At 73.5% G+C, this 57,671-nt stretch carries 51 protein-coding genes and 1 pseudogene (1 of these 52 running past the window's edge); 38 read left to right on the top strand and 14 right to left on the bottom strand.

Annotation, left to right across the window (positions count from 1 at the left end; genetic code table 11):
* The 14 genes and pseudogenes from carB to ACIGNX_RS32580 form a co-directional block, all read left to right on the top strand.
* A pseudogene (gene carB / locus ACIGNX_RS32515) lies at positions 1-1,068 on the top strand (carbamoyl phosphate synthase large subunit); the annotation flags it as partial.
* Positions 1,065-1,898, top strand: coding sequence for an orotidine-5'-phosphate decarboxylase (pyrF, locus tag ACIGNX_RS32520; RefSeq protein WP_396544994.1), 834 nt, complete (start codon positions 1,065-1,067; stop codon positions 1,896-1,898). The pseudogene carB and the gene pyrF, both read left to right, overlap by 4 nt.
* Positions 1,899-2,199: 301 nt before the next feature.
* The gene (gene mihF / locus ACIGNX_RS32525) at positions 2,200-2,517 is read left to right on the top strand and encodes an integration host factor, actinobacterial type (protein ID WP_033427832.1); all 318 of its coding nucleotides are present in this window, start codon (positions 2,200-2,202) and stop codon (positions 2,515-2,517) included.
* Entirely contained in the window at positions 2,514-3,194 is a 681-nt protein-coding gene (gmk, locus tag ACIGNX_RS32530; RefSeq protein ID WP_396544996.1) for a guanylate kinase, read from the top strand. The genes mihF and gmk overlap by 4 nt, the downstream gene beginning before the upstream one ends.
* Before the next feature lie 3 nt (positions 3,195-3,197).
* Positions 3,198-3,476: a DNA-directed RNA polymerase subunit omega gene (rpoZ, locus tag ACIGNX_RS32535; RefSeq protein WP_053721631.1), complete on the top strand. Its 279-nt coding sequence runs from the start codon at positions 3,198-3,200 to the stop codon at positions 3,474-3,476.
* On the top strand, positions 3,473-4,735 hold the full coding sequence (coaBC, locus tag ACIGNX_RS32540; RefSeq protein ID WP_396544998.1) for a bifunctional phosphopantothenoylcysteine decarboxylase/phosphopantothenate--cysteine ligase CoaBC: 1,263 nt from the start codon (positions 3,473-3,475) through the stop codon (positions 4,733-4,735). Before rpoZ ends, coaBC begins: the two co-directional genes overlap by 4 nt.
* Before the next feature lie 40 nt (positions 4,736-4,775).
* On the top strand, positions 4,776-5,978 hold the full coding sequence (metK, locus tag ACIGNX_RS32545) for a methionine adenosyltransferase (RefSeq protein ID WP_396545000.1): 1,203 nt from the start codon (positions 4,776-4,778) through the stop codon (positions 5,976-5,978).
* A gap of 224 nt (positions 5,979-6,202) precedes the next feature.
* Positions 6,203-8,188, top strand: a complete 1,986-nt coding sequence (locus ACIGNX_RS32550; protein ID WP_396545002.1) for a primosomal protein N' — start codon at positions 6,203-6,205, stop codon at positions 8,186-8,188.
* Positions 8,189-8,255: 67 nt separating this feature from the next.
* Positions 8,256-10,037: a gamma-glutamyltransferase gene (ggt, locus tag ACIGNX_RS32555; protein WP_396545003.1), complete on the top strand. Its 1,782-nt coding sequence runs from the start codon at positions 8,256-8,258 to the stop codon at positions 10,035-10,037.
* A gap of 115 nt (positions 10,038-10,152) precedes the next feature.
* Positions 10,153-10,695 (top strand): peptide deformylase, encoded by a 543-nt coding sequence (gene def, locus ACIGNX_RS32560; RefSeq protein ID WP_396545005.1) that lies wholly within the window; start codon positions 10,153-10,155, stop codon positions 10,693-10,695.
* Between the two features lie 135 nt (positions 10,696-10,830).
* Positions 10,831-11,760 (top strand): methionyl-tRNA formyltransferase, encoded by a 930-nt coding sequence (gene fmt / locus ACIGNX_RS32565; RefSeq protein ID WP_396545007.1) that lies wholly within the window; start codon positions 10,831-10,833, stop codon positions 11,758-11,760.
* A complete protein-coding gene (locus ACIGNX_RS32570; RefSeq protein ID WP_396545009.1) occupies positions 11,757-13,184 on the top strand; it encodes an RsmB/NOP family class I SAM-dependent RNA methyltransferase in 1,428 nt (475 codons plus the stop codon). The genes fmt and ACIGNX_RS32570 overlap by 4 nt, the downstream gene beginning before the upstream one ends.
* An 827-nt stretch (positions 13,185-14,011) precedes the next feature.
* Positions 14,012-14,539, top strand: a complete 528-nt coding sequence (locus tag ACIGNX_RS32575; protein ID WP_396545011.1) for a flavoprotein — start codon at positions 14,012-14,014, stop codon at positions 14,537-14,539.
* Positions 14,540-14,647: 108 nt separating this feature from the next.
* Complete coding sequence (locus ACIGNX_RS32580) at positions 14,648-17,038, top strand: LuxR C-terminal-related transcriptional regulator (protein WP_396545012.1); 2,391 nt, start codon at positions 14,648-14,650, stop codon at positions 17,036-17,038.
* 130 nt (positions 17,039-17,168) lie between these two features.
* On the opposite strand, the gene ACIGNX_RS32585 is transcribed toward ACIGNX_RS32580, so the two are convergent.
* Complete coding sequence (locus ACIGNX_RS32585) at positions 17,169-17,813, bottom strand: SDR family NAD(P)-dependent oxidoreductase (RefSeq protein ID WP_396545014.1); 645 nt, start codon at positions 17,811-17,813, stop codon at positions 17,169-17,171.
* 178 nt (positions 17,814-17,991) lie between these two features.
* On the opposite strand from ACIGNX_RS32585, the gene rpe reads away from it, so the two are divergent.
* The 7 genes from rpe (at position 17,992) to ACIGNX_RS32620 (ending at position 24,060) form a co-directional block, all read left to right on the top strand.
* Positions 17,992-18,642 carry a ribulose-phosphate 3-epimerase gene (gene rpe / locus ACIGNX_RS32590; protein WP_396545132.1) on the top strand — a complete coding sequence of 217 codons (651 nt, stop codon included), beginning with the start codon at positions 17,992-17,994 and terminating at the stop codon, positions 18,640-18,642.
* Positions 18,643-18,656: 14 nt separating this feature from the next.
* Positions 18,657-19,652, top strand: coding sequence for a bifunctional diaminohydroxyphosphoribosylaminopyrimidine deaminase/5-amino-6-(5-phosphoribosylamino)uracil reductase RibD (gene ribD / locus ACIGNX_RS32595; RefSeq protein WP_396545134.1), 996 nt, complete (start codon positions 18,657-18,659; stop codon positions 19,650-19,652).
* Positions 19,653-19,661: 9 nt separating this feature from the next.
* Positions 19,662-20,273, top strand: coding sequence for a riboflavin synthase (locus ACIGNX_RS32600; RefSeq protein ID WP_396545016.1), 612 nt, complete (start codon positions 19,662-19,664; stop codon positions 20,271-20,273).
* The gene (locus ACIGNX_RS32605; protein ID WP_396545018.1) at positions 20,270-21,544 is read left to right on the top strand and encodes a bifunctional 3,4-dihydroxy-2-butanone-4-phosphate synthase/GTP cyclohydrolase II; all 1,275 of its coding nucleotides are present in this window, start codon (positions 20,270-20,272) and stop codon (positions 21,542-21,544) included. The genes ACIGNX_RS32600 and ACIGNX_RS32605 overlap by 4 nt, the downstream gene beginning before the upstream one ends.
* Complete coding sequence (gene ribH, locus ACIGNX_RS32610) at positions 21,541-22,020, top strand: 6,7-dimethyl-8-ribityllumazine synthase (protein WP_396545020.1); 480 nt, start codon at positions 21,541-21,543, stop codon at positions 22,018-22,020. Before ACIGNX_RS32605 ends, ribH begins: the two co-directional genes overlap by 4 nt.
* Before the next feature lie 8 nt (positions 22,021-22,028).
* A complete protein-coding gene (locus ACIGNX_RS32615; protein ID WP_396545021.1) occupies positions 22,029-22,466 on the top strand; it encodes a PH domain-containing protein in 438 nt (145 codons plus the stop codon).
* A gap of 256 nt (positions 22,467-22,722) precedes the next feature.
* The gene (locus tag ACIGNX_RS32620; protein ID WP_396545023.1) at positions 22,723-24,060 is read left to right on the top strand and encodes a M28 family peptidase; all 1,338 of its coding nucleotides are present in this window, start codon (positions 22,723-22,725) and stop codon (positions 24,058-24,060) included.
* Here the strand turns inward: ACIGNX_RS32620 and ACIGNX_RS32625 are convergent, their stop codons facing one another.
* The 3 genes from ACIGNX_RS32625 to ACIGNX_RS32635 are packed head-to-tail and all read right to left on the bottom strand — an operon-like array spanning position 24,061 to position 26,929.
* Entirely contained in the window at positions 24,061-25,014 is a 954-nt protein-coding gene (locus tag ACIGNX_RS32625; RefSeq protein WP_396545025.1) for a helix-turn-helix transcriptional regulator, read from the bottom strand. It abuts the gene before it with no gap.
* A 44-nt stretch (positions 25,015-25,058) separates the two neighbouring features.
* Positions 25,059-25,541, bottom strand: coding sequence for a hypothetical protein (locus ACIGNX_RS32630; RefSeq protein WP_396545027.1), 483 nt, complete (start codon positions 25,539-25,541; stop codon positions 25,059-25,061).
* A gap of 2 nt (positions 25,542-25,543) precedes the next feature.
* The gene (locus ACIGNX_RS32635; protein WP_396545029.1) at positions 25,544-26,929 is read right to left on the bottom strand and encodes a helix-turn-helix domain-containing protein; all 1,386 of its coding nucleotides are present in this window, start codon (positions 26,927-26,929) and stop codon (positions 25,544-25,546) included.
* A gap of 444 nt (positions 26,930-27,373) precedes the next feature.
* On the opposite strand from ACIGNX_RS32635, the gene ACIGNX_RS32640 reads away from it, so the two are divergent.
* From ACIGNX_RS32640 to whiA, 7 genes are all read left to right on the top strand, one after another.
* A complete protein-coding gene (locus ACIGNX_RS32640; RefSeq protein WP_396545031.1) occupies positions 27,374-27,865 on the top strand; it encodes a hypothetical protein in 492 nt (163 codons plus the stop codon).
* 14 nt (positions 27,866-27,879) lie between these two features.
* Complete coding sequence (locus ACIGNX_RS32645) at positions 27,880-28,272, top strand: Rieske (2Fe-2S) protein (protein ID WP_396545033.1); 393 nt, start codon at positions 27,880-27,882, stop codon at positions 28,270-28,272.
* Positions 28,273-28,386: 114 nt separating this feature from the next.
* Positions 28,387-28,839, top strand: a complete 453-nt coding sequence (locus tag ACIGNX_RS32650) for a Rieske (2Fe-2S) protein (RefSeq protein ID WP_396545135.1) — start codon at positions 28,387-28,389, stop codon at positions 28,837-28,839.
* Between the two features lie 89 nt (positions 28,840-28,928).
* Positions 28,929-30,896, top strand: a complete 1,968-nt coding sequence (uvrC, locus tag ACIGNX_RS32655) for an excinuclease ABC subunit UvrC (protein ID WP_396545035.1) — start codon at positions 28,929-28,931, stop codon at positions 30,894-30,896.
* A gap of 26 nt (positions 30,897-30,922) precedes the next feature.
* On the top strand, positions 30,923-31,780 hold the full coding sequence (rapZ, locus tag ACIGNX_RS32660) for an RNase adapter RapZ (RefSeq protein WP_170232487.1): 858 nt from the start codon (positions 30,923-30,925) through the stop codon (positions 31,778-31,780).
* The gene (gene yvcK / locus ACIGNX_RS32665; protein WP_396545037.1) at positions 31,777-32,808 is read left to right on the top strand and encodes a uridine diphosphate-N-acetylglucosamine-binding protein YvcK; all 1,032 of its coding nucleotides are present in this window, start codon (positions 31,777-31,779) and stop codon (positions 32,806-32,808) included. Before rapZ ends, yvcK begins: the two co-directional genes overlap by 4 nt.
* The gene (gene whiA, locus ACIGNX_RS32670) at positions 32,799-33,785 is read left to right on the top strand and encodes a DNA-binding protein WhiA (protein WP_396545039.1); all 987 of its coding nucleotides are present in this window, start codon (positions 32,799-32,801) and stop codon (positions 33,783-33,785) included. The genes yvcK and whiA overlap by 10 nt, the downstream gene beginning before the upstream one ends.
* 9 nt (positions 33,786-33,794) lie before the next feature.
* On the opposite strand, the gene ACIGNX_RS32675 is transcribed toward whiA, so the two are convergent.
* On the bottom strand, positions 33,795-35,855 hold the full coding sequence (locus ACIGNX_RS32675) for an acyltransferase family protein (RefSeq protein ID WP_396545041.1): 2,061 nt from the start codon (positions 35,853-35,855) through the stop codon (positions 33,795-33,797).
* Between the two features lie 470 nt (positions 35,856-36,325).
* Here ACIGNX_RS32675 and gap point away from each other — a divergent pair, with 470 nt between their 5' ends.
* From gap to ACIGNX_RS32700, 5 genes are all read left to right on the top strand, one after another.
* Entirely contained in the window at positions 36,326-37,330 is a 1,005-nt protein-coding gene (gene gap, locus ACIGNX_RS32680; protein WP_396545043.1) for a type I glyceraldehyde-3-phosphate dehydrogenase, read from the top strand.
* 22 nt (positions 37,331-37,352) lie between these two features.
* Complete coding sequence (locus ACIGNX_RS32685; RefSeq protein WP_396545045.1) at positions 37,353-38,516, top strand: phosphoglycerate kinase; 1,164 nt, start codon at positions 37,353-37,355, stop codon at positions 38,514-38,516.
* Positions 38,516-39,304, top strand: a complete 789-nt coding sequence (tpiA, locus tag ACIGNX_RS32690; protein ID WP_396545046.1) for a triose-phosphate isomerase — start codon at positions 38,516-38,518, stop codon at positions 39,302-39,304. The genes ACIGNX_RS32685 and tpiA overlap by 1 nt, the downstream gene beginning before the upstream one ends.
* Before the next feature lie 90 nt (positions 39,305-39,394).
* Positions 39,395-39,628, top strand: a complete 234-nt coding sequence (gene secG / locus ACIGNX_RS32695) for a preprotein translocase subunit SecG (protein ID WP_396545048.1) — start codon at positions 39,395-39,397, stop codon at positions 39,626-39,628.
* 72 nt (positions 39,629-39,700) lie between these two features.
* Complete coding sequence (locus ACIGNX_RS32700) at positions 39,701-40,045, top strand: RNA polymerase-binding protein RbpA (RefSeq protein WP_015103628.1); 345 nt, start codon at positions 39,701-39,703, stop codon at positions 40,043-40,045.
* 94 nt (positions 40,046-40,139) lie between these two features.
* Here ACIGNX_RS32700 and ACIGNX_RS32705 read toward each other — a convergent pair whose 3' ends face one another.
* Positions 40,140-41,069: a hypothetical protein gene (locus ACIGNX_RS32705; protein WP_396545051.1), complete on the bottom strand. Its 930-nt coding sequence runs from the start codon at positions 41,067-41,069 to the stop codon at positions 40,140-40,142.
* 44 nt (positions 41,070-41,113) lie between these two features.
* On the opposite strand from ACIGNX_RS32705, the gene ACIGNX_RS32710 reads away from it, so the two are divergent.
* Positions 41,114-41,920 (top strand): hypothetical protein, encoded by an 807-nt coding sequence (locus ACIGNX_RS32710; protein ID WP_396545053.1) that lies wholly within the window; start codon positions 41,114-41,116, stop codon positions 41,918-41,920.
* Entirely contained in the window at positions 41,917-43,596 is a 1,680-nt protein-coding gene (locus tag ACIGNX_RS32715; RefSeq protein ID WP_396545055.1) for a serine/threonine-protein kinase, read from the top strand. The genes ACIGNX_RS32710 and ACIGNX_RS32715 overlap by 4 nt, the downstream gene beginning before the upstream one ends.
* A gap of 337 nt (positions 43,597-43,933) precedes the next feature.
* Here ACIGNX_RS32715 and ACIGNX_RS32720 read toward each other — a convergent pair whose 3' ends face one another.
* From ACIGNX_RS32720 to tkt, 7 genes are all read right to left on the bottom strand, one after another.
* Complete coding sequence (locus ACIGNX_RS32720; RefSeq protein ID WP_396545056.1) at positions 43,934-45,193, bottom strand: sensor histidine kinase; 1,260 nt, start codon at positions 45,191-45,193, stop codon at positions 43,934-43,936.
* 296 nt (positions 45,194-45,489) lie between these two features.
* Complete coding sequence (gene pgl, locus ACIGNX_RS32725) at positions 45,490-46,245, bottom strand: 6-phosphogluconolactonase (RefSeq protein WP_396545058.1); 756 nt, start codon at positions 46,243-46,245, stop codon at positions 45,490-45,492.
* Positions 46,242-47,534, bottom strand: coding sequence for a glucose-6-phosphate dehydrogenase assembly protein OpcA (gene opcA, locus ACIGNX_RS32730; protein WP_396545059.1), 1,293 nt, complete (start codon positions 47,532-47,534; stop codon positions 46,242-46,244). Before opcA ends, pgl begins: the two co-directional genes overlap by 4 nt.
* Positions 47,531-49,072: a glucose-6-phosphate dehydrogenase gene (gene zwf / locus ACIGNX_RS32735; RefSeq protein ID WP_396545060.1), complete on the bottom strand. Its 1,542-nt coding sequence runs from the start codon at positions 49,070-49,072 to the stop codon at positions 47,531-47,533. The genes opcA and zwf overlap by 4 nt, the downstream gene beginning before the upstream one ends.
* The gene (locus ACIGNX_RS32740) at positions 49,069-50,685 is read right to left on the bottom strand and encodes a glucose-6-phosphate isomerase (protein ID WP_396545062.1); all 1,617 of its coding nucleotides are present in this window, start codon (positions 50,683-50,685) and stop codon (positions 49,069-49,071) included. Before ACIGNX_RS32740 ends, zwf begins: the two co-directional genes overlap by 4 nt.
* A gap of 24 nt (positions 50,686-50,709) precedes the next feature.
* On the bottom strand, positions 50,710-51,822 hold the full coding sequence (gene tal / locus ACIGNX_RS32745; RefSeq protein ID WP_396545064.1) for a transaldolase: 1,113 nt from the start codon (positions 51,820-51,822) through the stop codon (positions 50,710-50,712).
* Positions 51,823-51,841: 19 nt separating this feature from the next.
* Positions 51,842-53,938, bottom strand: a complete 2,097-nt coding sequence (gene tkt / locus ACIGNX_RS32750) for a transketolase (RefSeq protein WP_396545066.1) — start codon at positions 53,936-53,938, stop codon at positions 51,842-51,844.
* 256 nt (positions 53,939-54,194) lie between these two features.
* Here tkt and ACIGNX_RS32755 point away from each other — a divergent pair, with 256 nt between their 5' ends.
* The 3 genes from ACIGNX_RS32755 (at position 54,195) to ACIGNX_RS32765 (ending at position 57,136) form a co-directional block, all read left to right on the top strand.
* Entirely contained in the window at positions 54,195-55,118 is a 924-nt protein-coding gene (locus ACIGNX_RS32755; protein ID WP_396545068.1) for a heme o synthase, read from the top strand.
* A 163-nt stretch (positions 55,119-55,281) separates the two neighbouring features.
* Positions 55,282-56,259: a hypothetical protein gene (locus ACIGNX_RS32760; protein WP_396545070.1), complete on the top strand. Its 978-nt coding sequence runs from the start codon at positions 55,282-55,284 to the stop codon at positions 56,257-56,259.
* Positions 56,260-56,323: 64 nt separating this feature from the next.
* On the top strand, positions 56,324-57,136 hold the full coding sequence (locus ACIGNX_RS32765; protein WP_396545072.1) for a hypothetical protein: 813 nt from the start codon (positions 56,324-56,326) through the stop codon (positions 57,134-57,136).
* Here ACIGNX_RS32765 and ACIGNX_RS32770 read toward each other — a convergent pair.
* Positions 57,133-57,671: the 3' portion of an HD family phosphohydrolase gene (locus ACIGNX_RS32770; protein ID WP_396545073.1), read on the bottom strand. It continues 100 nt past the right edge of the window; only the last 539 of its 639 coding nucleotides appear in the window; its start codon lies off the right edge, out of view — the gene reads right to left on this strand; its stop codon occupies positions 57,133-57,135. The genes ACIGNX_RS32765 and ACIGNX_RS32770 overlap by 4 nt on opposite strands.

The raw sequence follows: 57,671 nt of genomic DNA on the forward strand, positions 1-57,671 counted from the left end.
CGCGCCACCGAGGTCAGCCCCGAACACCCCGTCCTGGTCGACCGCTTCCTCGACGACGCCATCGAGATCGACGTCGACGCCCTCTACGACGGCACGGAGGTGTTCATCGGCGGAGTGATGGAGCACATCGAGGAGGCCGGCGTGCACTCCGGCGACTCGGCGTGCGCCCTGCCGCCGATCACGCTGGGCGAGTCGGACATCGACGCGGTCCGCCGGTCGACCCTGGCCATCGCCGAGGGCATCGGCGTGCGCGGCCTGCTCAACGTCCAGTACGCCCTCAAGGACGACGTGCTCTACGTCCTGGAGGCCAACCCGCGCGCCTCGCGCACCGTCCCGTTCGTCTCCAAGGCCACGGCGGTGCCGCTGGCCAAGGCCGCGGCCCGGATCATGCTCGGCGCCACCGTCGCCCAGCTGCGCGAGGAGGGGCTGCTGCCCGGGGAGGGCGACGGCGCGAAGCTGCCCGCGCACGCCCCGGTCGCGGTCAAGGAGGCCGTGCTGCCGTTCCACCGGTTCCGCACGCCGGAGGGCAAGGGCGTGGACTCGCTGCTCGGGCCGGAGATGAAGTCGACCGGCGAGGTGATGGGCATCGACGTGTCGTTCGGCATGGCCTACGCCAAGTCCCAGACCGCCTCCTACGGCTCCCTGCCCACGTCGGGCCGGGTGTTCGTGTCGGTGGCCAACCGGGACAAGCGGGCCATGATCTTCCCGGTCAAGAGGCTCGCCGACCTGGGCTTCGAGGTGCTGGCCACGGCCGGCACGGCCGAGGTGCTGCGCCGCAACGGCATCCCGTGCACGATCGTGCGCAAGCACTTCGAGGGCACCGGGAACATCGTCGACGCCATCCTCGCCGGCGACGTCGACATGATCATCAACACGCCGTACGGCAACAACGGGCCGCGCGTCGACGGCTACGAGATCCGCACCGCGGCCGTGGCCAAGGACATCCCCTGCGTGACCACGATCCAGGGCGCGGCGGCGGCCGTGCACGGCATCGAGGCCGCGATCCGCGGTGACATCGGCGTCCGGCCGCTCCAGGCCCTCCAGGCGGCCCTGCGGGGCGACGCGTGAGCCCCGCGGCCGGGAGGTTCGGGGCGCGGCTGGCGGCGGCGGTCGCCGAGCACGGGCCCCTGTGCGTGGGCATCGACCCGCACCCCGGTCTGCTGGCGTCCTGGGGGCTGCCCCAGGACGCCGCGGGGCTGGAGCGGTTCGCCCTGACCTGCGTGGAGGCGTTCGGCGGCGAGGTCGCGCTGGTGAAGCCGCAGGCGGCGTTCTTCGAGGCGCACGGCTCGCGGGGCGTGGCGGTGCTCGAACGGGTCATCGCCGACCTGCGCGACAGCGGCACGCTGGTGCTGGTCGACGCCAAGCGCGGCGACATCGGCTCCACCATGGCCGCGTACGCCGCGGCCTACCTCACCGAGGGCTCGCCGCTGGCCGGCGACGCGGTCACCGCGTCGCCGTTCCTCGGCTTCGGCTCGCTCGACCCGGCGCTGGAAGCCGCCGCCGCGAGCGGGCGCGGAATATTCGTCCTCGCGTTGACTTCCAATCCGGAGGGCGCTTCGGTGCAGCGCGCGGTGGGGCCCGACGGGCGTTCCGTGGCGCAGTCGATCGTCGACGCGGCGGCGGCGGCGAACGCGGGCGCCGACCCGTTCGGCGATGTCGGCCTGGTGGTGGGCGCGACCGTGCGCGACCTGAGCGTGGACCTCTCTGACCTGCGCGGATACGTCCTCGCGCCGGGTTTCGGGGCCCAGGGGGCGACGGTCGCCGACCTGCGCGCGCTGTTCGGCGACGAGCTGCGCGGGGTGCTCCCGACGTCCTCCCGGGACGTGCTGAAGCACGGTCCACGGACCGCAAAACTGCGGTCCGTGGTGGGGCAGGTGCGGCGGTCGCTGCAACTGTGATCGCGATCAAATCGCGACACGCTTCGCGTGGTCCGCTCACCTGCGCAAACGGTCCCTGGTACGGTCCTGCCCACCGGCGGGTCCATCACCCATCGAGCGCATACCACACCCGGCGTGCGCAGGGCGTTACCGGTGGCGGTGATGGGTCCGTTGGAGGGTGTTGGTACTACTACCACCCGCCGCGACCACTCCAGCGCTGAAAGATTGACCTGACTGGGACCCACGTTGTACCCAGGCAATTGCGCTCGGTACGGTCGCGGCACCGATCCAGAATTGAAATTCCCACACCACGGAGGAAATCGTGGCCCTTCCCCAGCTTACCGAGGAGCAGCGGGCCGCAGCGCTGGAGAAGGCTGCTGCCGCTCGTCGCGCTCGGGCTGAGCTCAAGGAGCGCCTCAAGCGTGGCGGCACGACCCTGACGGACGTGCTGAAGGCCGCCGAGAGCGACGAGGTCCTTGGCAAGATGAAGGTGTCCGCGCTGCTCGAGGCGCTTCCGGGCGTCGGCAAGGTGCGTGCGCAGCAGATCATGGAGCGCCTTGAGATCGCTCCGTCCCGTCGGCTGCGCGGCCTGGGTGAGCGGCAGCGCAAGGCGCTGCTCACCGAGTTCAGCGGCGAGTGAGTGATGGCACCGGGGTGGGGTCGGGCGTCCGCGCCCGGCCCCGCCTCACCGTTCTGTCCGGGCCGTCCGGCGTCGGCAAGTCCAGCGTGCTGGCCGAGCTGCGGCGGATGGGCCCGGAGATCCACTTCAGCGTCTCGGTGACCACGCGGAAGCCGAGGCCGGGCGAGGTCGACGGGGTGCACTACCACTTCGTCGACGCCGCCGAGTTCCGCGAGATGGTCGACCGGGACGAGTTCCTGGAGCACGCCGAGTTCGCGGGCAACTGCTACGGGACGCCCAGGGCTCCCGTGGAGCGCGCGCTGGCGTCCGGCCTGCCGTCGCTGCTGGAGATCGAGCTGCAGGGCGCCCGGCAGGTCCGGGTCGCGATGCCGGAGGCCCAGCTCGTCATGCTGGCCCCGCCCTCGTGGGAGGACCTGGTCGGTCGGCTGACCGGCCGCGGCACCGAGGACCCCGCCGTCGTGGCGCGCCGGCTGGAGATCGCCAGGGAGGAACTGGCGGCCGAACCGGAGTTCGACGAGGTCGTCGTGAACGACGACGTGCGGTCCGCCGCCGCGAGCTTGCTAAACTTGGTGGTCGGCCCGGCGCCCGACGCGTCAGCACGCGCGTCGCGAGGCGCGGGGCGGTCGTCTCGACACGACGACGGCACGAGACCCACCCCTGAACCGCAGGAGCGTTGACGAGTGACCACGCACACCGAGCTGGGCCCGCTCTCGGGCACCCCGGAGGGCATCACCAACCCGCCCATCGACGACCTCCTGGAGCAGGTCAGCTCGAAGTACGCGCTGGTGATCTACGCCGCCAAGCGCGCGCGCCAGATCAACGACTACTACGCCCAGCTCGGCGAGGGCCTGCTGGAGTACGTCGGCCCGCTGGTCGAGCCGGGCCCCCGCGAGAAGCCGCTGTCGATCGCGCTCCGGGAGATCCACGCGGGTCTCCTCGAGCACACCGAAGGCGAGTGACCGAGGCGGTCCCCGCCCCCGACCGCCCCGGCGTGATCCTCGGGGTCGGCGGGGGCATCGCCGCGTACAAGGCGTGCGAGGTGCTGCGCCGGCTCACCGAGTCCGGCCACGCCGTTCGCGTCGTGCCCACGGAGGGCGCGCTCAAGTTCGTCGGAGCGGCCACCTTCGAGGCGCTGTCCGGCCAACCCGTGCACGCCGACGTGTTCACCGACGTGCCGTCGGTGCCGCACGTGAAGCTGGGGCAGCAGGCCGACCTGGTCGTCGTCGCGCCCGCCACGGCGAACCTGATCGCCAAGGCCGCCCACGGCCTGGCCGACGACCTGCTCACCAACACCCTGCTCACCGCGCGCTGCCCGGTCCTGCTGGTCCCGGCGATGCACACCGAGATGTGGGAGCACCCGGCGACGCGGGCCAACGTGGCGCTGCTGCGCTCGCGCGGCGTGGTCGTCGCCGAACCCGCCAGCGGCAGGCTGACCGGCAAGGACACCGGCAAGGGCAGGCTGCCCGAGCCCGCCGAGATCGTGGAGCTGGCCCGGCTGCTGCTGGCCCGTCCCGACGCGCTGCCGCGCGACCTCGAGGGCCTGCACGTCGCCGTGTCGGCGGGCGGCACCCGCGAGCCCCTCGACCCGGTGCGCTTCCTGGGCAACCGCTCGTCCGGCCGGCAGGGCTACGCGCTGGCCCGGGTCGCCGCCCAGCGCGGCGCGCGGGTGACGCTGGTCGCCGCGCACACCGCGGACCTGGCCGCGCCCGCCGGGGTCGACGTGGTCCGCGTCGGCTCGGCGCTGGAGCTGCGCGAGGCCATGCACGCCGTCGCCGGGACCGCCGACGTGGTCGTGATGGCCGCCGCCGTCGCCGACTTCCGCCCGGTGCGGCCGGTCGAGCACAAGATCAAGAAGACCGATCGCGACCCCGACCCCGTCGCGCTCACCCGCAACCCGGACATCCTGGCCGAACTGGTCGCCGCGCGGCGGCCGGGCCAGGTCGTCGTGGGGTTCGCGGCGGAGACCGGGGACGCCGGCACGACGGTGCTGGAGTACGGTCGCGCGAAGCTCAAGCGCAAGGGGTGCGACTGGCTCGTCGTCAACGCCGTCGGCGACGGTCGCGCGTTCGAGGTCGAGGACAACGCGGGGTGGCTGTTGTCCTCCGACGGCGCGGAAACCCCGATCCCGCACGGCTCCAAGGCCCGGCTGGCGTCCGCCATGTGGGACGCCGTCGCCCGCGGCGCGGAACGGGGACCGCGGCGCACCGGGCGTCAGTAAGCTTGGCACCATTCGCAGGTCGGACCAGTTAGGGAGTGTCGTGAGCCAGCACAGCAGCAGGCTGTTCACCAGTGAGTCGGTGACCGAAGGGCACCCGGACAAGATCTGCGACGCCATCAGCGACTCGATCCTCGACGCGCTGCTGGCCAAGGACCCGCGCTCGCGCGTCGCGGTGGAGACGCTGGTCACCACCGGCCAGGTGCACGTGGCGGGCGAGGTCACGACCGATGCCTACGCCGACATCCCGTCGATCGTGCGCGACAAGATCGTGGAGATCGGCTACGACTCGTCGGCCAAGGGCTTCGACGGCTACTCGTGCGGCGTGAACGTGGCCATCGGCTCGCAGTCGCCCGACATCGCGCAGGGCGTCGACACCGCGTTCGAGAAGCGGGTCGAGGGCACCGAGGACGAGATCGCCAAGCAGGGCGCGGGCGACCAGGGCCTCATGTTCGGCTACGCCTGCACCGACACCCCCGAGCTGATGCCGCTGCCGATCGCGCTGGCGCACCGGCTGTCGCGCCGGCTGACCGGGGTCCGCAAGGACGGCACCGTCCCGTACCTGCGGCCCGACGGCAAGACCCAGGTCACCATCGAGTACGCGGGCGACCAGCCGGTGCGGCTGGACACCGTGGTCGTGTCGACGCAGCACGCGGACGGCATCGACCTGGAGAAGCTGCTCGGCGTGGACATCCGCCGGCACGTCGTGGAGCCCGAGATCGGCGAGCTGGGCCTGGACACCTCCGACGTGCGGCTGCTGGTCAACCCGACCGGCCGGTTCGTCATCGGCGGCCCGATGGGTGACGCGGGCCTGACCGGCCGCAAGATCATCGTGGACACCTACGGCGGCATGGCCCGCCACGGCGGTGGCGCGTTCTCCGGCAAGGACCCGTCGAAGGTGGACCGGTCCGCGGCGTACGCGATGCGCTGGGTGGCGAAGAACGCGGTGGCCGCCGGCCTGGCCACGCGCATCGAGGTGCAGGTGGCGTACGCGATCGGCAAGGCGGCCCCGGTGGGCCTGTTCGTGGAGACGTTCGGCACCGAGACCGTCGACCCGACGAAGATCCAGCAGGCGATCAGCGAGGTCTTCGACCTGCGCCCGGCCGCGATCATCCGCGACCTGAACCTGCTGCGCCCGATCTACGCCCCGACCGCCGCCTACGGCCACTTCGGCCGCACGGACGTCGACCTGCCGTGGGAGAACACGGACCGCGCGGAGGCCCTCCGCGCCGCCGCCGGCGCCTGAGCCCGGCCGGGTCCGACCGACACGTCGCGCAGGGGTCCCCGCCCGGGGACCCCTGCGCGACGTTGTGCGGGGTGTCCGCGCCGGCCGGCGCCGACCCGGGAGCTCACCCGGACGTGATCTTGCATCGTTCGAACGGCTGTTCGATACTGGGGTCGTGACAGCACGGTTCGCGCCGGGGGACCGGGTGGTCGGTGGCCGCCCCGGTCTCTGGTAGACCTCCACCCGTGGCGGGCAGGGCGACGACCAGGCGCGGGGAGCGGGTCCCCGCCGCCTCGCTGCCGGTCGCCCGCGTGAGCGTGGACGTGCCGCTGGCGCACCTCGACCGGCCGTTCGACTACCAGGTGTCGACCGAGCAGGACGCGGACGCCGTGCCCGGCTGCCGGGTGCGCGTGCGGTTCGCGGGCCAGCTCGTCGACGGCTACCTGCTGGACCGGGTGGCCGAGTCGGAGTACGGGCGCGAGCTGACGTTCCTGGACCGGGTGATCTCGCCGGAGCCCGTGCTGTCGCCGGAGGTGGCGGAGCTGGCGCGGGCGGTGGCGGACCGGTACGCGGGGTCGTTGATCGACGTGCTGCGGATGGCGATCCCGCCCCGGCACGCGCGGGTGGAGGCCAGGCCGTCGGGGGAGCCGGCACCGCCGCCCGCCGCGCCGCCGGACGAGGGGTGGGCGCGCTACCCGTTCGGGCCCAACCTGCTGGACGCGCTGCGGTCCGGCCGGGCCGCGCGGGCGGTGTGGCAGGCGCTGCCCGCCGAGGACTGGCCCGCCCGGCTGGCCGAGGCGGCGGCGTCCGTGGCGAGCACCGGCAAGGGCGCGCTGGTCGTCGTGCCGGACCACCGCGACCTGGCGCGCCTGCACCGGGCGTGCGCGGCGCTGGTGGGCGAGGAGGGCGTGGTCACGCTGTCGGCCGACCTCGGGCCGGCCGAGCGGTACCGGCGGTGGCTGGCCGTGCGGCGGGGAGCGGTGCGGGTGGTGCTGGGCACGCGGGGCGCGGCCTTCGCGCCGGTGCACGACCTCGGGCTGGTCGCGGTGTGGGACGACGGCGACGACCTGCACGCCGAGCCGCGGATGCCGTACCCGAACGTGCGGGACGTGCTGGTGCAGCGCTCGCACCTGACCGGCGCCTCCCTGCTGGTCGGGGGCTTCGCCCGGACCGCCGAGGCGCAGCTGCTGGTGGACAGCGGCTGGGCGCACGAGGTGGTCGCGGCCCGGGACGTGCTGCGCGCGGTCGCGCCGCGCGTGGCGGCGGTCGGCGACCACGAGTGGCAGGAGGTCAAGGACCCGGCGGCGCGGTCCGCGCGGCTGCCGTCCATCGCGTTCGACGCGGCGCGGGCGGCGCTGTCGGCGGACACGCCGGTGCTGATCCAGGTGCCCCGGCGCGGGTACGTGCCCGCGCTGGCCTGCGGCCAGTGCCGGTCGCCCGCCCGCTGCCGCCGGTGCGCCGGCCCGCTGGCCCTGCCGGGCGGCACGCAGGACGGCGTGCCCAGGCCCGCGTACTGCCGGTGGTGCGGCGCGACGGAGGCGGCGTTCCGCTGCCCGAGCTGCGGCTCCCGCCGGCTGCGCGGCCAGGTCATCGGGGCCCGCCGCACGGCCGAGGAGCTGGGCCGGGCGTTCAGCGGCGTGCCGGTCCGCACGTCCGGCGGCGACGAGGTGCTGGCCGAGGTGCCCGGCGGCCGGTCGCTGGTCGTGGCCACCCCGGGCGCGGAACCGCTCGCCGAGGGCGGCTACGGCGCGGCGCTGCTGCTGGACGGCTGGGCGCTGCTCGGGCGGGCCGACCTGCGCGCGGCGGAGGAGGCGCTGCGCCGGTGGATGACCGCGGCGGCCCTCGTGCACGCGGCCGGTCGGGTGGTCGTGGTCGCGGAGTCGTCGTTGGCGCCGGTGCAGGCGCTGGTCCGGTGGGACCCGGTGTGGCACGCCCGGCAGGAGCTGGCGGCGCGGACCGAGCTGGGGTTCCCGCCCGCCGTGCGGATGGCGACCGTGGACGGCGCGCCGGACGCGCTGGCGGGCGTGCTGGAGGAGCTGCGCCTGCCGCCGACGGGCGAGGTCCTCGGGCCGGTGCCGCTGTCGGAGGACAAGGAGCGGGCCCTGGTCCGGGTGGCCAGGACGCAGGGCCGCGCGCTGGCGTCGGTGCTGGCCGAGGTGCTGGCGGTGCGCAGCGCCCGCAAGGAACCGGACGTGGTGCGCGTGAAGCTGGACCCCCTCGAAGTCCTCTGACGCCGACACCGACCCGTCGGGGTGAGCGGTGGTTCCCCCGACCGCCGGGGTGGGGTAGAAGGGAACGATGCTCCGGTCGACTGTCGCCAGCGTCCTCGCATCACTCCTCGTCGCACCACTCCTGCCCGCCACCGCCTCCGCCCAGGCCGCGCCGCCGCGCGTGCCCGAGGCCGTCGGTTTCGGCGGCGCGGTGTCCAGCATCGACCCCGACGCCTCGCAGGTCGGCGTCGACGTCCTGCGCCGCGGCGGCAACGCCGTGGACGCGGCCGTCGCGGTGGCCGCCGCGCTCGGCGTCACGGACCCGTTTTCGGCCGGTGTCGGCGGCGGCGGCTTCCTCGTCCACTACGACGCCCGCACCCGCCGGGTGTCCACAGTGGACGGACGTGAGACGGCCCCCGCGTCGGCCGGCCCGGACCTGTTCCTGGAGAACGGCACGCCGATCCCGTTCGCCGACGCCGTGACCAGCGGCTTGTCCGTCGGCGTCCCCGGCACGCCCCGCACCTGGAGCGAGGCGCTGCGGCGCTGGGGCACCTGGTCGCTCGACCAGGCCGTCCGGCCCGCGGAGGAGCTGGCCCGGCGCGGCTTCACCGTCGACGACACGTTCCACCGCCAGGTCACCGAGAACGCCGCCCGGTTCGCCGACTTCACCTCGACCAGCGCGCTGTACCTGCCCGGCGGCGCGCCGCCCGCGGTCGGCAGCACGTTCCGCAACCCCGACCTCGCCGACACCTACCGCGAGCTGCGCCGGCACGGCGTGCAGGCGTTCTACCGCGGCGACCTGGCGCGCGACGTGGTGGCGGCCGTGCGGCGGCCACCGGTGGCGGCGGGCTCGACCCGCAACGTCCGGCCCGGCGACCTGACCGCGACCGACCTGGCCCGCTACGAGGCGCTGCAGCGCGAGCCCACCAGCGTCCGCTACCGCGACTACGACGTGTTCGGCATGGCGCCGCCGTCCTCCGGCGGCACGACGGTCGGCGAGGCGCTGAACATCCTGGAGACCACCGACCTGGCCGCCGAGACCGAGGTCCAGTACCTGCACCGGTACCTGGAGGCGAGCAGGCTCTCGTTCGCCGACCGCAACCGCTGGGTGGGCGACCCGGCGGTCAACGACGTCCCGACCCGCGAGCTGCTGTCCCAGCGCTTCGCCGACAGCCGGGCCTGCCTGATCTCCCCGACGACCGCCCTGACCAGCCCGGTCGCCCCCGGTGACCCGCGCGATCCGACCCCGTGCGCGACCGCCGGGCAGCCCGCCCCCACGTCGTACGAGGGCACGGACACCACGCACCTGACGGTCGCCGACCGCTGGGGCAACGTCGTGGCCTACACGCTGACCATCGAGCAGGAGGGCGGCAGCGGCATCGTGGTGCCCGGCCGCGGGTTCCTGCTCAACAACGAGCTGACCGACTTCTCGTTCACCCCGGTCACGCCCGGCGTGGTCGACCCGAACCTGCCCGGCCCGGGCAAGCGGCCCCGCTCGTCCATGTCGCCGACGATCGTGCTCCAGCACGGCAGGCCCGTCCTGGCCCTGGGCTCGCCCGGCGGCGCGAGCATCATCACCACGGTCCTGCAGGTGCTGACCCGGCGCATCGACCGGGGCACGCCCCTGGTGCAGGCCATCGCGGCCCCGCGCGCGTCCCAGCGCAACGCCGCGAGCACCCAGGCCGAGGCCGCGTTCCTGGCGACCCCGGAGGCAGAGGCGCTGCGCGCGCTGGGCCACCGGTTCACCTCGACCGGCGAGATCGGCGCGGCCACGGCGGTCGAACGCCTCCCCGACGGCCGGTGGCGGGCGGCGGCGGAGACGTCCCGGCGCGGTGGTGGCGCGGCCCGGGTGGTGTGGCCCACGCGGTGACCTGACCGGCGCGGTCCCGCCCCCACCGGGCGGGACCGCGCTCGTCGTCCGGCGTGACCCGGAGCACTGACCCGGCTTTCGTAGACTGGACCTCCCCAGGCTTCGAGGAGTGCGCGTGACCGTCCAACCCATCCGGCTGTTCGGCGACCCGGTGCTGCGGACGCCCGCGGTCGAGGTCACCGACTTCGACGCGGAGCTCCGCAAGCTGGTCAAGGACCTGTGGGACACCATGAGCGACGCCGGCGGCGCGGGCCTCGCCGCCCCCCAGCTCGGCGTCGGCCTGCGGGTGTTCACCTACCACTGCGACGGCTTCGCCGGGCACCTGGTCAACCCGACGTTCGACGTCGTCGGCGACGAGGAGCAGGACGGCCCGGAGGGCTGCCTGTCCATCCCCGGCCTGTCGTGGGACTGCCGCCGGCACCGCCACGTCGTCGCCAAGGGCTGGAACATGCACGGCGAGCCGATCGAGGTCGAGGGCACGGACCTGCTGGCGCGCTGCATCCAGCACGAGACCGACCACCTCGACGGGGTGCTGTTCCTCGACCGGCTGGACGACCTCACCCGCAAGGAGGCGATGCGGGCGATCCGGCAGCAGTCGTGGTTCGACGGCGCGGTGCCGACGATCAAGCAATCGCCCCACCCGCTGTTCGGGGCGTGAACGCGAGCCCGGTCCGGGGCGCTCTTCTAGACTTGCGGTCTTCCACCGCGCCGTCGATGCGAGGAGAGTGCGTGTTCGTTCAGGGAACCGGTCCGTCCCACCCCGGTGCCGACCCCCGTCGGGGAGGGGTGTGACGTGCGACTGGTCTTCGCGGGCACGCCCGAGGTCGCGCTGCCGTCGCTGCGGGCGCTGCTGGACTCCGACCGGCACGAGGTCGTCGCCGTGGTGACCCGCCCCGACGCGCCCGCGGGCCGCGGGCGCCGGGTCGAGCGGTCGCCCGTCGCGGCCCTGGCCGACGAGCGCGGCATCGAGGTGCTGACCCCCGCCAAGGCGGGCGACCCGGCGTTCCGGGCCCGGCTGGAGGAGCTGGGGCCGGACCTGTGCCCGGTCGTCGCCTACGGCGCGCTGCTGCCCGAGTCCGCCCTCGCCATCCCCCGCCACGGCTGGGTGAACCTGCACTTCTCGGTGCTGCCCGCGTGGCGCGGCGCGGCACCCGTGCAGGCGGCCGTGCGGCACGGCGACGACATCACCGGCGCGACCACGTTCCGCATCGTCAAGGAGCTCGACGCCGGCCCGGTGTTCGGGGTGGTGACCGAGCGGGTGCGCGAGCGCGACACCGCCGGCGAGCTGCTCGGCAGGCTCGCCGAGTCGGGCGCGCGGCTGCTGGTGTCCACTGTGGACGGCATCGCGGACGGGACGCTGCGGCCCGTGCCGCAGTCCGACGAGGGCGTGAGCTACGCGCCGAAGGTGACCGTGGACGACGCCCGGCTCGACTTCGGCACGCCCGCCGTGGCGATCGACCGGGTGGCCCGCGCGGTGACGCCCGACCCCGGTGCGTGGGCGGAGTTCCGCGGCGAACGGCTCAAGCTCGGCCCGGTCGTCCCGGTCGAGGCGGCGGAACCGCTCGCACCCGGCGAGGTCCGGGTGGAGCGCAAGCGGGTCCTCGTCGGCACGGCCACCGACCCGGTCGCGCTGGGCGACGTGCAGGCGCAGGGCAAGAAGCGGATGGCGGCGACCGACTGGGCGCGCGGCGCCCGGATCGAGGCGGGGGAGCGGATTTCATGACCCAGAGGTTTTCGCGTCCCTCGCGGCCGCAGCGCGCCCACCCGCCGCGCGGGCGCAGCGGCCCGGCCCGGCCGCCCGTGGAGGACCCGGCGCGGCAGGCCGCGCTGGACACGTTGCGCGCGGTGCGGCAGCGGGACGCCTACGCCAACCTGGTGCTGCCGGGCATCCTGCGGGAACGCCGGATCACCGGCCGGGACGCGGCCCTGGCGACCGAGTTGACCTACGGGTCGCTGCGCGCCCAGGGGCTGCTGGACGCCGTGCTGGCCGCGTGCACCGACCGCCCGCTGTCCGAAGTGGACGGAGCGGTGCTCGACGCGCTGCGGCTCGGCGCCTACCAGCTGCTGCGCACCCGCATCCCGGCGCACGCCGCCGTCGCCTCCACGGTCGACCTCGTGCGGGCGGACCGGGGGTCGGGCGCGGCGGGCTTCGCGAACGCCGTGCTGCGCCGCGTGACCGGGCAGGACGAGGCCGCCTGGGTCGAGGAGGTCGCGCCGGACGAGGACACCGACCCCATCGGGTACGTGGCCATGGCGCACGCGCACCCGAGGTGGATCGCGCAGGCGTTCGCCGAGGCCCTGGGCAGCCGCGGCGAGCCGCTGCGGGAGGCGTTGGCCGCCGACGACGAGCGCCCGGCCGTGCACCTGGCCGCGCGGCCCGGCGAGTGCAGCGCCGACGAACTGGCCGCGATGACGGGTGGCGAGGTCGCGCCGTACTCGCCGTACGGGGTGCACCTGGACGCCGGCGCCGGCGACCCCGGTGACCTCGAACCGGTGCGGGAGCGGTTGGCGTCCGTGCAGGACGAGGGCAGCCAGCTGTGCGCGGTGGCGTTGACGCGGGTGCCCGTGGAGGGGTCGGACGAGCGGTGGCTGGACCTGTGCGCCGGGCCCGGCGGGAAGGCCGTGCTGCTCGGGTCGTTGGCCCGGCTGTCGGGTGCGACGCTGGACGCGGTCGAGAAGGCACCGCACCGGGCGGAGCTGATCCGCAAGGCGGCGGGTGACCTGCCGATCCGGGTGCACGTGGCGGACGGTCGTGAGTCGGGGCTGCCGGAGGGCGGGTTCGACCGGGTGCTGGTGGACGCGCCGTGCACCGGGCTGGGCGCGTTGCGGCGTCGGCCGGAGGCCCGGTGGCGCCGGCAACCGTCCGACGTCGCGCCGCTCGCGCGGTTGCAGCGGGAGCTGTTGACGGCGGCGCTGACCCTGGTGCGGCCCGGTGGGGTGGTGGCGTACGTGGTGTGCTCGCCGCACCTGTCGGAGACGGTCGGCGTGGTCGCGGACGTGGTGCGGCGGACCGGGGTGGAGTGGTTGGACGGCCGCGAGCACTTCCCCGGGGTGCCGGAGCTGGGTGACGGGCCCTCGGTGCAGTTGTGGCCGCACCGGCAGGGGACGGACGCCATGTTCTGCGCCCTGCTGCGCCGGCCCGCGTAACCCCTCGACCCGACCGGTCACCTTGGTCGATCGCCTCGGCCGGTCACTTCGGTTGCCCGGCTCGGCCGGTCGGTCCGGCTGGTCGGCTGGCTGGCTGACTGGCTGGTGAGTCGGTTCGGTCGGTCGGTCGACTCGATCGTTCGATTCGGTCGGTCGGCTTGATCGGTCGGTCCGGCCGATCAGCGCTGTTTGCTCGGTCAGCGCTGTCTGGCCGGTCCGCTCGGGCGGTCCGGTCGGTCTGGTCGGTCGGTCCGGTCGGTAGGGCTGATTTGGTCCGATGGGGGTGGTTGGGTTGGTCGGCCGGTGGGTCGGTCCGGCTGGTCGGCTCGGTCGGGTTTGCCCAGACGGGCCGCTCGTGCGGTTCGGTTGATCGGCCGGGCGTGTTGATCCTGTCAAGTCGGCCCGGTTGGTTCGATCGGGTCGTCAACTCGATCGGTTGGGTCGGTCAACTCGACTGGTCGGGTCGGCGAGGCGGGCAGGCGGTTCGGCTCGACCGGTCGGATCGGTTCGGGTGGAGCCGGTCGATTCGAGCGGTCAGGTGCCGCGATTGGGTTGAGGGTTGATCAGTCGGCTTGATTCGGTCGACTTGACCGGTCAGGTTGAGTGCATGACTCGACCGGTTGAATGCGCTACTGAGCCGGTCGGCTGTACCGGGGCGGTTAGAGCGGTCAGGACAGCCAGTGCGGTCAAGGCGGCTGAGGCGGTCAAGGCGGCTGGGACGGTCAAGGCGGCTGGGACAGTCAAGGTGATTGGTCAGGTTTACTGGTTCGTCGGTGCCATCTGGTCAACCTGATCGGTCAGGTTGACCGGTTGTGGAGGAGGTTGCGGTGGCGGTGCTCGGGGTTGTCGCGGCGGCGGCCGGTGGGGTGGAGCGGTGGTTCGCCGAGGCGTTGGCCCGGCCCCTCGCGGAGCGGGGGTGGCGGCTCGCGATCACGTTCACGCCCACCGCGGCGCGCTGGATGGAACCGCACGTCCCCACCCTGGCCGCGTTGACCGACCTGCCCGTCCGCTGGACGTCCCGGCTGCCCGCCGAACCCAAGCCGCACCCCGTGCCGGACGCCTTCGTCTTCGCGCCCGCCACCGCGAACTCCCTGGCCAAGCTCGCCCTGGGCCTCGCCGACAACCAGGCCCTCACCGTGCTCTGCGAAGCGCTCGGCCGCCGCACGCCGATGGTCGTGCTCCCCCAGGTCTCCGACGACCAGGCCGCCCACCCGGCGTTCGACGGCCACTTGGCGGTGTTGCGTTCCGCCGGTGTGGTGCTCGCGCCCGATCCCGACTCGGTGATCCGGGAACTGGATCGGGTGGCACCACTCGTCGCGTCAGGTGAAAATCGCGGTAACGGCGCAAGTGGCTGAATTGACAGTCAGTCGAGACCCGTAGCAGTCTTGATTGTGTCGAAATTGTACGGCCGGGATCGTGAATGGGCTTCGGTTCTCCGCTTCCTGTCCGCGCCCGTCGGCCTGTTGGCCATCGACGGCCCGCCGTGCTCCGGAAAGTCCTCCTTCCTGCGCGAGGCCGTCACCGTCGCCCGCGACCGCGGCCGTGCCGTCGTGCTCGTCACGGGCGCGGAACTGGCCTCCTCGACCGACGTGGCGCAGGCGCTCGACCGGGTGGATCACGAACGGGTGTTGATCGCGGTCGACCAGGCGCACGAGGACCCGGCCGCCCTCTTGGAGCTGACGGCGCGGTCGGTGTCGGTGCTGGCGGCCTGGTGCGGGGGACTGGTCGGGTCCGACGTCCGGGCCGCGGTCCGCGAGCGCGGCGAGGTGGTCGCGCTCGGACCCCTCGATGACGAAGCGGTCGAGCGGATGCTCGCCGACCTGGTGGACGCGGTGCCGCACCCCGACCTGACCCGCCTCACGACCGGCGCTGGCGGCAACCCGCGGCTGGTCGCCGAACTGGTGGCCGGGCTGAGGGAGGAGGGCCGGCTCGACGTGACCGACGGCGTCGCCCGGCCGCGCGGCGGGTGGCTGCCGCACCGGGTCGGTGCCGCGGCGCGCCGGCAGGTCGACGCGAGGTCGCCGAGGGCCGCCCAGGTGCTGCGGGTCGCCGCGGTGCTCGGCCGGTCGTTCCTGCTGCGCGACGTCGCCGCGATGATGGACGAGACGACCGGTGCGCTGCTGCCCGCCGTGGACGAGGTGCTGGCCTCCGGGCTGGTGTCCTGCGTGGACGAGCGGCTGGAGTTCGGGTCGCAGCTGGTGTGGCGGGCGGTGGTGGACTCGATGCCCGCGTCCGTCCGGCACGCCCTGCGGCACGACGCGGAGCTGCTCCGCGCGAGGTCCGCGCAGCCCCGCCGGGTCGAGGAGAGGTGGGACGAGGACCACGCGCGGCAGGGCGCGGCGGCGGTGGGCGAGGTGCGGTCGGTGGCCGGCAGCGGCAGGTTGGGTGCCGCGATCTCGCTGGCCCGGGAGGGCCTGGCGGGCGGTGTGCCGGCGGCCGCGGCGGCCGAGCTGCACGCGGTGCTGGCCGGGATCCTGCTGGCCGACGGCCGGCCCGCCGACGCGGCGTCGGAGATGGAGCACGTGCTGAGCACGCCGGGCGTCCCCGCGCCGTTGCGCAGGCTGGCCGAGGCCGGTCGGCTGTTATCGCTGTACTTCGCCACGGGCAGCCGGGCGGGCGCGCACGCGATGTCGGTGCTGACCACCCGCGACCGCGAGCCGGCGGACGCCGACGTGGTGATGGCCGCGACCGTCCACTCGTGCCTGGAGTGGAACGCGGGCCGGCTCGCCGAGGGCGTGTACTGGGGTCGCCAGTCGACCCGCTGGGAGCTCGACCGGCCGACGGCCTGGTGGCAGTCGCAGTCGGCGGTGGCGTTCGCCTTGAAGCTGTCGGCGCTGGGCCGGTTCGAGGAGGCCGAACGGCTGGTGCGCGACGGCGTGCCGTGCGACGACGAGGCCGTCACGGCCGGCGCGCCCGCGGCCCGGACGATCGCGCGCGCCAGGGTGCTGGTGCAGGCGGGGAAGACGGCGCAGGCGGTGGCGGCCGCCCGACGCGGCCTGTCGACGGCGTGCGACCGCGGTCTGCGCATCCTGGTGCCGCTCGCGTCCACGGTGCTGGCCACGGTCGCGCTGCACCGGGGCGAGGTCGCGGCGGCGGCCGAGCACGTGCGCCGGTACCGGGCCGACCTGGCGGCGGGTGAGGCGGTGCTGCACTCGGGCCAGTACGACTGGGTGGAGCTGCTGCTCGCGCACGCCCGCGGCGGGCCGGAGCGGGCGGTCGAGCTGGCGCGCGAGCGGCTGGCGGACCCGTCGGGCGCGCGGCGGATGCTGATCGAGGAGCCGGGAGCCGCGCCGTGGCTGGTGCGGCAGGCGTTGGCGGCGGGGGACGAGGGCCTGGCCGGTGACGTGGTCGGCGCGGCGGAGGGGCTGGCCTCGGCGAACCCCGGGTTCGACGTGGTCGCGGTGGCCGCCGGGCACGCGCGGGCGTTGCTCGACCGGGACGCCGAGGGGTTGCTGGTCGCGGCCGGCCGGCACCGGCACCCGTGGGCGCAGGCCAACGCCAACGAGGACCTGGCGGCGGTGCTGGTCGAGGCCGGTGAGGAGGGGCGGGCGGCGGACCACGCGGCCGCGGCGTCGCGGATCTTCGAGCGGATCGGTGCCGACGGCGAGGTGGTCCGGCTGCGCGGTGGCGGGGACGGCGAGGAGTGGGGCGCGTTGTCGGGGGCGGAGCGGGACGTCGCCCGGCTGGTGGGGGCGGGGTTGACGAACCGGCAGGTGGCGAAGCAGCTCTTCCTGTCGCCGCACACGGTGAACTACCACCTGCGCGGGATCTTCCGGAAGCTCGGGATCAGTTCGCGGGTGGAGTTGGCGAGGGTGGCGCACGAGCAGGAGAGCGCGGAGGCGTCGTCGGGGTGAGGCGGGGGTGGTCTGGGGTCCGGGATCGGGTTCGGCTCGATTCGACCCGGACGCTTACCGGCCCCGGGCTGGAGGAAGCCGCGTCGAATCGAGCCTTGCCGTTTGGTGGGATGAGCGGGTGGTCGGGTGATTAAGCGCCCAGGGCGTCGGTCATCGGATCGGTGGTGGTGTCGGCGAGGAGGAATTTGACTTCGTCGGCGACGCGGCGGACGTCCGTGGGGGCGACCACGGTGCAGTGGACCCCGTGTGGCGCGACTTCCAGCGCCAGGCACTCGGTGTAGGCGATTGCCGCCGCCCGCGACGCGGCGTAGGCGACGATGCCCGACCTCGGGACGGCGACCGCGTGGGCCGGGACCATGATGATGGTGCCCCTCGCCCGGTCGACCATCCTCCTGGCCACGGCCCGGGAGACGTTGAACACGCCGTTCACGTTGACGGCGAAGCTGTGCGACCAGTCCTTATCGCTGATCGAGAGGGCCGGGCCGGGGCGCAGCGCGCCCGCCGTGGCGACCAGGGCGTCGATCGGGCCGAACTCCCGTTCCACCTGGTCGACGAGGGCGTCCACGGCGGCGCTCGAGGTGACGTCCATCTGCCTGCCGGCGATCCGCAGGCCCTGCGCGTGGAGGCTCTCGACCAGGTCGGCGAGCCTCGCGCCGTCGCTGTCGACGGCCGCGACGAGCACGCCCTGCCGGGCGAGCGACTCCACGACCTCCGCGCCCAGCGGTGAGCACGCCCCGGTGATCAGTGCGATCTTGTGACGGAATTCGGCATTCATCCCCAGTGCTCCCCAGTTGCAGCCCCCCGGTGTGAACGTAATGGCCGGCGCACCGGCTGGGGAACTACCCGCGTGAGTAGTCGGAAAGCGCGGTTTGGGTCAAGGGGTGAAATACGCCTCCCGGGCAGGTCCGGGCAATCGCGGAAGCCTAGACTCGGCAGCCGTGGTCCACCAGCCGATGATCGCCCCGAGCATCCTGTCCGCCGATTTCGCCCGACTCGCCGACGAGGCCGCCGCCGTGGCGTCGGCCGACTGGTTGCACGTGGACGTCATGGACGCGCACTTCGTGCCCAACCTGACGATCGGGCTGCCCGTGGTGAAGTCGCTGCGCGAGGCGACCGACCTGCCGCTGGACTGCCACCTGATGATCGAGGACCCGGACCGCTGGGCCGTCGGGTACGCGGAGGCCGGCGCGTACAACGTGACGGTGCACGTCGAGGCGGCGCGCGATCCGATCGGGCTGGCGAAGGACCTGCGCGCGGCGGGGGCGAAGGCCGGGTTGTCGCTGAAGCCCGGCACGGCGCTGGAGCCGTACGTGGACGTGCTCAAGCACTACGACACGCTGCTGGTCATGTCGGTGGAGCCGGGGTTCGGCGGGCAGTCGTTCATGGTCGGGGTGCTGGACAAGGTCCGGGAGGCCCGGCGGCTGGTCGACACCGGGCACCTCACGTTGGTGGTCGAGATCGACGGCGGCATCAACGAGGACACCATCGAGCAGGCGGCCGAGGCCGGGGTGGACTGCTTCGTGGCCGGTTCGGCGGTGTACGACGCGGCCGATCCCGGGGCGGCGCTGGAGCGGCTGCGCGAGCAGGCGGCGCGCGCCCGGTGAACGTGGACGAGGCGATGGCGCTGGCCGTCGCGGCGAGTGAGCGGGTGCGCGGCACGACCAGCCCCAACCCGCCGGTGGGGTGCGTGGTCCTGGACGCGGGCGGCGAGGTGGTGGGCACGGGTGCCACCCGGCCGCCCGGTGGGCCGCACGCCGAGGTGGTGGCGCTGGCGCAGGCGGGGGAGCGGGCGCGCGGCGGCACGGCCGTCGTGACGTTGGAGCCCTGCTCGCACCACGGGCGCACGCCGCCGTGCACGGGGGCACTGGTCGGGGCCGGGGTGGCGCGGGTGGTGTTCGCGGTGGCGGACCCGAACCCGCAGGCCGCCGGTGGTGCCGGGGTGCTGCGGGAGGCCGGGGTCCTGGTCGGGGCCGGGGTGCTGGGCGAGGCCGTCGAACGGGGGCCGTTGCGGGCCTGGCTGCACTACGCGCGCACCGGGCGGCCGCACGTGACGTGGAAGTACGCCGCGAGCCTCGACGGTCGGGTGGCGGCCGGTGACGGCACGAGCCGGTGGATCAGCTCGGAGGAGTCGCGGGCCGAGGTGCACGAGTTCCGCGCGAGGGTCGACGCGATCGTGGTCGGAACGGGGACCGTCCGCAGCGATGACCCGAGATTGACCGCGCGGAGGGCGCGGCCGGGGCAGGATGGGGGCAGGCAGCCGCTGCGGGTCGTCGTCGGGACCGGCGACCTGCCACCGGGCGCCCGTGTCCTGGACGACGAGGCGGAGACGATGCACCTGCGGACGCACGACCCGGACGTCGTGCTCGGCGCGCTGGCCGCGCGGGGCGTGGTGGACGTGCTGCTGGAGGGCGGCCCCACGCTGGCGGGCGCCTTCACGGCCGCCGGTCGCGTGGACCGGGTGCTCGCCTACCTCGCCCCGAAGTTCCTGGGCGACGGTCCGCAGGCGTTGCGGGGGGCGGGGGTGTCCACCGTCACCGAGGCTGTGGGATTGGTCGTGGAGCAGGTCAGTATGTGCGGGCCGGACGTGCGGGTCTCCGCAGTCCCCGCGCGTTGAGGAGGAACGGTGTTCACCGGGATCGTCGAGGAGTTGGGTGAGGTCGTCGCGGTCGTCGACCTGCCGGACGCGGCCCGCGTCACCATCGCGGGACCTGTGGTGACCGGCGACGCGAAGCACGGCGATTCGATCGCGGTCAACGGCGTGTGCCTCACCGTGGTCGACGTCGCCGACGGCGCGTTCACCGCGGACGTGATGCGCGAGACGTTGACCCGCAGCAGCCTGGCCAAGGTCGCCGAGGGCGACCGGGTCAACCTGGAGCGCGCCGCAGCCGTCGGCCAGCGCCTGGGCGGCCACATCGTGCAGGGCCACGTCGACGGCACCGGGGTGGTGCTGGCGCGGGAGAGGGCCGAGCACTGGGAGGTCGTCCACATCGGACTGCCGCCGGGGCTGGCGCGGTACGTGGTGGAGAAGGGCTCGATCACCGTGGACGGCGTGTCGCTGACCGTGGTGTCGGTGACCGAGGACCGGTTCGCGGTGAGCCTGATCCCGACCACGCTGGAGCTGACCACCCTCGGCCGCCGCGCGCCGGGCGACCACGTCAACCTGGAGGTGGACGTGCTCGCGAAGTACGTCGAGCGGCTCGCGCTGCCCCACCTGCGCGCCGAGGAGGTCCGGTGAGCCGGTTCGCCGACATCGAGCGGGCCGTTGCGGACGTCGCGGCGGGCCGGCCGGTCATCGTCGTGGACGACGAGGACCGCGAGAACGAGGGTGACCTGATCTTCGCGGCGGAGAAGGCCACGCCGGAGCTGCTGGCGTTCATGGTCCGCTACACGTCCGGGTACGTGTGCGTGTCGCTGACCGAGGCCGACTGCGACCGGCTCGACCTGCCGCCGATGTACCACACGAACCAGGACCAGCGCGGCACCGCGTACACCGTGACCGTGGACGCCCGCGAAGGCGTGTCGACGGGCATCTCGGCGGCCGACCGGGCGCGGACGATCCGGCTGCTGGCCGACCCGGACGCGGGCCCGAAGGACTTCAACCGGCCCGGTCACGTGGTGCCGCTGCGGGCGCGTGACGGCGGCGTGCTGCGCCGTGCCGGGCACACCGAGGCCGCCGTCGACCTGGCCCGGTTGGCCGGGTTGGCCCCCGTGGGCGTGCTCTGCGAGATCGTGTCGCAGAAGGACGAGGGCGACATGGCCCGCCGCGACGAGCTGGAGGTGTTCGCCTCCGACCACGACCTGGCGCTGATCACGATCGCCGACCTGATCGCCTACCGGCGCCGGGTGGAGACGCAGGTGGAGCGGGTCGCCGAGGCGCGCATCCCGACCGCGCACGGCACGTTCACCGCGGTCGGCTACGACAGCAGGCTCGACGGAATCGAGCACATCGCGATGGTCTACGGCGACCTGGGCGACGGCGAGGACGTGCTGGTCCGGGTGCACTCGGAGTGCCTGACCGGCGACGTGTTCGGCTCGCTGCGCTGCGACTGCGGCCCGCAGCTGGACGCGGCGCTGGAGGCGGTGGCCGCGCAGGGGCGCGGTGTCGTGCTCTACATGCGCGGGCACGAGGGCCGGGGCATCGGCCTGATGCACAAGCTGCAGGCCTACCAGTTGCAGGACCGGGGCGCGGACACGGTGGACGCGAACCTCGGGCTGGGGCTGCCCGCCGACGCGCGCGACTACGGCACCGGCGCGCAGATCCTGGCGTCGCTGGGCGTCAAGTCGATGCGGCTGCTGACCAACAACCCGGCCAAGCGGGTCGGCCTGGAGGGCTACGGCCTCACCGTGCTGGACCGCGTGCCGCTGCCGATCTCGCCCAACCCGGAGAACCTGCGGTACCTGCGGACCAAGCGGGACCGGATGGGGCACGAGCTGCACCAGCTCGAGCAGTACGAGGCGCTGGCGCAGGGCGGCGCGGTGGTGTCGACCACGGAGGGAGCGGAATGAGCGGCGAAGGCCGACCGGAGGACGTCGTCCCCGACGCGGCGGGTCTGTCGCTGGGCGTCGTGGCCACCCGCTGGCACGCGCGGATCACCGACAACCTGGTCGAGCGGGCGTTGGCGGCGGCGGAGGAGGCCGGGGTGGCCTCGCCGACGGTCGTGCGGGTCGCGGGCGCGGTGGAGCTGCCCGTGGTGGCGCAGGAGCTGGCCCGCGCGCACGACGCCGTCGTGGCGCTGGGCGTGGTGATCCGGGGCGGCACGCCGCACTTCGAGTACGTGTGCGACGCCGTGACGGCCGGTCTGACCAGGGTCGCGCTGGACACGTCCACGCCGATCGGCAACGGCGTGCTGACCACCAACGACGAGGACCAGGCGCTGGCCCGCGCCGGGTTCCCGGACTCGGTGGAGGACAAGGGTTTCGAGGCGTGCGTGGCGGCGCTGGACACGGCGCTCGTGCTGCGCGGGCTGCGGGCGGGCTCGTGAGGACCGCCGTGACCGCCGACGTCGTCGAGTTCCGCCCCAAGAGGATCCGCGTGGTGGCCTGGGCCGGCGCGGTGTTCCTCGTCGCCGTGTTCACCGTGGTCGGGGTGCTGCTGGGGAACACGCCGACCGGTGTGATCTTCCGGGTGTCCGACCAGGTGGCGATGGTGTGCCTGGGAGTGCTGCTGGCGTGCGGGATGCTGCTGCTGGCCAGGCCGCGCGTGCGCGCCGACGCCGAGGGCGTCGAGGTGCGCAACGTGGTGACCGCGCACCGGTTCGCCTGGTCGGAGGTGCTGCACGTGTCGTTCCCGGACGGCGCGTCGTGGGCGCGCCTGGAGCTGCCGGACGACGAGTACGTGTCGATCATGGCGATTCAGGCGGTCGACCGCGACCACGCCGTCGCCGCCGTCCGCGCCCTGCGCGACCTGCACCGATCGGCCACCGCCTGACCAACCCCCCGCGTGAGTCGTCCCCTCAGGTCTCGTGAGTCCTACCTTCACGTCTCGTGAGTCCTACCTTCACGTCTCGTGAGTCCTGCGTTCGCGTCTCGTGAGTCCTGCGTTCGCGACCCCCGAGTTCAACGCTCGCGCACCCCGCTGATCGTCGTGGTGCCGTTGGCGCACGGTATGTCCGCCAACGGCACCCTTGTCGGGATTCGGTCCCCTGCCTAGGTTCGGGTGATCTACGAGCCTCGGGGGTCCGCACATGCGCAGACGTTCCTTCCTCACCGGTGCCGCGGCCGTGGCCGGCGCCGTGACGCTCGGCCTGAACCCGGCGGCACGGGCCCAGCGGCCCGGCGCGTCCGACCTGCCCGACCTGGCCCTGGGCGACCACCCCGTGGTGGGACGGGTGCGGGCGCGCAAGGCGGTGGAGCACCTGCGGGTGCTCAGCGAGCGGATCGGCCAGCGCGTCGGCGGCACGGAGTCCGAGCACCGCGCCCGCGACTACCTCGCCTCCGTGCTGCGGGACCTGCGCTACCAGGTGACGCTGCAGCCGTTCGCGGTGCCGGACAAGTACCTGTCCACGCTCACCGTCGGCGGCGACACCTGGAACGCGGCCGCGTCCCGCTTCGGCGCGCTCGGCGTCACGGCCACCGGCCCCGTGGTGGACCTGGACACCGGCGCGTCGCTGCCCGCCGACCTGACCGGCAAGGTCGCGCTGCTGGTGAACGTGCCCACCGGGTCGACCGCGGTGCTGGACGCCGCACGGCTGGGCGCGGTGGCGGTGCTGGTCGGCCGCGTCTCGACCCCGCCCGCGGGCAAGACCGGCACGTTCTCCCCGACGCTGCCGGCGGACGTCGCCGTGCCGGTGCTGGGCCTGGCCCAGGTGCACGTGGAGCGGCTGCGGGCGGCCGGACCCGTCACGGTGACCGCGTCCACCACCCACCACACGGGCCTGACCTCGTACAACGTGATCGCCGAACGCCCCGCCACGTTCCCCTCGCGGGACGCCGGCGTGGTCATGGTCACCGCGCACTACGACAGCGTGCCCGGCTCGCCCGGCGCGAACGACGACGGCAGCGGCACGGTCCTGGCCCTCGAACTGGCCCGGGTCCTGCGCCACCTGCCGACGCACCACGCGCTGCGGTTCGCGCTGTGGGGCTCGGAGGAGCAGGGCCTGCTCGGCTCCCGCCACTACGTGAACCAGCTGACCGACGCCGACGCGGCCCGCATCAGGGGCGTCTTCCAGAACGACATGGTCGCCACGAGCCACGGCCCGGCCACCGCGTACTGGCTGCTGTCGGTGGACGGCGGCGACAACGCCACCACCGCCGAGGTCGCCGCCGCCGCGACCCGCCTCGGCTACGGCGCGCGGGTGCACGGCCCGGTGCCGCGCGGCAGCAGCGACCACGTGCCGTTCCACGAGCGGAAGATCGCCGCGGCGAACTTCAGCTGGCGCGGCGAGGGCGGCCCGCACGAGCTGGAGCCGCTCTACCACACCCCCGAGGACACGATCGCGCAGAACGTGAGCACCGACCGGCTCCAGATCTCGCTGGAGCTGATCGGCGCGGCCGCCTACCGCCTGGCCCGCACCCGCGGCTGATCAGGGACCGGCGGCCCGCAGCAGGCGCTCGGCGGTGGCCCGGAGGTGGCGTCGCAGCTCCTCCGGGCCCTCCACCTCGAAGTCGACGCCGATCATCGCGATCCACGGCCCGACCTCCTCCAGCGACGACGTGCCGACCGTCAGCCGGGTGCGCTCGTCGTCGACGCGCTCCAGGTGCACCGAGGTGTGGGAGGTGCGGGCGGCGACCACGTCGTACGGCGCGTGCATGATCAGCCGCGCCTCGTGCTGGTAGGGCGCCACGGACAGCTGCCGCGACACGTACGACGCCAGGTCGTCGGCCGGCGGTTCGCGCGGGGTGAAGCGCGCGCCGAGGGTCGGTTCCGCCTCGATCCGGTCGACCCGGAACGTGCGCCAGTCGGCCTTGTCCACGTCCCACGCCACCAGGTACCACCGCCGCCCGGTGTGGGCCAGGCCGAGCGGTTCGACGTGGCGGCGCGTGCCGCCGTCCCGGCCCGCGTACCCGAACCGCAGCCGCTGGTGGTCGCGGCACGCGCCGGCGATCGCGGTCAGCGTGCCCGCGTCCACCCGGGTGCCGCGGGTGGGCAGGGCGACGGTGTGGGCCTGCAACGCGTTCACCCGCCGCCGCAGCCGCGACGGCAGCACCTGCTCCAGCTTGGCCAGGGCCCGCACGGACGTCTCCTCGATGCCCGCCACGGTGCCGTTGGCCGCCGTGCGCAGCCCCACGGCCACGGCCACGGCCTCGTCGTCGTCCAGCAGCAGCGGCGGCAGCTCCGCGCCCGCGCCCAGCCGGTAGCCGCCCGACACGCCCGGCGCGGCGTTGACCGGGTAGCCGAGGGTGCGCAGCTTGTCGACGTCGCGCCGCACGGTGCGGACGTCCACGCCGAGCCGGCGCGCGAGGTCCGCGCCGGTCCAGTCGCGCCGCACCTGCAGCAGCGACAGCAGCTTGAGCAGGCGGGCCGAGGTCTCCAGCATGGCCGCAGTCTGCCGGCCATCGCGGACGACCCCCGTCCTCGTCGTCAGGCCCGGCGGGCCCCCTCCGGCCACACCACGACCACCGGCACGCCCGACGCGCGTGCCGTCTCCACGACGTCGGCCGTGCCGCCGCGCCCGTCGGGCGGCTGCCCGTCCCACACCGCGACGAGCAGCTCCACCGACGCGAGCATCCGCTCGTTGGCCATCACGTAGGCGTGCCGCCCGGACAGCTCGTTGGGCAGCACGCTCACCACGTGCGCCCGCGCCAGCAGCTCGTCGTAGGCGGCCCGCTTCTCCGGCTTCAGCCGGTCCCGGTAGTCCATCGCGGGCAGCACGACCTCGACCCGGCCGCCCAGCTCCAGCACCACCCGCGCGAACAGCTGGTCCGCGCCCGGCGCCAGGCAGGTCACCCCCACCAGGGATGACCCGCCCGCCGCCTCGGCCTCCAACGCCGCGCGGATCGCCTCGCGCACGGCGTTGACGCAGTCGGGCGCCAGCTTGCTGTGCCCGGTGACTCCCACCCGCATCGCTAGGCCGTCCGCACCCCGCGGATCGCCTCACGGGTGTCGCGCACGACCGCCAGGTCGCGGTGCCGCTCGGCCTCCTTGGCGAAGTCCTGCAGCTTGCGCACCACCCGCCCGGACGCCAGGCCCGCCGCCGTGGGCAGCACCTGCTGGATCAACCCGCACGCCTCCTCCGGCTCGCCCGCCACCATCTTCGTGCGCGCCAGCCCGATGACGTCGAACGCCCGGTTGCGCACCCGGGCCGGGTCGCGCAGGTCCAGCGCCCGCCGGATGTGCGCCTCGGCCAGCGGCGCCTGCTTCGGGTCGTGCCCGGCCAGGTCCCGCATCCGCGCGCCGATGACGCCCTCCAGCTCGGCCTCGTCGAACGAGTCCAGCCACCACGGGTCCGAGCCGGACCGCCGCTGGGCGAAGCTGTCCTGCGCCTGCCCGACCGCCCGGTGGAACTCCCGCACCCGACCCATCTGGGCGTAGGCCCACGCCTCGCGGGTCAGCAGCAGCGCCTGCAACGTCGGCGTGGCGTTGCGCCGGGTGCCGTACTGGGCGAGCTGGACCAGCTCCAACCCGTCCTCGGGCCGCCCGAGGTCGAACATCTGCCTGGCCATCGCCGCCAGGCACAGCGCGGCGAACGGGTCGTTGCGCCCCGCCTTCGCCATCCGCACGCCCAGCACGTAGTACCGCTGGGCGGCGTCGTGCATGCCCGCGTCCCACGACATGCTGGCCGCGACCTTGGACAGCTCGGCCCCGATGAAGAAGGCCCGTTCCGTGGTCGGGCCCGCCGGTGCGCGCGTCAACCGCTCGGCCAGTTCCTCCAACTGCCCGAGCACCGCCTTGCGCGCCAGCCCGTACCCGCCCCGGCCGCCCCACCCGCGCAGCCCGTCGGCCACGTGCTGCAGCGCCGCCAGCTCCTCCTCGCCGATCGCCGCGCTGGACGACCACTTGGACAGGGGCTGCAGGGGGTGCAGCCACCGCTGCAACGGTTCGACCAGTGCGGGACCCATCGCCACCGCGGCGGCTCCGGTGAGCGCCGCTCGTCTGCTGATCGCCAAGTCGTTCCTCGCCGTCTCCTCGACCGATCTGGCAATGCTCGACGCGTCCCACGCCGCGGCGAGCACATCGGGCGGGGCGCCGCGGTCGGCGTCCGCCTGGCTTGGGATTCCGACGCGGTCGAACCACAGCCGGTCGGCCGGCACGCCGAGCGCCCGCGCGAAGTGCCGCAGGCGGTCGATCCGGTCGATCGGGTTCTCACCGGTCTCGTACCGCGAGAGCTGCGCCTGGGAGATCCCCAGCCAGGACGCCATGCGGTCTTGGGTGATCCGGCTGACGTGCTGCGGGTGGTGCCGGTAGGCGGCGAGGAGGGCGCCCATGTTCCGGTCCGCGAACGCGGCAGCCATGGCCTGGTGGTCCCAGAAGTCCCCGGGGACCTCGGGTGGTCCGTAGAGCTCTGTCCGCGCGTTGCGGCGACAACGCTGGCAGAGCCGGTCGGTGTTGTCGGCGGCGATCAGCGCCCCGCACGTCGGGCATGCGCGCCTGGTACTGGCTGCTCTTCGAGCTTTCCGTTCCATGGCTCGCTCCCGTCACTGAGCGTGTCCAACAGAGTATAGGGGTGTGATCAGGAGTCCATGCATTTCGTGCATACGACGGGGTCGCGCCCCCCTCGGGGGCCGGGTCACCAGGGGTGGTGGATGCGCGGGATGCGCCCGCTGCATGGATCCCACCCGGCAACGGTGTGGTGGAACACCCCGTTCGGACGGAGGCTGCGTGGTGTGCCGGTGCCCGGACGACCCCGCGGTCCGCGCACGCCGCCCACTCCACCCGACCGGGGAGGGACTCCGCCGATGAGCATCAGCGCCGCCACCACCGCAGACCACGGTCCGCGTTACGGCCCACGCGACCGCGCGCACCAGCAGGCACTCGGCGAGGCGATCGCGGGGTACCGGCTGCTGGGCTGGAAGGTGTCCGTGACCGAGCAGGGCGTGTTCCTGCCGCTCGGTCCCGCCACCACCGCCCTGGCCATGCCCGCCCGCATCGGCTCCCGCGTGCTGGCCGACCTCAAGGCGCGGATGCTCGCGGGCCCCGTGACCGTCATCCCGGGTCCGCGCGAGCACTGGATCTTCCTCGCCGAGCTGGTCGCCCTGCTGCCCACGCACCTGAAGGCGCCTGCCGAGGTCCAGTTCGTCCGCTCGCCGCAGCGCATCGCGCTGCCGCCCACGATGACCCGCTACGGGTCGTTGAGGTGGGCGAACCCGCCGTCGCACTCGCGGCACTGGTTCCCGCCGTTCACGGCGGTGCTGGCGCTGGCCCGCACGGCGGTGGCCAAGGACCGGTAGGCGAGGATGGGCGGGTGGACCGACGGACACTGCTGTGCGGGCTGCTCGCCCTGACCGCCTGCGGCACGGGCGCGCCGCCGCGCCGACCCGGCGTCGGCTCGGCCCGCCCCGGTGACCGGGTGGCCGGGCTCGCCGACGTCCCGGTGGGGTCCGGCGCGCTGGTCGACGTCGGCGGTGACGGCCGGCTGTTGCTGGTCCGGCCCTCGGAGTCGGAGGTGCGGGCCTTCAACCCCGCGTGCCCGCACCAGGGCACGGCGGTGAACCCGCCCGCCGCCGGCGTGATCACCTGCCCCACCCACAGCAGCACGTTCGACCCGGTCACGGGCGCGGTGCTGTCCGGTCCCTCGCCGCGCGGGCTGGCCGAGGTGGCGGTGGTGGTGTCCGGGTCGGACGTGTTGCTTTCCTGAAGATCCCGTCCCAAGGGCTGGGGTGTTGAACCCCGCTTCACGTGGTGTCGTATTGCCTGTGTGGCCGAACGACCACCCACCACCACGAATAGCGGAGGACCTGCGTTGAGCACCGTGGAGAACACAGGGCTGTCCCGTCGCTCGATGCTGTGCGGCGTGCTGGTCGCGCTGGCGGTACCCGGCGGCCTGGCCGCGTGCGGCAGCCAGTCGGGCCCGAGCGGCTCCGGCACCACCGGCACCGCGCCCGCCGGCGGCACCACCCCGGCCGGCCCGCCGATCATCGCCGCGCTGGCCGACGTCCCCGACGGCGGCGGCCTCATCGCCGGCAACCCGGCCGACAGCAAGCCCCTCGTGATCGTCCGCACCGGCGAGACGGTCAAGGCATATGACGCCGGCTGCCCCCACCAGGGGACCGCCGTCTCGCCGCCGCAGAACGGCGTCATCACGTGCCCGAACCACGGCAGCACGTTCAACGCCGCCGACGGAGCCGTCACCAAGGGCCCCGCCACCAAGGGCCTGACCGAGGTGCCGGTGAAGGTCGAGGCCGGGCAGATCGTGCCCGCCTGACCCCCTCGCCCGGCCGGGCCGCCCCCCGGCCGGGGACCCGTCGGTCTCCCTTCGGCGGCGGTGTCGGTGGTCGCACGTACCCTTTCCGTGTGGCCGATCCGTCGACCTATCGCCCAGCGACAGGCACCATCCCCGAGGCTCCCGGCGTCTACAAGTTCCGCGACGCCGGCGGGCGCGTGGTCTACGTCGGCAAGGCCAAGAGCCTGCGCCAGCGGTTGAACTCGTACTTCGCCGACATCGCCGGCCTGCACCCGCGCACCCGGCAGATGGTGACCACCGCCGCGAGCGTCGAGTGGACCGTCGTGGGCACCGAGGTCGAGGCCCTCCAGCTGGAGTACAACTGGATCAAGGAGTTCGACCCGCGGTTCAACGTCCGCTACCGCGACGACAAGTCCTACCCGGTCCTCGCGGTGACGTTGAACGAGGAGTTCCCCCGGCTGTACGTCTACCGCGGCCCGCGCCGCAAGGGCGTGCGCTACTTCGGCCCCTACGCGCACGCCTGGGCGATCCGGGAGACGCTGGACCTGCTGCTGCGCGTGTTCCCGGCGCGCACCTGCTCGGCGGGGGTGTTCAAGCGGCACGGCCAGATCGGCCGCCCCTGCCTGCTCGGCTACATCGACAAGTGCTCCGCGCCGTGCGTCGGCCGGGTCAGCGCGGAGGAGCACCGCGACATCGTCGAGGACTTCTGCGACTTCCTCGCCGGCAGGACCGACTCGATGGTGCGCCGGCTGGAGCGCGAGATGACCGCCGCCGCCGAGTCGCTGGAGTTCGAGAGGGCCGCCCGCCTGCGCGACGACCAGGCCGCCCTCAAGCGGGCCCTGGAGAAGCAGGCCGTCGTCCTGGGCGACGGCACGGACGCCGACGTGGTCGCGTTCGCGCAGGACGACCTGGAGGTCTCGGTCCAGGTCTTCCACGTGCGCGGCGGCCGGGTCCGCGGCCAGCGCGGCTGGGTGGTCGACAAGGTGGACGAGACGGGCGTGCGGGGCCTGGTCGACCAGTTCGTCACCCAGTTCTACGGCGAGCAGGTCGAGTCCGCGCAGGTCAGCGGCGTGGAGTCGGCGCCGGTGCCGCGCGAGGTGCTGGTGCCCGAGCTGCCCGAGGACGCCGAGGCGGTCGAGAAGTGGCTCTCGGGGCTGCGCGGCGGCAAGGTCGCGCTGCGCGTGCCGCAGCGGGGCGACAAGCGGGCGCTGATGGAGACGGTGGAGCGCAACGCCAAGGAGGCGTTCCAGCAGCACAAGCTGCGCCGCGCGGGCGACCTGACGGCCCGGTCGGCGGCGTTGCAGGAGCTGCAGGAGGCCCTGGGCCTGGACACCGCGCCGCTGCGCATCGAGTGCACCGACATCAGCCACGTGCAGGGCACGGACGTGGTGGCGTCGCTGGTGGTGTTCGAGGACGGCCTGGCCCGCAAGTCCGAGTACCGCCGGTTCGCCGTGCGCGAGGGCGCCGAGCAGGGCGACGTGGGCTCGATCGCCGAGGTGGTGCGCCGCCGGTTCCAGGCGTACCTGCGCGACAACAAGGACGGTGGCGGCCCCAACCCGGGCATCGACCCGGAGACGGGCAAGCCGCGCAAGTTCGCCTACGCGCCGAACCTGCTGGTCGTGGACGGCGGCGCGGCGCAGGCGCAGGTAGCCTCCGACGTCTTGGCGGAACTCGGCATCACCGACGTCGCGGTGGTCGGCCTGGCGAAGCGGCTGGAGGAGGTGTGGGTGCCCGGCGAACCGGACCCGGTGATCCTGCCCCGCACCAGCGAGGCCCTCTACCTGCTGCAACGGGTGCGCGACGAGGCGCACCGGTTCGCGATCACCTACCACCGGCAGAAGCGGTCCAAGCGGATGACGACCTCGGCGCTGGACGAGGTCCCGGGCCTGGGCCAGACGCGCAAGGCCGCGCTGCTCAAGCACTTCGGCTCGCTGAAGAAGCTGCGCGAGGCGAGCGTCGAGGAGATCAGCGGTGTGCCCGGAGTGGGCCGGCGCACCGCGGAGGCCGTGCACGCGACGTTGAGCACGGCCGGCACCGAAGGGTCGGCGCAGCCGACGATGAGACGGGAGTACCAGTGAGCGCACCGGCCGGCGAGAAGTCCGGCATCGAAGTCGCGGTGGTGACGGGCCTGTCGGGGGCGGGCCGCAGCACGGCCGCGAAGTGCCTGGAGGACCTGGGCTGGTTCGTGGTCGACAACCTGCCGCCCGAGCTGATCGCGACCATGGTCGAGCTGGGCGCGCAGGCCAGGGGCGCGATCACCCGGGTCGCCGTGGTCATGGACGTGCGCAGCCGCGCGTTCACCGAGGACCTGGCCGCGGTGATCAAGGACCTGGACGCGCGCGGCTACAAGCCGAAGGTGCTGTTCCTCGAGGCGACGGACGACGTGCTGATCCGCCGGTTCGAGTCGGTGCGGCGCGGCCACCCGCTGCAGGCCGACGGCCGGCTGGCGGACGGCATCGAGGCCGAGCGCATCCTCCTCACGCCGCTGCGCGAGGAGGCCGACCTGGTGCTGGACACCTCGGCGCTGTCGGTGCACCAGCTGCGGGCCAAGATCGAGGACACCTTCGGCACGGAGTCGGCCACGCGCACGCGGGTCACGGTGCTGTCGTTCGGCTACAAGTACGGGCTGCCGATGGACGCCGACCTGGTCATGGACGTGCGGTTCCTGCCCAACCCGTTCTGGATCCCGGAGCTGCGCGAGCAGACCGGCCTGGACGGCGACGTGCGCAACTACGTGCTCACGCAGGAGGGCGCGGAGGAGTTCCTGGACCGCTACCACGAGCTGCTGCGGCTCATCGGCGCCGGCTACCGGCGCGAGGGCAAGCGCTACCTGACGCTGGCGGTCGGCTGCACCGGCGGCAAGCACCGCAGCGTGGCCATCTCCGAGGAGCTGGCGGGCCGCCTGGCCAGCGAGGACGGCATGGCCGTCAAGGTCGTGCACCGGGACCTGGGACGCGAGTGAGCTTCCGAGCGGTTGCGCTGGGCGGCGGGCACGGGCTGCACGCCACGCTCACGGCGCTGCGCCGGGCGACCGACGACGTGACGGCCGTGGTGACGGTCGCGGACGACGGCGGCTCCTCGGGGCGGCTGCGCCGCGAGCTGGGCCTGCTGCCGCCCGGCGACCTGCGCAAGGCCATGGTGGCGCTGGCCGGCGCCGACGAGTCGAGCGCGTTGTGGGCGACGTTGTTCCAGCACCGGTTCGGCGGCACGGGCGCGCTCGCCGGGCACGCGGTGGGCAACCTGGTGCTGGCGGGCCTGCTGGAGCAGCTGGGCGACCCGGTGGCGGTGCTGGAGGAGGCGGGCCGGCTGCTGGGCGTGCGCGGGCGGGTGCTGCCCATGTGCACCGAGCCGTTGTCGATCGAGGCGGACGTGACGGGCCTGGACGACGACGCCGACGTGGTGCGCCGCATCCGCGGCCAGGTCGCGATCGCCACCACGCCCGGCCGCGTGCAGCGCATCCGCCTGCACGGGCCCGGCGGCCCGGGTGAGGCCCCGCGCGGCTGCCCGGAGGCGGTGGAGGCGGTGCTGGCGGCGGACGTGGTGCTGCTCGGGCCGGGCTCGTGGTTCACCAGCGTGCTGCCGCACCTGCTGGTCCCCGAGCTGCACGACGCGCTGGTGCGCACGTCGGCGCGCAAGGTCGTCGTGCTCAACCTCGTCCCCCAACCGGGGGAAACCGACGGGTTCTCCCCGGAGCTGCACCTGGACGTGCTGTGCGCGCACGCGCCGGCGCTGCGGGTGGACGCGGTGATCGCGGACGTCGACGCGGTGCCCGTGCCCGACCGGCTGCGCAGGGCCGCCGCAGCTCTCGGCGCTGCGGCGCACCTCGCGCCCGTCGCCGTGGCGGGCGCACCCGACCGCCACGACCCGGCGGCGCTCGCGCTGAGCATCACCCGGGCGTTGGCAGGGCCTGGTGACGGGACCGGCGGGGCGTCGAGTACAACCCTCCAGGAAGACCGGACGAGCAGGGGAGGCGAGGCGCCGTGGCGATGACGTCGGCGGTGAAGGACGAGCTGAGCAGGCTGGCCGTCTCCAAGACCTGCTGCCGCCGCGCGGAGGTGGCCTCGCTCCTGCGGTTCGCGGGCGGCCTGCACATCGTCGGCGGCCGGGTGGTGGTGGAGGCCGAGCTGGACCTGGGCTCCACCGCGCGCCGGCTGCGCCGGGAGATCCACGAGCTGTACGGGCACCAGTCGGACGTGTTCACCATCACCTCCAGCGGCCTGCGCAAGGGCACCCGGTTCGTCGTGCGGGTGGTCAAGGACGGCGAGGGCCTGGCGCGGCAGACCGGCCTGCTGGACCCGCGCGGCCGCCCGGTGCGCGGCCTGCCCGCCCCGGTCGTGTCGGGCGGGGTGTGCGACGCCGAGGCGGCGTGGCGGGGCGCGTTCCTGGCGCACGGCTCGCTCACCGAACCGGGCCGTTCGTCGTCCATGGAGGTGACGTGCCCCGGCCCGGAGGCGGCGTTGGCGCTGGTCGGCGCGGCGCGGCGGATGGGCATCGGCTCGAAGTCGCGCGAGGTGCGCGGCGCGGAGCGCGTGGTGATAAGGGACGGCGACGCGATCGGCGCGATGCTGACCAGGCTGGGCGCGCACGACGGCGTGCTGGCCTGGGAGGAGCGCCGCATGCGCCGCGAGGTGCGCGCGACGGCGAACCGCCTGGCGAACTTCGACGACGCCAACCTGCGCCGCTCGGCCCGCGCCGCCGTCGCCGCCGCCGCGCGGGTGCAGCGGGCGCTGGAGATCCTGGGCGCGGAGGCCCCGGACCACCTGGCCGCCGCGGGCGCGCTGAGACTGGCCCACCGGCAGGCGTCGCTGGAGGAGCTGGGCCAGCTCTCCGAACCGCAGATGACGAAGGACGCCGTGGCGGGCCGCATCCGCCGCCTGCTGGCGATGGCGGACAAGCGCGCGAAGGAACTGGGCATGCCCGACACCGAGTCCGCCGTGACGGCGGACATGCTCGACGCCGAGGTCTGACCGGACCGGTCAGCGGAGCCCGAGGGCGGCGACGAGCGGCTCGGTCATGGACCGGACGTAGGTGTCGGTCAAGTGGTTGTCGCGGTAGACGACCACGTTGCCGACGACGGCCGGGCAGGTGTCGACGCGGCAGATCCAGTCGGTCAGGTCGACCAGTCGCACCCCCGGCAGGCCGGTCGCGGCGTCGGCCAACGGGTCCGTCGCGGTGCCCGCGGCCCTGGACCGGGACGTGTCGCAGTCGGCCGGGCGGTCCGGGTGGCGTTCGAGGCAGGGCACGACCGGCTCGCCGGGCCTCGGCAGGCCGCGGATCACGACGACCGGAATGTCGGCTCCGGATAGGGCGGACAGCATGGTCCGGTAGCCCTCCACGGCGCGGTCGGGCGACTCCCACGTCCAATTCAGGTCCGCCCGGTAGGACTCGGGCGACATGGCGGCGGTGACCACCAGGTCCGGGTGCAGGTCGCGGATGAGGTCGAGCTTCCTGAGGTTCTCGTCCGAGCAGACGGTCAGCGGTGTGCCCCTGTCGGACGGCGGCACGGAGGTGAACGGGCAGCCGTTGCGCACCACGACCTTCACCCGCCACCGGCCGGCGCCTTCGTGTCGCGCGAACTCGGCGAGCGCGCTGCTGAACTGGGCGGCGTGGGAATCACCGACGACGACCGCGGTCTTGGGTGCCAGCGGGTCGCCGTACATGCACGACGTGGGTTCCGCCTCCATCTTGTAGATGTTGCAGTTACCCGGCAGGTCGCCGAGCGGCCCGTCCTGCGCGGCCACGGCCGGTGCGGGCGCGAGGGCGACCCCGGACGGCACCGGACGCGGCCGGTCCGGGTCGAGGGCCAGCGCGCCGGGGTGGTCGGCGTCGATCACCGACCGGCCGCGCAACGCGGCCAGCGCCGACTCGGCCGACGCCCAGCCGCCGGCCGCGACGGCGACGCTCACCGCGACCATCGCCGCGCCGACGCGGTAGGTGGTGCGCCGTCGTTCGGGCTTGCGCCGCCGGAACGGGTCCTCGACGTACCGCTTCGACAGCGCCGCCAGCACGAAGCTGAGCGCGGCGGCCACCACGACCTGGTGGGGACCGAGCGCCCGGTCACCGGTCACCTCCAGCAGGAAGACGATCACCGGCCAGTGCCACAGGTACAGGCTGTAGGAGATGTCGCCGACGTAGGTCACCGGGCGCGGCCCGAGCACGCGGGCGAGCGATCCGTCGGCGGTCAGGAGCACCGCGGCCGTGCCGACCGCCGGCAGCACCGCGATCCAACCGGGGAACGCCATGTCCGTGGTGAACCCGAAGGCGCTCACCAGCACCGCGACCAAGCCGCCCCAGCCGAGCAGCCGACGTGCCGCCGCACCCGGCCGCACCCGGTGCGCGACCGTCGCGGCGAGGCCGCCGACGCCCAGTTCCCACACGCGGGTCGGCGTGACGAAGTAGGCCGCGCCCGGGTCGACCGGCGTGTACCAGACCGAGAACGCGAACGACGCCACCGTGATCGCGCCGACCGCGACCACCGCGTGCCGCACCGCGCCGCCGCCCCGACGCGCCGCGAGGGCGGCCGAGGCGAGCAGGACCAGCGGGATGACCAGGTAGAACTGCTCCTCCACGGCCAGCGACCAGAAGTGCTGCACCGGTGACGCCCCGACCGTGGCGTGCCCGTAGTCGTCGGACAGCACGGCCAGCAGCCAGTTCTGCGCGTTGACCGCCGAGAAGACGACCCCGCGCAGCACGTCCGGCCACCGCGAGGTGGGCAGCACCGCGAACACCGCCGCCGACACCGCCAGCAGCACGACCGTCGCCGCCGGCAGGAGCCTGCGGACGCGCCGCGCGTAGAAGTCGAGCAGCCGGACGGTGCCGGTGCGCCGGACCTCGCCGACGAGCGTGCCGATGATCAGGTAGCCGGAGATGGCGAAGAAGACGTCGACGCCGACGAAGCCGCCGGGCAGCCACCCGGGGCGCAGGTGGTAGCAGACCACCAGGCCGACGGCCAGCGCCCGCAACCCCTGGATGTCGGCCCGGGTGCCGAGGGGGTTCGAGGCGCGGGCGGGTGCGAGGGCCTGCTCACCGGTCACCATCGCCACTGCTCACCGCCACCGCCGAGGACAAAAGCGGCGCAGCTTAACCCGCCCGTGTGGCGTTGGAGCTACTTCGTTCAGCGAATCGTGACGTCCGGTCCACCCCGTGCGTCGAACGCCCGGGACCCCCGTGTCCCACGCTCGCGACCCCCGAGTTCCCCGCTCGGACACCGGTCCCGTCACGCTGCGCACACCCTGCGCGCGGGCACGCCGGGTCATACGCTGGAGTCGACCGGGACCCGGGACGCGGGCCGGTCGAGGCGGACTCCGGGGTCGGCAGAGCCCGCCGCCCGTGTTACCTCGCGGTAACAAGGCGGTCGAGCTGGATTTTCTTGTTCGATAAAGAGATCCTGGTGGTCCACGTGACCAGGGACGCAGGCCGGAGGCTAGGCTGGCTCTCGGCTGCCTGGTCAGCCCATGACTGCACGCCCCTGGCGGACAACGCCAGTCGAGTACCGAGGAGACTCACCGTGACGGTTCGCGTAGGTGTCAATGGTTTCGGCCGCATCGGTCGCAACTTCTGGCGCGCCGTTCAGGCCAGCGGGCACGACATCGAGATCGTCGCCTTCAACGACCTCGGTGACGTCAACACCATGGCCCACCTGCTCAAGTACGACTCCATCCTCGGCCGCCTCGACGGCGAGGTGACCGTGACCGACGAGGGCATCGCCGTCGACGGCAAGGTCATCAAGGCCCTGGCCGAGCGCGACCCGGGCAAGCTGCCCTGGAAGGACCTCGGCGTCGACGTCGTCGTGGAGTCGACCGGCTTCTTCACCGACGCCTCGGCCGCGCGCAAGCACGTCGACGAGGGCGGCGCGAAGAAGGTCATCATCTCCGCCCCGGCCAAGGGTGAGGACCTCACCGTGGTGCTGGGCGCGAACGACGACCAGTACGACGGTTCGCAGACCGTCATCTCCAACGCCTCGTGCACCACGAACTGCCTGGCCCCGCTGGCCAAGGTGCTGCACGACAACTTCACCATCGAGCGTGGCCTCATGACCACGATCCACGCCTACACGCAGGACCAGAACCTGCAGGACGCGCCGCACAAGGACCTGCGCCGCGCCCGTGCCGCCGCGCTGAACATCGTGCCCACCAGCACCGGTGCCGCGAAGGCGATCGGCCTGGTCCTGCCGGAGCTGAAGGGCAAGCTCGACGGCTACGCCCTGCGCGTGCCCGTGCCCACCGGCTCGGCCACCGACCTGACCGTCACCGTCGGCCGCGAGGTCACCGTGGACGAGGTCAACGCCGCCTACCAGGCCGCCGCCGAGGGCCCGCTCAAGGGCTACCTCCGCTACAACACCGACCCGATCGTGTCGGCCGACATCGTCACCGACCCGGCGTCGTGCATCTACGACGCGCCGCTGACCAAGGTCATCGGCAACCAGGTCAAGGTCGTCGGCTGGTACGACAACGAGTGGGGCTACTCCAACCGCCTCGCCGACCTGGTCAACCTCGTCGCCAGCAAGCTCTGACCGAACAGGCGGACAACTCGCTGTGAAGACTCTCGACGATCTGCTCGGCGAGGGTGTCTCGGGTCGGCGCGTCCTCGTGCGCGCCGACCTGAACGTCCCCCTCGACGGCGACCGCATCACCGACGACGGCCGCGTCCGCGCGTCGGTCCCCACCATCAAGGCGCTCGTGGACGCGGGCGCCCGCGTCCTGGTCGCCGCCCACCTGGGCCGCCCCAAGGGCGAACCCGACCCCAAGTTCTCCCTCGCGCCCGTCGCCGCGCGGCTGGGCGAGCTGCTCGGCCAGGACGTCCGGATCGGCACCGAGGCCGCCGGTGACGGCACCGTCGTGCTGCTGGAGAACATCCGCTTCGACGCCCGCGAGACCAGCAAGGACGACGCCGAGCGCGCCGCCCTCGCCGACGAGCTCGCCGCCAAGGCCGACGCGTTCGTCTCCGACGGCTTCGGCGTCGTGCACCGCAAGCAGGCGTCGGTCTACGACGTGGCCGAGAAGCTCCCGCACTACGCGGGCGGCCTCGTGCTCGCCGAGGTCGAGGTGCTGCGCAAGCTCACCGACGACACCCAGCGGCCCTACGTCGTCGTCCTCGGCGGCGCGAAGGTGTCCGACAAGCTCGGCGTCATCGCGAACCTGCTCACCAAGGTCGACCGGCTCCTCATCGGCGGCGGCATGGCCTACACCTTCCTCAAGGCCCAGGGCCACGAGGTCGGCGGCTCGCTGCTCCAGGAGGACCAGCTCGACCAGGTCCGCGGCTTCCTCGCCGAGGCCGAGCGGCGCGGCGTCGAGCTGGTGCTGCCCGTCGACGTGCTCGCGGCCACCGACTTCGCGCCCGACGCCGACTTCGAGGTCGTGCGCACCGACGCCATCCCCGCCGACCGGCAGGGCCTGGACATCGGCCCCGAGACGCGCGAGCTGTTCGCGTCCAAGCTCGCCGACGCGCAGACCGTGTTCTGGAACGGCCCGATGGGCGTGTTCGAGTTCGAGGCGTTCTCCGGCGGCACCCGCGCGGTGGCCGAGGCGCTCGTCAAGAGCGACGCGTTCACCGTCGTCGGCGGCGGCGACTCGGCCGCGGCCGTGCGCGCCCTCGGCCTGCCCGAGGACGGCTTCTCGCACATCTCCACCGGCGGCGGCGCGTCCCTGGAGTACCTCGAGGGCAAGGAACTGCCCGGCGTGTCTGTCTTGGAGGCGTGATGGCCCAGCGTCAGCCCCTCATCGCGGGCAACTGGAAGATGAACCTCAACCACCTCGAGGCCATCGCCCTGGTGCAGAAGATCGCCTTCTCCCTCCCGGAGAAGTACTTCGCCAAGGTCGAGGTGGCGGTGCTGCCGCCGTTCGTCGACATCCGCTCCATCCAGACCCTCGTCGACGGCGACAAGCTGTTGCTGAAGTACGGCGCGCAGGACCTGTCCCCGCACGACTCGGGCGCCTACACCGGTGACGTGTCCGGCCCCATGCTCGCCAAGCTCGGCTGCTCCTACGTCACCGTGGGCCACTCCGAGCGCCGCGAGTACCACGCCGAGGACGACGCCCTGGTCAACAAGAAGGTCAAGGCGGCCCTCAAGCACGGCATCACGCCCATCTTCTGCCTCGGCGAGCAGGTGGACGTGCGCGAGGCGGGCGGGCACGTCGAGCACTGCACCGAGCAGCTCGTCGCGGGCCTCGCCGGCCTCACCGCCGAGCAGGTCCGCGACGTCGTCGTGGCCTACGAGCCGGTGTGGGCCATCGGCACGGGCAAGGTCGCCTCGTCCGCGGACGCGCAGGAGGTGTGCGCGGCCATCCGGGTCAAGATCGCCGAACTCCACGGCGAGGACGTCGCTTCGGCCGTTCGAGTGCTTTACGGCGGCTCGGTCAAGTCCGGCAACATCGCCGAGTTGATCTCCCAGAAGGACGTCGACGGCGCCCTTGTGGGTGGTGCGAGCCTGGATGCGGACGAGTTCGCCAAGCTCTGCGCTCTCGCGGCGGGCGGCCCTCTACCCTGATGTGATTGACACTCACCCCACCCGCGGTGGTCCACGGTCGGCAGTCGACCGGGTACTCTGTGGCGTCACCTGCCTGACAGCGAGGAAGAAATGATCCTGTTCCTTCAGATCCTGTTGCTCGTCTCCAGCGTCCTGCTGATCCTGCTCGTGCTGCTGCACCGCGGGCGTGGAGGCGGTCTGTCCTCGTTGTTCGGCGGCGGCATGCAGTCGAGCCTGTCCGGTTCCAGCGTGGTCGAGAAGAACCTCGACCGGCTGACGTTGTTCGTCGGCGCGGTCTGGGTCATCGCCATCGTGGGCATCGGGCTGCTGATGAAGGTCAGCTGACAGGGGTCGGCGGGCGCACGGCGCCGGCCGGCACGGACACAGGGAAACCACGTGGTGGGGGTGTGAGGGTCGATGGCTGGTGGTAACGCGATTCGCGGTACCCGCGTCGGCGCAGGCCCGATGGGCGAATCGGAGCGCGGCGAGTCCGCGCCCCGACGTCGGGTGTCGTACTGGTGCGCGAACGCGCACGAGTCTCGGCCGTCGTTCGCGGTCGAAGCCGAGATCCCGGAGAACTGGGACTGCCCCCGGTGCGGTCTGCCGGCCGGGCGCGACGAGCAGGCCCCGCCTGCCCCGCCGCGCAACGAGCCGTACAAGACGCACCTGGCGTACGTGAAGGAGCGGCGCTCCGACGCGGACGGTGAGGCGATCCTCGAAGAGGCGCTCACCAAGCTGCGCAAGCAGCGCGAGGAGCCCTAGCAGGGTTCGAACGCACGGCACGACGGCCCCCGCGGTGACCAACCGGCGGGGGCCGTCGCCGTTCCCGCCCCGCCCGGTTCCCGCACCGCCCGGTTCACCCCTGCTTCGTGAAGACCCCCGCGAACTGCCGGCGCACCAGGACCGCGCCCACCAGCAGGAAGAACACCAGGATCACCAGCGTCGACGTCGTGCCGCCCGTCGAACTCGTCAGCGCCACGTCCACGCTGCCCACCAGCACCACACCGCAGTCCGCCCGGATCACGTGCCGCCCCGGCTGGATCGTCGTGAACTCCACCCTGGTGCTGAACGTCCCCGACCCGTCCGCCCGCGCCGTGCCGACGGCCTCGCCCAGCGAGCTGAGCCGCACCGGCCCACCCGGCTCGCACCCCGTGCCCGTGGCCGTCAGCGGGTCACCGGGCTGGATGTTGTCCTTGTCCAGCGTCAGCGCGCCGTCACCGTCGAACGGCTTCGTCGTGGTCGTCCCGGCCGACGAACCGCCCGTCGTCGTGGTGGTCGTGGTCGTCGTCGTGGTGGTGGTGCTCGTGGTGGTCGTCGTCGGCCCGGTCGTCGTGCTCACCGTCGGACGGGCGGCGGTGGTCGTCGTGGTCACCGGGGGAGCGGTCGTCGTCGTCACCGGCGGCGCGGTGGTGGTCGGCCGGACCGTCACCGTGAACGTGTCCGACGGGTTCGACGTCGCCGCGCACACCGGCCTCGCGGTCACCCGGTGCGCACCGGCACCCGCGTCGCCCGGCACCGTCGCCGTGCCCGACCCCGCGCCGCGCCCCGAGTGCCGGCCGCTGCCGATCACCCGCCCGCCGTCCCACAGGATCTGCACGGTGTAGTTCGAGCAGTCCGGATCCAGGTACACCCCGGTCCAGCTCACCGCGAACGCGCTGCCCGCCGGCCCGGAATCCGGGCTCGCCGTCGCGACGCCCTGCTGCTGCGCCGACGCCGGCGCGGCGAAGAGGACCGCGACGGCATAGGCCAGGGCGGCGAGTGGAGCTAGTGTTCCTGCCGATCGCATACCGACCCCCGGACCAGTCCGCCACCCACCCACGAGGTGCCCTTGTGAGACGCATTATGGGCAGCGCCGGTTTACTGCTCCTGTGCGGGATCTTCCTCGGTGCCGCCACCGCCCCCGCGCACGCGGCCGGGGACGCGGTCGCCATCGACGCCACGGTGGACGGAACCCCCGTCGGCGAGGACGAGCTGCTGCTCGACCCGGCCGCCTCCCCGCGCATCTCCGTGACCGTCCACAACGGAACCGACACCGTCCGGCACGTGAAGACCATCCGGCTGTCCGGCACCGCGCTGGCGCTGACGTTCTTCTCCTACGACACGACCGTGCCGTTCGACGTGCCCGCCGGGCAGAGCGTCACGCGCGGGTTCGTCCTCGACCTCGGGCAGCTCGGCGCGCAGGCGACCGGCCTGCTGCCGACCGAGCTGGAGGTCCTCGACACCAACCGCGACGTGATCGCGTCGATCGGCGTGACCGGCGACGTGCGCGGGTCCGCGTGGTCGGTGTACGGGGTGTTCGGGCTGGCGGTGTTCGCGCTCACGGTGCTGGCGTGGGCGGGCGCGCTGTTGGCCCTCGCCCGGCGGCGACTGCCCCCGAACCGGTGGCAGCGCGCCATGCGGTTCCTGCCCGCCGGCGTCGGCACGGGCCTCGTCGCGGTGATCTCGCTGTCCGTGCTGCGGGTCGTCGCGCCGTCGCCGGGCGCCGAGGTCCCGTTCGTCCTGGGCGCGGCCGCGGCGGCGTTCGCCCTCGGCTACCTGACCCCGCACCCGGACGCCGACGACCTGCCCGCCCCGCCGCCGGTCGACCCGGAGAGCACGCAGCGCATCACGCGGCCGGTGCCCGGCGGTGCCCGGTGACGGTGCCGGCGAACGTCGCCGCGGCCCTGCCCCAGTACGACCTCGGCGCGGAGATCGGGCGCGGCGGCATGGGCGTGGTGTACGCGGCCGTGCACCGGCCCCTCGGCCGCGCCGTGGCGGTGAAGCGGCTGCCCGGCGTGCCGGCGTCCGACGAGCGGATGAGCGCGCGGTTCGCGCACGAGGCCCGGCTGCTGGCGCGGCTCGACCACCCCCACATCGTGCCCGTGTACGACTACGTCCAGGACCGGGGCGAGCACCTGCTGGTGATGGAGAAGCTCGACGGTGGCACGGTGTGGTCGAAGTTCACCGGATCAGGCGTCACCCCCGCCTGGTCGTGTGCTTTCGGCCTGGCGATGCTGTCGGGCCTGCACGCGGCGCACGAGGCCGGCGTGCTGCACCTGGACGTGAAGCCGAAGAACCTGCTGTTCACCGCCGGCGGCGTGCTCAAGGTCGCCGATTTCGGGATCTCGCAGGTGGTCAGCGAGGGCGCGACGCTCGGGACGCACGGCGGGCAGGTGCTCGGCACGCCCGCCTACCTGTCGCCCGAGCAGGCGCTGGGCAACCCGCTCAGCCCCGCCGCCGACGTGTACGGGGCGGCGACGGTGCTGTACGAGCTGCTCAGCGGCCGGCTGCCGTTCGACGGCGGGGGCGGGGCGCTGGCGATGATCCAACGCCACGTCCACCACCAGCCCCGACCCCTGGTCGAGGTACCCGAACCACTCGCCCGGGTGATCATGCGCGGGATCGAACGGGACCCGCGGGCGCGCTACCGCAACGCGGAGACGTTCGCGGTGGACCTGGCGGGCGCGGCGGCGGGCGTGTTCGGCCGGGACTGGCTGCTGCGCCTGGGCGCCCCGATCCACCTGAGCCCGCAGGTGGCCGCCGCCACCACGCGCCCGACCGCGACACCCCCCGTCGTGCGGGAGACCCTGGACATCCCCGTTCGGGCGACGCTCGCCGAGGCCGGGACGACGCCCGTGCGGCTGGGCGCGGAAACCCTCGTGCCGGCCGCGCGGGTCCTGGCACCTCCCGCCCCGGCCCGCTGGTTCGCCCTGGCCGCCGCCCTGGCCGCGGCCGCCATGATCGCCGTGCCGCTCGCCACCCCGGGCCGCGACCTGCCGGTGCACAGCGCGGACCTGAGCAAGCCGGTCACCCTGGGCCTGGGCGACCCCACCACGGCCCACCTGACCCTCACCGCCGCCGGCATCACCCTGGCCGACGTCCCCGCCACCGCACCCGACCCGGCGGACCCCAACCCAGCCGCCGCCGGCCCGACCTCACCGCTCACCTTCGAGCTGCCGGGCGCGAGCCGGTGGATCGTGGGCGGCGCGGCGGTGGCCACGGTGACGGCCGACGGCAAGTCCGCCGACTACTCCCTCCAGCCCGTCACCCACCCGCTGGTCAGCATCATGGGCGCGGGGAGCGCGGTGCTGCTGCTGTTCGCGCTCGCGTACCTGGAGTCCGTGCTCCGGTCCGTGCGGCGGCGGCGGGCGGGGACCGGCGCAGTGGTCGTCGCGGCCCCGTTGGGCTTCGGGCTCGGGGTGGCGGTGTGGCTCCTGGCGTCCGTGCTGCTGCGGCACGCACCCGACCTCTGGCCGGCGCTGGTGTGCGGCGCGCTGGGGGCGGCGGCGGCCGTGTGCACGGTCGTGGCCGCGCGGCGGTCCGCGCTGCGCTGACCCGGGACCCGCCGACGACCCGCGCTCCGCGCTGCGCTGACCCGCGACCTGCCCACGGCCCGCGCTCCGCCGGATCGTCCGCCCGATGCCGGCTCCTCCGCCCGACTGCCCGCCGCCCGACTGCCCGCCACGCGACGGCGCGCCACGCGACGGCGCGCCCTCCGCGATCGCGCCCGCCGGCGATCGGTGGCCACGCCCCGGGGCCTCGGCGGCGGGGTCGGCAGGTGGCCGAGGCCGGGGGTGCCGGGGGCGGGCGGGTCGGTGCCGGCTTCCTCGTTGTTCCAACCGACGTCCGAGATCCAAAATAACAGCGTTTCGGTTGGTCGTTCCAGCAAATTCACTCGACAGTGGACTTCGGCACCTTCGCGCCGAAGCTTCTCACCAGCGGAAACGTCACCTTCACGGCGAAGCCGCCGTCGTCCGTCGGGCACGCTTCCAGCTCCCCGTCCAACAGCGCCGCACGCTCCCGCAACCCCACCAGCCCGTGCCCACCGCTGGGCAGCGCCGCCCCGTCCACCGAACCCACCGGCGGCTCGTTGCGCACCTCCACCACCAACCGCTCGTCCTCGGCGACCACCAGCACCGCCGTCGCCGCCCCCCGCGCGTGCTTCCGCACGTTGGTCAACGCCTCCTGCACGGCCCGGTAAACGGCACCGGACACCGGCCCCGGCACGTCGGCCACCGGACCGCGCACGGTCAGCGTCGCCGGGAACCCCGCGGACCCCACCAGTTGCGGCAGGTCCTCGATGCCCGGTCGGGGTGGGTCGTCGCCGTTCGTCGTCCGCAGCACGCTCACCAGTTGCCGCAGCTCGTCCAACGTCCGGGTGCTCAGCATCCGGATCGTCCCGGCCACCTGCCTGGCGTCCGGGTCGGCCGCCGCCATCCTCAGCGCGCCCGCCTGCATCGCGATCAGGCTCACCTGGTGCGACACGACGTCGTGCATCTCCCGCGCCAACCTGGCCCGCTCGTCGGCCCGCACGGCGTGCGCGTGCAGCAGGCGCTCCCGCTCGCGGCTCGCCGCCAGCTCGCCGATCCGCGCCGACAGCTCCTCCCGCGCGTGCGCCAGCAACCCGATCGCGATCGGCATCCCGGCGACGATGCACCCGTAGATGGCGTTGTGCACGTGCGTCTTCCAGTCCAGCGCTAGGAACTCGTCCACCGGCCACACGAAGAACCGGCTCAGCCACACCAGCGCCGCCCCGACCCGCACCTGCCGGGACAGCAGCTTCTGCCGCGCCAGCGTCCCCAGCGCGATCATCGCCGCCAACTGCGCCCACCCGGCGAGGAACCCGGGCACGGTGATCAGCACGACCAGGAACGGGAACCGCCGGCGCAGCGCCACGGCCGCCACGGCGATGGCCGACAGCACGTAGTTGTACCCCTCGGCCTCGGGCACGACCCGCAGCCACACGTCCAGCGCCGCGATGCCGACGGCCGCCACGTCGAACCACAGCTGCCGGTGCCGCCCGAACCACCGCCGCAGGACCCCGGTGAACGCAGCACGCCGCACCCGTTCGGTCGGAACGCCGTTGACCCGACCGCTCGGCAGCCTCTCGACAGCGTCGCCGGTCAGGGTGCGACCTCCCGTGTCAGCCATCCGCCGGTCCTCACCGTACTGCGCCGCCATCACGCTTGGCATGACCCGCCTCTCCACCCCGACCTGCGCAACCACCACCCGGTCACCCTTCGAGATGCTCTGACTACCCGAAAGGGACGGCGGCCGCCGCACAAAATTGCGAGCGCGAACGTCCGATCAGCGGACACCGTGCCTGGTCCCGGACGTCGAGTGGGGCAGGTCACGCGCGAACGCCCCCGAACGCCGACCGCCGCGCCCCGAACGCCGACTGCCGCCGCGCCCCGGAGGACGACGGCGGCAGTCGGAGGAGCCGGGGTTCAGGCCGACGAGCCGGGCACCTCGGCAGCGGCGGCGGAGTCGAGCAGCCACAGGGTGCGTTGACGACCACGCGCGCCCGCCGCCGGCAGCTGCTCCTCGTCCGCGTCGGTCAGGCCGGTGGCCACGGCGGACGCCTTCGCGGCACCCGTCGTCATCAGCCACACCTCCCGCGCGGCCCGGATCGCGGGCAGCGTGAGGCTCACCCGGGTCGGCGGGGGCTTGGGGCAGTCGCGGACCGCGACGACCGCCAGCTCCCGCTCCCGCACGGCCGGCGACTCGGGGAACACCGACGCCACGTGCCCCTCCTCGCCGACGCCGAGCAGGCACACGTCGAACGACGGCACGGAACCGCCCCCGGCCGCGGCCAGCACGTCGGCGTACGCGGCGGCGGCGGCCTCCGGGTCGTCGCCGAACCGGCCGTCGGACGGCTCCACGACGTGCACGCGCTCGGCCGGCACGGGCACGTGGTCGAGCAACGCCCCCCGCGCCTGGGTCTCGTTGCGCTCCGGGTGCCCGGCGGGCAGGAACCGCTCGTCGCCCCAGTACAGGTCGACCCGGCTCCAGTCCACCGCGTCCCGGGCGGGCGTGGCGCGCAGGTGCTCCAGCACCGCGATGCCGGTCCGCCCGCCGGTCAGCACCAGCGACGCCGACCCGCGCGCGGTCTGCGCGTCCACCAGGCTGGTGACCAGGCGGGCCGCCGCGGCGGCGGCCAGCAGGTCGCCGTCGCGGTGCACCACCACCTCGGGACGGCTCACGAGCCGGCCTTGGCCTTCGCCGACTTGGCACCGGTCCTGCCCGCCGCCTTGCCGGCCGCCGACTTGCCGCTCGCGGCCTTGGCGGCCGCCGCCTTCGGAGCGGCGGCCTTCGGAGCGGCGGTCTTCGCCGTATCGGACTTCACCGCAGCGGACTTCGGGGCAGCGGACTTCGACGCGGCGGCGGACGTCTTGGCGGGCTTGTCGTCCACCCGGGCGTCCACCTTCGCGTCGGCCTTCGGGTCCGCCTTCACGTCGGGCTTCTCGGCCTTCGCCTCGACCTTGCCGTCGGGGCTCGCGGTCGCCGTCCCGTCACCGTCCGCCTTGGCCTGGGCGGGCTTGCGCGTCGCCGCGGCGGGCTTGGTCGGGGTCCGGCCGCGCACGACCTTGCCCAGCGACCGCAGCGCCGCCTCGTACACCTCGTCCGGGTCGAGCCGGCGCAGCTCCTCGGCCAGGCAGTCCCGCACCTGGCGGCGCTGCAGCGCGACCCGCCGCTCCGGCTGGCCCGCCTGGGTCAGCGTGCCGACCTTGCCGTCCGGCCGGGACAGCTCGACCACGCCGGACCGGCGCTCCAGCCGCACGTCCACGATGCCCTCGCCGCGGGCGGCCTTCACGCGCTTCACCGGCACCCGCAGGCACCCGGCGAGCCACGCGGCCAGCAGGTCGGTGGACGGCGAGTCGCTCTCCCCGCTCACCTCGGCCTCGGTGACCTTCTCGTGCGGCGGCAGGTCGAACGCCGACGCGAGCATCGCCCGCCACAGCGTCAACCGCGTCCACGCCAGGTCCGTGTCACCGGGCGTGTAGCCGACGCGGCGCTGCTCCAACGCCCTGATCGGGTTCTTCTCCGCCGCCGCGTCGGTGATCCGGCGCTGCGCGAGCTGCCCGATCGGGTCCTGCGCGGGCACGGCGGGCGCCTCGTTCGGCCACCACGCCACCACCGGGGTGTCCGGAAGCAGCAGCGGCACGACGCACGAGGCGCCCTCGTTGGCCAGCTCGCCGTACAGGCGCAGCACGATCACCTCGGACGCGCCCGCGTCACCGCCGACGCGGATCTGCGCGTCGAGCCGCGGCGCGGCCTTGCGCGCGCCGCGCGCCACCACGATCACCCGGCAGGGGTGCTCGCGGCTGGCGTCGTTGGCCGCGTCGATGGCCTCCTCGGTCTTGGTGCCGTCGTCGGTCACGATGACCAGCGTCAGCACCCGGCCGAGGGTGACCGCACCGCCCTCCTCGCGCAGCCGCACGAGCTTGCTGTTGACCTGCGACGTGGTGGTCGAGGGCAGGTCGATGATCACGGACGCCTCCAGTGCCTGCCGGTGCGGGCCAGCATCTCGTCCGCCGACGCCGGCCCCCAGGTGCCTGCCTTGTACTTCTCCGGGGCGCCGGTGGCGGCCCAGTGCTTCAGGACGGGGTCCAGGATCTCCCAGGACAGCTCGACCTCGTCGTTCTTCGGGAACAGCGACGGCTCGCCCAGCAGCACGTCCAGCAGCAGCCGCTCGTAGGCCTCCGGCGAGGACTCGGTGAACGCGTGGCCGTAGCCGAAGTCCATCGTGACGTCCCGGACCTCCATCGAGTTGCCCGGCACCTTCGACCCGAACCGCATCGTCACGCCCTCGTCCGGCTGCACCCGCACCACCAGGGCGTTCTGCCCCAGCTCCTCGGTGGCGGTGTCGTCGAACGGCAGGTGCGGCGCGCGCTTGAACACCACGGCCACCTCGGTGACGCGGCGGCCCAGGCGCTTGCCGGTGCGCAGGTAGAACGGCACGCCCGCCCAGCGGCGGGTGTTCACCTCGCAGGTGATGGCCGCGTAGGTCTCGGTGACCGAGTCCTTGGCGAACCCGCCCTCCTCCAGCAGGCCGGGCACCTTCTGCCCGCCCTGCCAGCCGCCGGTGTACTGGCCGCGGGCCGTGGTCTCGTCGAACGGCCCGATCGCGCGGGTCGCCGACAGCACCTTCACCTTCTCCGCGCGCAGGTCGCTCGGCCGGAACGACACCGGCTCCTCCATCGCGGTCAGCGCGAGGAGCTGGAGCAGGTGGTTCTGGATCACGTCCCGGGCCGCGCCGATGCCGTCGTAGTAGCCCGCGCGCCCGCCGAGGCCGATGTCCTCGGCCATGGTGATCTGCACGTGGTCGACGTAGTTGGCGTTCCAGATGGGCTCGTAGAGCTGGTTGGCGAAGCGCAGCGCCAGGATGTTCTGCACCGTCTCCTTGCCGAGGTAGTGGTCGATGCGGAACACCGACTCCTCGGGGAAGACGTCGTTGACGGTCTTGTTGAGCTGCTTGGCGCTGGCCAGGTCGTGGCCGAACGGCTTCTCGATGACCACGCGCCGCCACTGGTCGGGCTTGTCGCTCGGCGGCGTGGCCAGCCCGGCCCGCTTGAGCTGGTTGACCACCGTGGTGAACGCGCTGGGCGGCACCGACAGGTAGAACGCGTGGTTGCCGCCCGTGCCGCGGTCGCGGTCCAGGTCGGACAGGGTCGCGGCGAGCGAGTCGAACGCGCTGTCGTCGTCGAAGGTGCCCTGCACGAACCGGATGCCCTCGGCGAGCTGGTCCCAGACCTCGGTCCGGAAGGGCGTGCGCGCGTGCTCCTTGACGGCGTCGTGCACGACCTGCATGAAGTCCTGGTCGGCCCAGTCGCGGCGGGCGAAGCCGACGAGCGCGAAGCCAGGCGGCAGCAGGCCGCGGTTGGCCAGGTCGTAGATCGCGGGCATGAGCTTCTTGCGCGACAGGTCACCGGTCACGCCGAAGATCACCAGGCCCGAGGGCCCGGCGATGCGCGGCAGCCTCTTGTCCCGCGCGTCGCGCAACGGGTTGCGCTTCGTCGGAGTCGTCACGAACCGTCCTCCTGGATTGCCTCGACGAGCTGGGCCAGCCCGGCGACGCGGTCGGTCAGGTGCAGCCGCAGCACCGGCCGGCCCCGCTCCGCGAGGACCTGCCCGTCGCCCAGCGCCTGCGCGAGCTGCAACGTGCTCAGGTCGTACGGCCTGCCCGGCACGTCCAGGTTCTCCCCGGACGCCCCGGTCAGCTGGAGGAACACGCCGTTCTGGTGACCGCCCTTGTGGTACTGGCCGGTCGAGTGCAGGAACCGCGGGCCCCACCCGAACGTGGTCTGCAGGTGTGAACGCTGCGCCAACTCCGGGCGAACCAGGGCGAACGACGCGTCGTCGGATCGGTCGAGGTACGCCTGCACGGACAGGTAGCCGCGCTCGGGGGCGGCCGCGACGAGCGCCCGCAGCGCCTCGGCGACGGTCTTGACGTCCGCCGGCAGCCAGCCCTCGCTCGGGTACGCCTCGATCGGACCGTCCACGAAGGCCGGTTCGACCGACGACGCGGCGGGGGAGTCCAGCAGCGAGCGGGCCGCCTTCTTGGCGGCCTCGACGTCGGGCTGGTCGAACGGGTTGATCTCCAGCACCCGGCCGACGAGCGCGGTCGCGTACTCCCAGACGAGGAACTGCGCGCCGAGCGTGCCCTCGACCGACAGCGTCGACGAGCCGGTGGCCGGTCCGATCGCGACGGTGGTGGCGTCCGGGCCCGCGTCGACGAAGCCGGGCGCGCCCGGGCCCTCGACCACGACGGGCAGCAGGCCCGTGCCGTTCTTGCCGGTCGACTCGGCGATGAGCTGCTCGGCCCAGTCGCCGAACCCGGCGATGCCCGAGCCCGTGTCGGCGAACACGACCTTCTCCGCGCCGTGCGCGTGGGCGACGGCGAACGTCGCCGCCAGCACCACGGCCGGGTTGTCCGGCGAGTCGGCCGACACCAGCGGCGCGGCGGCCGCGGCCTCGTCCAGCAGCTTGCCGACGTCCGCGCCGGCCAGGCCCGAGGGCACCAGGCCGAACGCGGTCAGCGCCGAGTAGCGGCCGCCGACGTGCGGGTCGGCCAGGAACACCCGGCGGTAGCCGGCCTCGCGCGACGCGGCCTCCAGCGGCGAGCCGGGGTCGGTCACCACGACGATCCGCGACGCCGCGTCGACGCCCGCCGCGGTGAACGCGGCCTCGAAGATCCGCCGGTGGCTGTCGGTCTCGACGGTGCCGCCCGACTTGGACGACACCACCAGCACCGTGCGCTTCAGGTCGCCGGCCAGGGCTTCCGCCACCTGGCCGGGGTCGGTGGTGTCGAGCACCACCAGCGGCACGCCTGCCGTGCCGGTGATCACCTCGGGCGCGAGCGACGAGCCGCCCATGCCGGCGAGGACCACCCGGTCCACGCCTTCGGCGAGCAGCTCGTCGCGCAGCGCGGTGATCTCCGCGACCAGCGGGCGGGACGTCTCGTGCAGCGTCGTCCACGCCAGGCGGATCGACGCCTCCGGCTCCGCCTCGGCCCCCCACAGGGTGGCGTCCCCCGCGGTGAGCCTGCTCGGTGCCGAATCCCGGACCAGGTCGCCCACGACGGTGTCGACCTGCTCCTGGTTCGGTGTGCGGACGATCTCCACGGAGATCACCTCGGTCATGTCAGTCCCGTTCGGTTGTCGGTCTCAGCCCTTGGCCTGGTCCAGCTGTCCGGTCACCGTGTCGAGCAGCTCGGCCCACGACTTCTCGAACTTGTCGACGCCCTCGGTCTCGAGGGCGATGAACACGTCGTCCAGGTCGATGCCGACCTCGACCAGCCTGTCGAAGACCTGCTGCGCCCGCTCCGCGCGGCCGGTGACCTTGTCGCCCTCGATCTTGCCGTGATCGGCGACCGCCTGCAGGGTCTTCTCCGGCATCGTGTTGACCGTGCCGGCCACCACGAGCTGGTCGACGTAGCGGGTGTCGGAGTACTTCGGGTCCTTCACGCCGGTGGACGCCCACAGCGGGCGCTGCGCGCGGGCGCCGTCGGCGGCCAGCGCCTCCCAGCGCTCGCCCCGGAACGTCTCCTCGTAGGCCGCGTAGGCCAGCACGGCGTTGGCGATGGCCGCCTCGCCGCGCAGCTCGGCCGCCGCCGGGTCGTCGATCGCGTCGAGCCGCTTGTCGACCTCGGTGTCCACCCGGGACACGAAGAACGACGCCACGGAGTGCAGGCCGCGCAGGTCGTGCCCGTTCGCCTTGGCCTGCTCCAGGCCCGCGATGAACGCCTCCATCACGTGCCGGTACCGCTCGACGGAGAAGATCAGCGTCACGTTCACGCTGATGCCCTCGGCCAGCACCCGGGTGATCGCGGGCAGGCCCTCGACCGTGGCCGGGATCTTCACCAGCAGGTTGGGCCGGTCCACGGCCTTGGCCAGGTCCAGCGCCTCGGCGACGGTGGCCTCGGTGTCGTTGGCCAGCCGGGGGTCGACCTCGATCGACACGCGGCCGTCGACGCCGTCGGTGGAGGTGTAGAGGTCGCGGAACAGGTCGCACGCGTTGCGCACGTCCGTGGTGGTGATCTCGCGCACGGCGGTGTCGGTGTCCGCGCCGCGCGCGGCCAGCTCCCGCACCTGCTCGTCGTAGGCCGAGCCCTTCGCCAGGGCGGCGGCGAAGATCGTCGGGTTGGTGGTCACGCCGGTGACGTGCTGGTCGGCGATCAGGCCGGCCAGGTTGCCGGAGTTCAGCCGCTCGCGGGACAGGTCGTCCAGCCAGATCGACACGCCCGCGTCGCTCAGCGCGGCCAGCGGATTGGTGGTCATCTCGTCAACTCCTGGGTCTCTACTTGGTCCGGGACAGCGAGCGGCGGGCCGCCGCGACGACGTTCTCCGTCGTGAACCCGAACTCGCGGAACAACGTCTGGTAGTCCGCCGACGCGCCGAAGTGCTCGATGGACACGATCTCGCCCGCGTCGCCGGCGAAGCGGTACCACGGCTGGGCGATGCCCGCCTCGACCACGACGCGCGCCTTCACCGACGACGGCAGCACCTGCTCCTGGTAGCCCTTGTCCTGGGAGTCGAACCACTCGACGCTCGGCATGGACACCACGCGGGCGGCGACGCCCTCGGCCTGCAGCACCCGGCGCGCCTCGACGGCGATCTGCAGCTCCGAGCCGGTCGCGATGAGGATCAGCTCCGGCTCCTCCTCGCCCTCCAGCACGTAGCCGCCGCGCGCCACGCCCTCGGTGGCCTTCTCCTTGGTGCCGTCGAGCACCGGCAGGTTCTGCCTGGTCAGGGCGACACCGATGGGGCCGATGCCGCGCTGGGAGACGATCGCCCGCCACGCCGCCGCGGTCTCGTTGGCGTCACCGGGGCGCACGACGCTCAGGCCCGGGATCGCGCGCAGCGCGGCCAGGTGCTCGATCGGCTGGTGCGTCGGGCCGTCCTCGCCCAGGCCGATGGAGTCGTGCGTCCACACGTAGACGACCGGGGACTTCATCAGCGCGGCGAGCCGCACGGCCGGGCGCATGTAGTCGCTGAACACCAGGAACGTGCCGCCGTACGGGCGGGTCGGGCCGTGCAGCGCGATGCCGTTGAGGATCGAGCCCATCGCGTGCTCGCGGACGCCGAAGTGCAGCGTGCGGCCGTACGGGCTGGTCTTCCACATCTTGGTCGAGATCGACTCGGGGCCGAACGAGTCGACGCCCTTCATCGTGGTGTTGTTCGACTCGGCGAGGTCGGCCGAGCCGCCCCACAGCTCCGGCAGCACGTCGCGCAGCGCGTTCAGCACCTCGCCGGAGGCCTTGCGGGTCGCCACGCCCTTCGGGTCCGGGTCCCACGACGGCAGCGCGTCGGTCCAGCCCTCGGGCAGCTCGTCGGCGACCAGGCGGTCCAGCAGCGCCTTGCGCTCCGGGTTCGCCTCGGCCCACGCGTCGAACGAGCGCTGCCACTCGGCCTTGGCCGCCTCGCCGCGCTTGATCACCGCGCGGGTGTGCTCCAGCACCTCGCCCGCGACCTCGAAGGTCTGCTCCGGGTCGAAGCCGAGGATGCGCTTGACCTCGGCCACCTCGTCCGCGCCCAGGGCCGCGCCGTGCGCCGCGCCGGTGTTCTGCTTGTTCGGCGCGGGGTAGCCGATGATCGTGCGCAGCAGGATGAACGACGGGCGCTCGGTCTCGGCCTTGGCGTTCTTCAGCGCCTCCAGGATGCCGGCGACGTTCTCGCCGCCCTCGACGACCTGCACGTGCCAGCCGTAGGCCTCGTAGCGCTTCGCGGTGTCCTCGGACAGCGCGATCGTCGTGTCGTCCTCGATGGAGATCTTGTTGTCGTCGTAGATGACGGTCAGGTTGCCGAGCTTCTGGGTGCCCGCCAGCGACGACGCCTCGGACGTCACGCCCTCCTCGATGTCGCCGTCGGAGGCGATCACGAAGATGTCGTGGTCGAACGGGCTCTGCCCGGCCGGGGAGTCCGGGTCGAACAGGCCGCGCTCGCGCCGCGCGCCCATCGCCATGCCGACCGCCGACGCGAAGCCCTGGCCCAGCGGGCCGGTGGTGATCTCCACGCCGTCGGTGTGCCGGTGCTCGGGGTGGCCGGGGGTCTTGGAGCCCCACGTGCGCAGCGCCTTGAGGTCGTCCAGCTCCAGGCCGTAGCCGTTGAGGTAGAGCTGGATGTAGAGGGTGAGGCTGGAGTGGCCGGCGCTGAGCACGAACCGGTCGCGGCCGATCCAGTCGGGGTCGGCCGGGTCGTGCCGCATGACCCGCTGGAACAGCGTGTACGCCAGGGGCGCGAGGCTCATGGCGGTGCCGGGGTGGCCGTTGCCGACCTTCTGCACGGCGTCCGCGGCCAGGACGCGGGCGGTGTCCACCGCGCGCTTGTCGAGCTCGGTCCAATCCTCGGGCAGGTGGGCTTCGGTCAACCGGGCGATGTCATCGGTGACGGACACTGACTTCCAGCTCCAAACTCACTAGGCGGCGGTTGTGACGGCCGGCGTGAACTAAATCGATCCCGTCAGGCCCGATCCGCGGCTACCAAGGTCCACCGACCAGCCTAGTCCGACCATCGGACGCGCGTGCTACTCACGCTCTGTGGGTGTACGCACAGGCGTGGCAGGTGCGCTCGGGGAGTACCCGAACGGGCTGCTCGCCGAACGCGCGGTTACGATCTGCGTCATCCCCCGACCTGTTGAGGAGCGCGACGCCATGAGTGCCGTCACCGAGGCTCCGGCGCGGTCGCCCCGGCAGGTGGTCGGCGCGTACGTGGCGCTGACCAAGCCCCGGGTGATCGAGCTGCTGCTGATCACCACCATCCCGGCGATGCTCCTGGCCGCGCGCGGCCTGCCGCCGCTGTGGCTGATCGCGTGCACGCTGGCGGGCGGCACCCTGGCCGCGGGCTCGGCCAACGCGCTCAACTGCTACGTCGACGCCGACATCGACTCGGTGATGAAGCGGACCAGCGCCCGGCCGCTGGCGAAGGACGCCATCCCGCCGCGCAACGCGCTGATCTTCGGCATCGTGCTGGGCGTGGTGTCGTTCGGGTTCCTGTGGCTGACCACGAACCTGATCTCGGCCGTGTTCGCCGTGGCCACGATCCTGTTCTACATCTTCGTCTACACCCTGGTCCTCAAGCGCCGGACCTCGCAGAACATCATCTGGGGCGGCATGGCCGGCTGCATGCCGGTGATCATCGGCTGGTCGTCGGTGACCGGCACGGTGGCGTGGCCCGCGCTGGTGATGTTCGGCGTGATCTTCTTCTGGACGCCGCCGCACACCTGGGCGCTCGCGATGAAGTTCAAGGAGGACTACGCGCGGGCCGGGGTGCCGATGCTGCCGGTGGTGGCGACCGCCCAGCAGGTCACCCGCCAGATCGTCATCTACTCGTGGATCACGGTCGCCTGCACGCTGCTGCTGGCCCCGGTGACGTCGTGGGTCTACGTCGCGGTGGCGGCGGTGTCGGGCGTGTGGTTCGCGGTGTTCGCGCACCGGCTGCACGGGGTCGTGCGGCGCGGCGGGTCGACCAACACCATGAAGTTCTTCCACCTGTCGAACCTGTACCTGATGCTCGTGTTCTGCGGCCTGGCCGTGGACGCGGTGATCGGCCTGCCGGTCCTCGGCTGGCCCTTCTGACCCCCTGGTGATCACCCTGACGGGTGGTCCGCTCCGGGGCGCCGACTTCTTGACCCGCTTTCCGCATATTTGCGGATAAGGGACTTTGTCCGGCGTATCGCACCCCTCGTCGCCGCCGGTCCGGGACGCTGTGCGCCATGGGTGAAGACACGGCGGGCTTACCGTGAGCGGGCCGCGGCGCGGGTACCTGAGGACGTTCCTGCTCAGGTGGGTGCCGGCGGTGCTGGTCGGCGCGGCACTCGTGCTGGGCGTGTACCGCGTGCTGGACCCGCAGGCGTCACTGGAGGACGTGGTCGAGTCGTCCGGTCCGGTGGCCGGGTTCTTCGCGGTGCTCCTGGTCACCGGTCTGGTCCGGGTCCTGGTGGCCGCGCGGCGGCACCCGAGGTCCGTGCGCACCTCGCCGGCCGCGCCGGAGCTGGCCCGGCTGCGCGACTCCGCCGACGACTTCTGCCTGCTGCTCCGGCCGTTCGGCCACGACGGCGCGGTCGTCGTCGGCCGCGGCCGCAGGCGGGGCGTGCTGACCGGCGACGTCACCCTGGAGGAGGCCCTCGCGCTGGCGTTCCGCCGGGTGCTGGACGTGCCGACGTACGCGATCGTCGACCAGGACCTGGAGTTCGCCACCCCGGGTCCGGTGTACCTGCGCGCGTCGAACGACGAGTGGCGGGGCGTCGTCCGCGAGCTGATCGTCGGCGCGCGGCACATCGTGCTCCTGCTGCCCGACGGGCAGGAGGAGCCGGACATCCGGGTCTCGTTCGCGTGGGAGCTGGAGCAGATCGCGGCCTTCGGGCTCCAGCACCGCGTGCTGCTCGTGCTGCCGCCCCACCGGCGGGCCGACGACGGCCGCGCGTACCGGGTCGCGCTGCGCCAGGCGTGCGTGATCCTCGCCGCGATGGAGGCGTTCGTGGGCACGGTGGACGAGGTCGACCCGCTCCGGGTCGCGCACTACGAGCGGATCCTCAAGGACACGACGTACCTGGTCAACGTGTGGCACGGCCCGCCGGCGCCTTCCGCGCGCCGGGTGAACCCGGTGCTGTTCTACCTCCGGAGCGGGCGCACGCCGGTCACGCAGCACTTCGTGGACGCGGTCGAGGCCATCGAGGAGGCGGCGCGCGAGACCGACCTGCGGCCGAGCGAGGACTGACCGCCCGGCTCGCGGCGCGACTTGATCCTCTTTCCGCATATTTGCGGATAGCTAGCCTGGGCGCATGTCGGTGCAGGGGGATGGGACACCGCCCGATCGGGGGTCCTTCGACAAGGCGACAGTGGACCGCTGGCAGGTCTTCGGCGGGATGGCCGGCGTCGCCGCCCTGCTGCTGTCGGTGATCGGCGGCATCAAGGACCTGGTGCCGCTGTCCCTGGTCGCGGCCGGTTCCGTGACGCTGGTGGGCGTGTGGCTGCTGTACCGCTGGGGCCGCCGCCCGCGGCAGCACCTGGCCAAGCACTTCGTGGTGCCCGTCGTGCTCACCGTGCTGGGTGCGGCCACGGCCGGTGTGCTCGGCGGCCTCGGGCTGCGCCCCATCGAGGGCGCGGCCCTGCCCGGCGCGACCACCACGACCACCACGGCCACCACGACGACCACGACGACCACGGCCGACGCCCCCGTTGCCGGCACCACGACCCGGGCCGCCACCGGACCGACCACGACCACCGCGGGGCCGGTGGGAGGAGCGGCGACGGAGTTCCGCTCCGGCCGGGTCACGCTCAACTACGGCTACTACATCGACCTCGACTCGAAGGGCCCCAACGGCGGGGTGTCCGACAAGTCGTCGAGAGGCGACCTCCAGTACATCTCGGCGATCAACGCGGACGTGATCGCCGCCGTCACCGCCCCGCCTTCGCTCCAGGACTGCCTGGCCGCGACGGGGTTGGCCGACTACATCCCCTCGGAGAAGGTGCAGGAGGGCTCGGCCTTCTGCGTGAAGACCTCGGAGGGGCGCTGGGCCAGGGTGGTCGTGGTGTCCGTCGAGGACTACAGGTCGCTGGTGTTCGACCTGGTCGTCTGGGAGAAGCAGGCCTAGGACACCGCGGACAGCAGCTCGGTCACCGTGGGGTCGTCCAGCGACTCCACGATGCACGACCACAGCTCCAGGTTCGCCGTGGCCCACCGCGAGTAGGTCGCCGCCGCCTCCGGGTCGTAGAAGTAGTACCCCTCGTCGTGCTTGCCCCGCTGCTCACCGACGATCTTGTGCGCCAGCTCGCGCAGCGTGATGCCGTTCTCCTCGAGGTACTTCGGCGCGAGCACCACCGGCGTCACCGGCAGGGCCTTGAACAGCGTGTCCGCATCGGACAGCGCCTGCGCCTCCGGCGAGATGTCGCGGTGGCGGGTGCGCATCTCGGCCTCCTCGACGATCGCGTCCACCCGCGCCGCCACCTCGTCCGGCACGCCCGCGCGCGCCAGGATGTCCAGCCGCAACGACCGGCCGTCCACCGGCAGCGAGTTGCGCCGGACCATGTAGTTCACGTCGTGCACCAGTGCGGCCACCTCGACCAGCGCCACGTCCGAGCCGTTGCGCCGGGCGAAGTGGACGGCTTTGTCGCGCACGAAGCTGACGT

Source organism: Actinosynnema sp. NPDC053489 (assembly GCF_044544865.1).
Taxonomy (GTDB): domain Bacteria; phylum Actinomycetota; class Actinomycetes; order Mycobacteriales; family Pseudonocardiaceae; genus Actinosynnema.

What these genes read in the sequence shown, in the direction of transcription:
- ggt (WP_396545003.1), top strand. Translation starts at nt 8,256, where the DNA reads ATGCTCCGGTCGACTGTCGCCAGCGTCCTCGCATCACTCCTCGTCGCA.
- ACIGNX_RS32570 (WP_396545009.1), top strand. Translation starts at nt 11,757, where the DNA reads ATGACCCAGAGGTTTTCGCGTCCCTCGCGGCCGCAGCGCGCCCACCCG.
- ACIGNX_RS32585 (WP_396545014.1), bottom strand. Translation starts at nt 17,813, where the DNA reads ATGAATGCCGAATTCCGTCACAAGATCGCACTGATCACCGGGGCGTGC.
- rpe (WP_396545132.1), top strand. Translation starts at nt 17,992, where the DNA reads ATGATCGCCCCGAGCATCCTGTCCGCCGATTTCGCCCGACTCGCCGAC.
- ribD (WP_396545134.1), top strand. Translation starts at nt 18,657, where the DNA reads ATGGCGCTGGCCGTCGCGGCGAGTGAGCGGGTGCGCGGCACGACCAGC.
- ribH (WP_396545020.1), top strand. Translation starts at nt 21,541, where the DNA reads ATGAGCGGCGAAGGCCGACCGGAGGACGTCGTCCCCGACGCGGCGGGT.
- ACIGNX_RS32620 (WP_396545023.1), top strand. Translation starts at nt 22,723, where the DNA reads ATGCGCAGACGTTCCTTCCTCACCGGTGCCGCGGCCGTGGCCGGCGCC.
- ACIGNX_RS32625 (WP_396545025.1), bottom strand. Translation starts at nt 25,014, where the DNA reads ATGCTGGAGACCTCGGCCCGCCTGCTCAAGCTGCTGTCGCTGCTGCAG.
- ACIGNX_RS32630 (WP_396545027.1), bottom strand. Translation starts at nt 25,541, where the DNA reads ATGCGGGTGGGAGTCACCGGGCACAGCAAGCTGGCGCCCGACTGCGTC.
- ACIGNX_RS32635 (WP_396545029.1), bottom strand. Translation starts at nt 26,929, where the DNA reads ATGGCTGCCGCGTTCGCGGACCGGAACATGGGCGCCCTCCTCGCCGCC.
- ACIGNX_RS32640 (WP_396545031.1), top strand. Translation starts at nt 27,374, where the DNA reads ATGAGCATCAGCGCCGCCACCACCGCAGACCACGGTCCGCGTTACGGC.
- ACIGNX_RS32675 (WP_396545041.1), bottom strand. Translation starts at nt 35,855, where the DNA reads ATGGTGACCGGTGAGCAGGCCCTCGCACCCGCCCGCGCCTCGAACCCC.
- tpiA (WP_396545046.1), top strand. Translation starts at nt 38,516, where the DNA reads ATGGCCCAGCGTCAGCCCCTCATCGCGGGCAACTGGAAGATGAACCTC.
- secG (WP_396545048.1), top strand. Translation starts at nt 39,395, where the DNA reads ATGATCCTGTTCCTTCAGATCCTGTTGCTCGTCTCCAGCGTCCTGCTG.
- ACIGNX_RS32700 (WP_015103628.1), top strand. Translation starts at nt 39,701, where the DNA reads ATGGCTGGTGGTAACGCGATTCGCGGTACCCGCGTCGGCGCAGGCCCG.
- ACIGNX_RS32705 (WP_396545051.1), bottom strand. Translation starts at nt 41,069, where the DNA reads ATGCGATCGGCAGGAACACTAGCTCCACTCGCCGCCCTGGCCTATGCC.
- ACIGNX_RS32720 (WP_396545056.1), bottom strand. Translation starts at nt 45,193, where the DNA reads ATGGCTGACACGGGAGGTCGCACCCTGACCGGCGACGCTGTCGAGAGG.
- ACIGNX_RS32740 (WP_396545062.1), bottom strand. Translation starts at nt 50,685, where the DNA reads ATGACCGAGGTGATCTCCGTGGAGATCGTCCGCACACCGAACCAGGAG.
- tal (WP_396545064.1), bottom strand. Translation starts at nt 51,822, where the DNA reads ATGACCACCAATCCGCTGGCCGCGCTGAGCGACGCGGGCGTGTCGATC.
- ACIGNX_RS32755 (WP_396545068.1), top strand. Translation starts at nt 54,195, where the DNA reads ATGAGTGCCGTCACCGAGGCTCCGGCGCGGTCGCCCCGGCAGGTGGTC.
- ACIGNX_RS32765 (WP_396545072.1), top strand. Translation starts at nt 56,324, where the DNA reads ATGTCGGTGCAGGGGGATGGGACACCGCCCGATCGGGGGTCCTTCGAC.